Below are 57,671 nucleotides of genomic sequence, written 5' to 3'. Positions count from 1 at the left end.
GAGGGCGGCGGCGAGGCAGGCGAGCCGCCGCTGCCCGCCGGACAGCTTCTTCAGCGGCCGTCCGGCGATCGGGGCGAGCCCCAGTTCGTCCAGGACGGCGTCGCGCTCGGCCCGGGCCCGCCGTACCTCCAGGCCGCGCAGGCGCCCGGTGGTCTCGGCGGCCAGGGAGACGGTCAGCTCGTCCAGCGCGGAGGACTCCTGGCCCAGGTAGGCGAGGAGCCGCGCGGCCCGCTCGGGGTGGCGCACGATGTCGTGCCCCAGGATCTCCACGCTGCCGGTGTCCGGCCGCAGCAATCCGGTGAGCTGCCGCACGAGGGTGGACTTGCCCGCGCCGTTCGGTCCGAGCAGCCCGAAGATCTCCCCGCCCCGCACGTCCAGCTCGACCCCGTCGGTGGCGCGCACCTCGGGGGTGCCGGGCGCGCCGCGGCGCCCCTTCACGGCCCGGTAGGTCTTGCCGAGCCCGCGCACGCGTACGACCTCGTCGTACCGAAGTGCCTGTCCCGCGCGCGTACTCACAAGGCACGAGGGTACGGGGTCCGGGGGCTTTACTCGCCTTTGGGGCCGCTTCCCCCGGCGACCGCCGCCCGCCCGCGCCGGTGCCGGGCCGGACCCGCCGGGTCAGTCGCCCGCCGACGCGTTCTCCGCGGCCGCCGGGACGTCGACCTCCCGCCAGAAGCCCGCCCGGATGGCGTACCGGTCGTGCTCGTCGATCTGGTCGTCCTTGTGGGCCAGCAGCCCGAAGCGCGCCGCGTAGCGCAGCAGCTCCCCGTCGATCCGGTGCGGGATGCGCGGGTACATCTGCGTCAGCCGCTGGAGGTGGTTCTGGTCGCCGCCGAGCCGGGACATCCAGCGGCGGGCGAAGACCTGCCCCACCTCGTACGGGTCGCCGCCGACGGTGGTGATGTCCTCCTCCCGGTCGGCCCAGCGCTGCTCGGCCGTGGTGAGCTGGGCCAGCGTCGGCATGGAGGCGACCTCGGGCGGCTCGGTGACCGCGCCGGGCCGGTCGACCCAGCCCTTGTCGGAGGACCAGCGCAAGGTCGCCGTCGGCGGGGGCTGCGCGGACTGGGCACCGGGCGCGCGCAGCGCGGCGAGGTCCTTGGGGGTCGGCACGGTCCTGGTGGCGGGCGACCGCTCCTGGGCGCCGTCCTCCGTCCCCACGGCGGCCGGGGGCCGGACGGCCTGCTCGGCGGAGCCTTCGGCGGCCGTGGCGGGCGCGGACTCCGGCAGCGGCGCGGAGAGGATCGCGGCGATCTCGGGGCGGGGCACGGGCGCCGGCGCGCAGATGCCGGTCAGCTCCTTGGCGCGGACGGCCCGGATGATCCAGGCGCGGTCCAGCACGCGCCGCTCGTCGGCCTCGGCGACCAGGTCCTCGGACTGGTTGTAGTCGCCGTCGGCGGCCTGCACGGCCCACAGGTGGACGGCGACGCCGTGCTCCTTCGCGGCCATCATGCCGGGCAGCAGGTCACCGTCGCCGGTGACGAGGACGACGTCGGAACAGGCGCGGTTGCGGGCCAACTCGGTCAGCTCGGCGTGCATGGCCGCGTCGACGCCCTTCTGGGCCCAGCGTCCGTCGCTGCGGGTGAGGGCGCCGAGCCGGACGGTGACCCGGGGCATCACGCGCAGCCGTCGGTGCTCCGGCTGAGGCACGCGGTCGGGTGCCCCGTCGAACCAGTAGATGCGCAGCAGGGGCCGCTCGGTGTCGAACTCCGCGCGCTCGCGCAGCGCCTGGATCAGTGCGGCGTGGTCGACGGTGATCCGGGACCGCGAGGGCTCACCGGCGAGGAGGCTGGCGGCGGCTCCCAGCAGATACCCGGCGTCCACCAGGACGATGCAGCGGTCCACGCGACTCACCCTCTTCCCGGGAGGTTTTGCTCCGGACTTCCCCCGAGTCTGCCCGACGGCGCGGGGGTTAACGGCCGGAACTCGATCTTCGGCGTGGCGTTTGCGGAATCCCGCGCGCCCACCTGCCCTGTCACACACGGTAATTATCCGACATGCGCCTGATGTCAGCGTATGTGAATCTGGTCCCGTCCCTGGCCCCCAGAGCCCCCGCAGGAGGCAGATCACCATGGCCAAGAACAAGAACCGCAAGCAGGCCGGCCCGAAGAACCGTGCCCCGCAGGCCGAGCAGACGCACGAGCGCACGCACCGGCCGCCGGCCGAGGAACCCGAGTCCTCGATGGCGGGCATAGCGGGCAGCCCGGCGGACGTCGCGCGCAAGCAGCAGAAGCGGTTCGGCCACAACTGACGGGCGTCGGCACCCGGCACACGAAAGGGGCGCACCCCTCGCGGGTGCGCCCCTTGACGTGGGGTGGGACCTCAGCCGGCCAGGCAGGACGGGCCGAGGAGGACCTTCAGGTCGCCGAAGAGCGCCGGGTCGGGCTTGACCCGGTGGCGGTCCAGGCGCAGGACGGTGGTCTTGCGCGGCCCCTGGAGCTTGATGCGGACCTCGCTGTCGCCCTTGTGGTGGCTGAGGATCTCACCGAGCCGGCTGACCATGGGCGGGGTGACCCGGGTGGCCGGGATGGTGAGGATCACGGGCGCGTTGGTGCCGGCGTTGGACAGGTCCGGGACCATCAGCTCCATGGCGACGAGGCGGGGCACGTCCTCCCGCTTGTCCAGCCGGCCCTTGACGAACACCACGGCGTCCTCGACCAGTTGCGTCGACACCAGTTGGTAGGAGGCCGGGAAGAACATGCACTCGATGGAACCGGCGAGATCCTCCACGGTGGCGATGGCCCAGGCGTTGCCCTGCTTGGTCATCTTGCGCTGGAGGCCGGAGATGATCCCGCCGATCGTCACGACCGCGCCGTCCGCGTGCTCTCCGCCGGTGAGCTGGGCGATCCCCGCGTCGGCCTTGTCGGCCAGTACGTGCTCCAGGCCGAACAGCGGGTGGTCGGAGACGTAGAGGCCGAGCATCTCCCGCTCCTGGGCGAGCAGATACGTCTTGTCCCACTCGTCGGCGGAGAACTCCACGTCCAGCCCGAAGCCGGGTTCGCTGCTGCTCTCCTCCCCCATGCCGCCGAACAGGTCGAACTGCCCCTCGGCCTCCTTGCGCTTGACCGCGACCACGTTGTCGATCATCGGTTCGTACTGCGCGGTGAGGCCCTTGCGGGTGTGCCCCATGGAGTCGAACGCGCCGGCCTTGATCAGCGACTCCGTGGTCCGCTTGTTGCAGACCACCGCCTCGACCTTGTCCAGGTAGTCCGGGAAGGAGGCGTACTTCCCCTTCGCCTTGCGGCACTTGATGATCGACTCGACGACGTTGGTGCCGACGTTGCGGACCGCGGACAGGCCGAAGAGGATCACGTCGTCGCCCTGGGCGGCGAAGTTGGACTCCGACTCGTTGACGTTCGGCGGGAGCACCTTGATGCCCATGCGGCGGCACTCGTTGAGGTAGACCGCCGACTTGTCCTTGTCGTCCTTGACGGAGGTCAGCAGGGCGGCCATGTACTCGGCGGGGTAGTTCGCCTTGAGGTAGGCGGTCCAGTACGAGACCAGGCCGTACGCGGCGGAGTGCGCCTTGTTGAACGCGTAGCCGGCGAAGGGGACCAGCACGTCCCACAGGGCCTGGATGGCCTCGTCGCTGTAGCCGTTGCGCTTGGCGCCGGCCTGGAAGATGGTGAAGTTCTTCGCCAGCTCGTCGGGCTTCTTCTTGCCCATCACGCGGCGCAGGATGTCGGCCTCGCCGAGCGAGTAGCCCGCGATGATCTGGGCGGCCTTCTGGACCTGCTCCTGGTAGACGATCAGACCGTAGGTGACGGCCAGGACCTCTTCGAGGGGCTCCTCCAGCTCCTTGTGGATCGGGGTGATCTCCTGGAGCTTGTTCTTGCGCAGCGCGTAGTTGGTGTGCGAGTCCATGCCCATCGGGCCGGGACGGTAGAGCGCGGAGACGGCGGAGATGTCTTCGAAGTTGTCGGGCTTCATCAGGCGCAGCAGCGAGCGCATGGGGCCGCCGTCGAACTGGAAGACGCCGAGGGTGTCGCCGCGCTGGAGCAGCTCGAAGGTCGTGGGGTCGTCCAGCGGGAGGCTCAGGAGATCGATGTCGATCCCCTTGTTGGACTTCACCATCTTGACGGCGTCGTCCATGATCGTCAGGTTGCGCAGGCCGAGGAAGTCCATCTTCAGCAGGCCGAGCGACTCGCAGCTCGGGTAGTCCCACTGCGTGATGGTCACGCCGTCGGTGTGCCGGACCCAGACGGGCACGTGCTCGGTGATGGTCTCGCTGGACATGATCACACCGGCGGCGTGCACGCCCATCTGCCGGACCAGGCCCTCGACGCCCTTGGCGGTGTCGATCACCTTCTTCACGTCCGGCTCGTTCTCGTACATCGCGCGGACCTCGCCCGCCTCCGAGTACCGGGGGTGGCTCGGGTCGGTGATGCCGTTGAGGTCGATGCCCTTGCCGAGGACGTCGGCGGGCATGGCCTTGGTGATCCGGTCGCCCATCGCGTACGGGTAGCCCAGCACGCGCGCGGAGTCCTTGATGGCGTTCTTGGCCTTGATCTTGCCGTAGGTGCCGATCATGGCGACCTTGTCGGCGCCGTACTTCTCCGTCACGTACCTGATCACCTCGACGCGCCTGCGCTCGTCGAAGTCGATGTCGACGTCGGGCATGGAGACGCGCTCGGGGTTCAGGAACCGCTCGAAGATCAGGCCGTGCGGGATCGGGTCGAGGTCGGTGATGCCCATGGCGTACGCGACGATCGAGCCGGCCGCGGAGCCACGGCCGGGGCCGACCGCGATGCCGTTGTTCTTGGCCCACATGATGAAGTCGGCGACGACGAGGAAGTAGCCCGGGAACCCCATCTGGATGATGACGTCCATCTCGTACTCGACCTGCTTCTGCCGGTCCTCGGGGATGCCGCCGGGGAAGCGGCGCTCCATGCCGCGGCGGACCTCCTCCTTGAACCAGGTGACCTCCGTGTAGCCCTCGGGGATGTCGAACTTCGGCATCAGGTCGCGCTTCTCGAACATGCCGGCGGTGTCGACCATCTCGGCGACGAGGAGCGTGTTGGCGCAGCCCTCCTGCCAGGCGTCCGAGGAGTCGATGGCGTACATCTCGTCCGTGGACTTCAGGTAGTAGCCGGTGCCGTCGAACTTGAAGCGGTCGGGGTCGGAGAGGTTCTTGCCGGTCTGGATGCACAGCAGGGCGTCGTGGGCGCCCGCCTCGTGCGCGTACGTGTAGTGCGAGTCGTTGGTCACCAGCGGCGGGATGCCGAGTTTCCGGCCGATCTCCAGCAGGCCGTCGCGGACCCGGCGCTCGATCTCGATGCCGTGGTCCATCAGCTCCAGGAAGTACCGGTCCTTGCCGAAGATGTCCTGGTAGTCGGCGGCGGCCTTGAGGGCCTCGTCGAAGTGGCCGAGGCGCAGCCGGGTCTGCACCTCGCCGGAGGGGCAGCCGGTGGAGGCGACGATGCCCTCGGACCACCGCGCGATGGTCTCCTTGTCCATCCGGGGCCACTTCGTCAGCCAGCCCTCGGCGTAGGCGTCGGAGGACAGCCGGAAGAGGTTGTGCAGGCCGGTGCGGTTCACCGCCCACATCGTCTTGTGGGTGTAGCCGCCGGAGCCGGAGACGTCGTCCCGCTTCTGGTGCGGCTGGCCCCACTGGATCTTGCGCTTGTTGCGCCGGGACTCGGGGGCGACGTACGCCTCGATCCCGATGATCGGGGTGATCCCGGCCTTCTTCGCGGAGTGGAAGAAGTCGTACGCGCCGTGCAGGTTGCCGTGGTCCGACATGGCGATGTGGGTCATGCCCATCTCGTTGCACGCGTCGAACATGTCCTTGAGCCGCGCGGCACCGTCCAACAGCGAGTACTGGGTGTGGACGTGCAGGTGCGTGAAGGGCGGCTTTGACACGGTTCGAGCCTCCAGGACAAACGAGCGTCGACGGGCGTCCCACGGGCTGTGGACAGTCGGGGGGACAGCGTCGAAGTCTATGCCCCCGCACTGACACGCGCGGGCCCCGTCCGCGTACCTTCGTGCGGGAACCGGGCACTCCGGCGTGGCGTCGCCCGTTGGAGACGGCACGAGCGCCGTCGCACGCGTTCCCGCACCCACAGCACCACCCGTCCCGCACCAGGAGGCACCCCGCGATGTCGGTCCCCCAGCTCAACGACGAGCAGCGCGGCGAGGAGATCCTCGCCGTCTTCGACACCGCCTTCGGCCGGCTCCTGGCCGCCGACCCGGCCGCGTTCCGGGTGAAGTTCCGCAAGATGGCGGCCTCGGCCTTCGCCTTCTACCGCGGCACGGCGGCCCTCTTCTACCACGACCTCGACGCCGAGAAGCGCGGCGGTCCCTACCTGGACGACCGCACCTCGCGCGTGTGGATCCACGGCGACCTGCACGCGGAGAACTTCGGCACGTACATGGACTCCAACGGCCGGCTGGTCTTCAACGTCAACGACTTCGACGAGGCCTACGTCGGCCCGTTCACCTGGGACCTCAAGCGCTTCTCCGCCTCCATCGCGCTCATCGGGTACGCGAAGGCGCTCGCCGACGAGCAGATCACCGAGCTGGTGACGATCTACGCCGCCGCCTACCGGGAGCGCGTCCACGCCCTGGCCACGGGCGCCAAGCAGGACGAGGTGCCGCCGTTCACGCTGGACACCGCGCAGGGCCCCCTCCTGGACGCGCTGCGGGTCGCCCGCTCGCTGACCCGGTTCGGCCTGCTGGACTCGATGACCGAGATCCGGGACTTCGAGCGCCGCTTCGCCCCGGGCGGCGGCTCCGTCGAGCTGGACGCGGCCACCCGCTACAAGGTCCTGGCGGCCTTCGACGGCTACCTGGAGACGCTGCCGGACTCCTCCCTGGCCCGCCCGGACTCCTACCGGGTGAAGGACGTCGTGGGCCGGCGCGGCATCGGCATCGGCTCGGCGGGCCTGCCGTCGTACAACATCCTGCTGGAGGGCCACAGCGACGCCCTGGAGAACGATGTGGTGATCTACATCAAGCAGGCGCAGACCCCGGCCGTCTCCCGGCACATCACGGATCCGGCCGTCGCCGGGTACTTCCAGCACGAGGGCCACCGCACGGTGATCTCCCAGCGCGCCCTCCAGGCGCACGCCGACCCGTGGCTGGGCTGGACCGAGCTGGACGGCTCGGGCCAGCTGGTCGCCGAGGTCTCGCCGTACGCGGTGGACCTGGACTGGGGCGACATCGACGACTTCGAGGAGATCGCGGCCGTCGTCGCCGACCTGGGCCGGGCCACCGCCACCATGCACGCGGCGGCGGACGACCAGTCCGGCGAGTCCCTGGTGCCGTTCTCCACCGAGCGGGCCATCGACGCGGCCCTCGCGGCCGACGAGGAGGGCTTCGCGCCCCTGCTGGTGGACTTCGCCCACGGCTACGGCGCCCGCGCGCGTGCCGACCACCAGATCTTCGTGGACCTGTTCCGCAACGGCCGGATCCCGGGGCTGTAGGAGCCGCGGATTCTCAGGCACTCTTTAGGAGTCTCCTACCCGCGTACGTGACAGACTCTGCTCTCGCTATGGACATATCCGGGACCCAGCTCAGAGCCGTGCGCGCGGCGCTGTTCACGGCCTTCGTCGTGACGCTCAGCACCGCGTCGCACGTGCTGCTGTCCCGTGCCCCGCTGCCGGCGGCCACCGTGGCCGCGGTCGCGGCGGGCGTGTTCGCCACCGCGTACGCGCTGGCGGGCCGCGAGCGCGGCTTCGGCCGGATCGCGGCCCTGCTGCTCCCGCTGGAACTGGCCGCCGACACGGTGTTCACCACCGGTCAGCACGCCTGTTACGGCCGGGCGGGGGGCCCGGTGGCCGGGCCGCTGCGCGCCGTCGGCCTCGACGTGCTGTGCGACGGCGGGGTCGGCATGCCGCTGGCCCGGGTGACCGGCGGCGGCGACCGCGCCGGCGCCCTGCTCGCCCAGGCCGGCCCGGGCGCCGCCTGGCTGCTGCTGGCCGCGCACGTCGGGGTGGGCCTGCTGGCCGCCGCCTGGCTGCGTCGGGGCGAGCGGGCCCTGGCCCAGCTGGTGCGCGCGGTGGCCGGCACCACGTTCCGGCCGCTGCTGCTGGCGGTGGCCGCGGTCACCGTACGGGCCCTGCCGGTCCGCCGGGCGCCCCGCCCGGCGCCGCCCCGCGCCGCGGCCCGCGACCGGCTCCTCGCGCACTCCCTGGGACGGCGCGGACCGCCGTGCTCCCCCGCCGCGGTCCCCGCCTGAGCCGTCGACGGCTCCGGCACGGCCCGCGGCGTGCGGACACCCGACCGGTACCCCACCCGCGCCCCGCCCCGACGGGCGCGCGTCCCCCATGGAGATCACCAGCATGAGCAAGCGGAACAGTCAGACGGCGAAGACGGCGGCCCGGGAGCGGCTGCGCCAGGAGCGCGAGCGGCAGGCCAAGCGCGACAAGGCCAGGCGGCAGGGGATCGTGGCCGCCTCGGTGGTGGCCGTCCTGGCCGCGGCCGGCGGCATCGGCTACGCCGTCGTCCAGGGCAACAAGCCCGCCCACTGGGAGGCCGTGAAGGACGACAAACTCGTCAAGCCGGCCCACACCACGGGCGCCGACGGCACCACGGTCGTCATCGGCAAGGCCGACGCCAAGAAGACGTTGGTGATGTACGAGGACCCGCGCTGCCCGGTCTGCGCGGCCTTCGAGGAGACGGTCGGCCCGTCCGTGAAGAAGGACCTCGACGCCGGCAAGTTCAAGCTCAAGTACGTCGGCGCCACCTTCATCGACCGGAGCCTGCCCGGCGAGGGCTCCAGGAACGCGCTCAGCGCCCTGGGCGCCGCCCTGAACGTCAGCCCCGAGGCCTTCCTCGAGTACAAGTCCGCGATGTACTCCAAGAAGTGGCACCCCGATGAGACGACGGACAAGTTCAAGGACGACGCCTACCTGATCAAGGTCGCCGACACCGTCCCCGCCCTGAAGGGCAACGCGGCGTTCCGCAAGGCCGTGAAGGACGGCACCTACGACCGGTGGGCGCTGGAGGAGTCCAAGGTCTTCGACAAGGACGGCGTCTCCGGCACCCCGACCCTGAAGATGGACGGCAAGACGCTGACGGGTCCCGACGGCAAGAACGCCCCGATGTCCGTCGCCGACTACAACACCGCGCTCACGGCGGCCCTGAAGGGCTGAGCCGGCCGGGCCGACGTTCCGTGAAAGAGCGGGCGAACTTTTGTGGGTTCGCCCGCTCAGGCGCGTACCGATCAGTAGCCTGATCGTCCGTGACCAGTCGATACAGATCGTCCGAGGGCCTCCAGAGCCCCGGCATCCCCTTCCCCCGCCGCCGTACGGTCGTCAAGGCCGCGGCGGCGACCGCCGTCCTGGCCGGCCCGCTCGCCGCCGCGCTCCCGGCCCGCGCCGCCACGGACGCCCCCGCCTTCCTGCACGGCGTCGCCTCCGGTGACCCGCTGCCCGACGGCGTCCTGCTGTGGACCCGGGTCACCCCGGTCCCGGAGGCGATACCGGGCTCCGGTACCGGCCCGGACACCGAGGTCGGCTGGGTCGTCGCCCGGGACCGGGCCCTGACCGACGTCGTCGCCAGGGGCTCCACCACCGCGACCGCCGCCTCCGACCACACCGTGAAGGCCGACATCCGCGGCCTGGCGCCGGCCACCGACTACTGGTTCCGCTTCTCGGCCGGCGGCACCGACTCCCCGGTGGCGCGCACCCGCACCGCGCCGGCGGCCGACGCCGACGTGGCCGGACTGCGCTTCGGCGTCGTGTCCTGCGCCAACTGGGAGGCGGGCTACTTCTCCGCCTACCGCCACCTCGCCGCCCGCAACGACCTGGACGCCTGGCTGCACCTGGGCGACTACATCTACGAGTACAAGAGCGGCGAGTACGCGGCGCGCGGCAAGGTCGTCCGCCCGCACGCCCCGCTCCAGGAGATCCTCACCCTCGCCGACTACCGCGTCCGGCACGCCGCGTACAAGACCGACCCCGACCTCCAGGCGCTGCACCTGAAGGCGCCGGTCGTCGCGATCTGGGACGACCACGAGTTCGCCGACAACGCCTGGTCCGGCGGCGCGGTCAACCACACCGAGGGCGCCGAGGGCACCTGGACGGCCCGTCAGGCCGCCGCGAAGCAGGCCTACTTCGAGTGGATGCCGGTCCGCCCGGCCATCGCCGGCACCACCTACCGGCGGCTGCGCTTCGGCAAGCTCGCCGACCTGTCCCTGCTGGACCTGCGCTCCTTCCGCTCCCAGCAGGCGTCCGCGGCCAGCGGCTCCGTCGACGACCCGGACCGCACCCTCACCGGGCGCGCCCAGCTCGACTGGCTGAAGGCCGGGCTGGCGGCCTCCGACACCCGGTGGCGGCTGGTCGGCAACTCGGTGATGATCTCGCCGTTCTCCTTCGGCTCCCTCGGCGCCGACCTGCTCAAGCCCCTCGCCAAGCTGCTCGGACTGCCGCAGGAGGGGATCGCCGCCAACACCGACCAGTGGGACGGCTACACCGACGACCGCCGGGAGCTCCTGGGCCACCTGCGCTCCCACGCCATCGGCAACACCGTCTTCCTGACCGGTGACATCCACATGGCGTGGGCCAACGACGTGCCGGTGGACGCGGGCACCTACCCGCTGTCGGCGTCGGCGGCCACCGAGTTCGTGGTGACCTCGATCACCTCGGACAACCTGGACGACATCGTCAAGGTGCCCGAGGGCACGGTCTCCGCGGTCGCCTCACCGGTGATCAAGGCCGCCAACCGGCACGTCCACTGGGTGGACACCGACCGCCACGGCTACGGCGTCCTGGACGTCAACGCCGACCGCGCGCAGATGGACTACTACGTCCTGTCCGACCGCACCGACGCGCGCGCCACCTCCAGCTGGGTGCGCTCCTACCGCACCCGCAGCGGCACGCAGAAGATCGAGCGGACCTACGACCCGGTGTGACGCGTCGCTCAGCCCAGCGTCTCCAGGAAGCCGAGCGCCACCCGCCAGGTGGCCTCGGCGGCCTCGGCGTCGTGGTCCGGCAGACCGGGGTCGGTGTAGAGGTGTCCGGCCCCGGCGTACCGGTACACCTCCACGTCGGCGCCCGCCCGGCCCAGCTGGAGGTACCAGGCGCTCAGCCAGTCGTCCGTCTCGAACGGGTCCGGCTCCGCCACGTGCAGCTGCACCGGCAACTCGTCCACCCGCGCGTTCGGCGCGATGTCCGAGGTGCCGTGCAGGAGCAGCAACCCGCGCGCCTTGTCGTCGCCGAGTGCGAGGGTCTGGGCGACGGACGCGCCCAGCGAGAACCCGGCGTACACCAGCCCCCGGTCCGAGTACGGCGCCGCCGCCAGCACGGCCCGCTTCAGCAGCTCCTCCTTGCCGGTGCGCTCCTGGAACCGCATACCGTCCTCGACGGTGTCGAACGTGTGTCCGTCGAAGAGGTCCGGCGTCCACACCTCGTGTCCGGCAGCGCGCAGCCGGTCCGCGGCCTCGCGCACCGCGGGCCTGAGTCCGTAGGCCGAGTGGAAGAGCATGATGTTCATGAGGCCATGGTGCCAGCCGCCGCCCGCGCGGCCGTATCGGCGGCCGTACCCGCACACGGTCGGAACACACATGTTCATCACCCGCCGAGGCCGGTTACGTTCGGAGGCATGGAGAACGTACTCCGCCCCCTGATCGTGGTGGGCAGCTCGGTGCTGCTCACCCTTGCCCTCGGCTGGGCCACCGACCGGCTGCTGCGCAAGGCCGACGAACGCAATCCGGACTCGCCGCTGTGGGAGCTGCTGCGGCGCGGCCGCATCCCCTACCAGCTGGTGCTGTGCGCCGCCCTGCTCAGAGGCTCCTACGACCAGGCACAGCTGTCCCCGGAGCACCACACCGGCATCGGCCGCGGGCTGACGCTGGTGCTGATCGGGTCGGCCGCCTGGCTGGTGATCCGGATCGCCGCGGCCGTCGTCGAGACCTCCTACAGCCGCTACGCGCGCGTCCACCGGGACGCGGCCCGGGTGCGCCGTGTGCGCACGCAGGTGGAGCTGATCATGCGGGTGGTGTCCGCGGTCGTCATCGTGATGGCGATCGCCTCGATGCTGCTGACGTTCCCCGCGATGCGCGCGGCCGGTGCCTCGCTGCTGGCCTCCGCCGGCATCGTCGGCATCGTCGCCGGTGTCGCCGCCCAGTCGACGCTGTCGAATCTGTTCGCCGGCCTCCAGATCGCCTTCGGCGACATGGTCCGCATCGGCGACACGGTGGTCGTGGACGGCGAGTGGGGCACGGTCGACGAGATCACCCTGACCTTCCTGACCGTACGGACCTGGGACGAGCGCCGGATCACCATGCCGGTGTCGTACTTCACCTCCAAGCCCTTCGAGAACTGGTCCCGGGGCACCCCGCAGATGACCGGGACCGTCTACTGGTACCTCGACCACAGCGCGCCGGTCGGGGCGATGCGCGAGAAGCTGCGGGACATCCTGCGCACGTGCCCGGCCTGGGACGGCCGCGCCGCCGGCCTCCAGGTGACCGACACCACCCCCAACACCGTCCAGGTGCGGGCGCTGGTGACGGCGAAGGACGCGGACGACATCTGGACGGTGCGGGTCACCGTCCGCGAGCAGATGATTTCCTGGCTGTCGGAGGAGCACCCCTACGCGCTGCCCCGGGTGAACACCTCCGACGCCGTGCTCCCGCCCTACCGCGTCCCGTCCCCCGACCGCGCCTCGCTGCGCAAGGCCTACGAGTTCCCGCGCACCGGCCGGGGCTGACGGGACGGGGCGACCGGACGGGGGCCCGGTCCGGTCAGCCGTGACCACCGGCTCAGGGCCGGCACCCGGTCCCCGGCGGCCACGGCAGCCACAGCAGCCACGGCGGCCGGGACGCTCCCGCGGCCCCGCGGCCGCGGCCGCGGGTCACCGCAGGCTGCGCACGTCGAGGTGGCGCAGCACCCGGTCCACGATCTCCGGGTCCGCCCCCGGTTCGCTGCGCGCCGCCAGCACCTCGTGCCGGGCCGCGCTGAGCATCTCGCCCTGGATGCGCCGCACCCGCTTGAGCCGTCTGACCCGCTGGTGCTGCGCCTCCCGGCGCTCCTCCTCGCCCATGTCCGGACTGATCCGGATGCCGATGTCGAAGGCCCGCCGCAGCATCTGCTCCGAGAGGTCGTCGGGCAGGTCCTCCACCTGCTCGATCTCCCGCAGCCTGCGCTTGGCGGCCTTCGCGGCCCGCACCGCGAGCTCCTTCTCGAACTCCTTCTCCCGTTCGGAGTCGGCCTGTACGCCCAGCCGTCTCACCAGCCACGGCAGCGTCAGGCCCTGCACCACCAGCGTCGCGATGATCACCCCGAAGGCGATGAACACGAGCACGTCCCGCTGCGGGAACGGCGAGCCGTCGTCGGTCCTCAGCGGGATGGCGAGGACCAGCGCCACCGAGGCCACCCCGCGCATCCCGGACCACCACATGACGACGGTCTCCCGCCAGCTCACCGGGATCTCCTCGTCGTAGTCCCGGCGGGCGTGCAGCCGTTGGGTCAGCCAGGTGGCCGGCAGCAGCCACAGCAGCCGTACGACGACGACCACCGCCACCACGGCCGCCGACCAGCCCAGCAGCTCGCCCCAGCGGCCGCGGCCGGTGTGGATGGCGTTGTGCAGCTCCAGGCCGATCAGCCCGAAGGCGACCCCGGTGACGAGGGTGTCGATGATGTCCCAGAAGGTGTGCCCGGCCAGCCGGGTCATCACGTCGTCGGCGTCGGTGGCGTACTCGGCGAGGAACAGGGCCGTGGTGAGCACGGCGAGCACCCCGGAGCCGTGCAGTTTCTCCGCGAGCACGTAGGAGGCGAACGGCACCAGCAACGTCATGCCGATCTGGAGGGTCGGGTCGTCCAGCAGGTCCATCAGCCTGTTGGCGCCCCAGCCCAGCACCAGTCCCACGGCCACCGCGACGACGGCGGACAGCACGAGGTCGAGCCCGGCCCGCCAGGGCGAGAAGGAGCCGCTCAGGGCGGCGGCGATCGCCACGTGGTACAGCACGATGGCCGTGACGTCGTTGAAGAGGCCCTCACCCTCCAGGATGGAGACCAGGCGGCGCGGCAGCCCCAGCTGTCCGGCGACACTGGTCGCGGCGACCGGGTCGGGCGGCGCGATCAGGGCGCCCAGCGCGACGGCGGCGGCGATCGGCAGTCCGGGCACGATCGCGCTGGCGACCACGGCCACGCACACCGTGGTCACGAAGACCAGGGCGACGGCCAGCAGGAAGATCGGGCGGACGTTGGCCGCGAACTGCCGCCAGGAGGTCCGGCGCACGGCGGCGTAGAGCAGCGGCGGCAGCAGCGCGGGCAGGATGAGGTCGGGCGGGATGTTCACGTCCGGCACGAAGTCGGCGACCGCGAGGGCCCCGCCGAACAGCGTCATCAGCACGGGTGCCGGCACCCCGAGCCGGTCCCCGACCGGGACGCTCACCAGGGCCCCGAGCAACAGGGCGAACAACAGGGCCAACTGATCCACGGACTGCGCTCCGGGCTCGACGATCACACGGCAGGCCTCTAGCCTGCCACGACGCCGGGGTCACAGGGCGCGGCGCATCGCCCGGTGCGGTATGCCGGCGTCCGGGAACTCCGGGCCGTACGCCTCGTAACCCAGCCGCTCGTAGAAACCCAGCGCGTGGGTCTGCGCGTGCAGGTCCACGGCGGTGAGACCCAGTTCGCGGGCGGTGTCCTCGATGGCGCGCACCAGGACCGCGCCGACGCCCAGCCCGCGTGCCTCCCGGGAGACCGCGAGCCGCCCCAGGGAGCCCACCGCCGGGTCGCCACCGGTCTTCGCGGCGGCCGCCTCGCCGTGCAGCAGCCGTCCGGTGCCCAGCGGCACACCGTCCTCGCGGACCGCCAGCACGTGCACGGCCACGGCGTCGCAGGCGTCGTACTCGACGTCCTCGGCGACGCCCTGCTCGGCCACGAAGACCTCCTTGCGGATCGCGAAGCAGGCCTCGCGGTCGGCGAGGTCCGTCACGACCCGGACGGTGAGGCGCGGGCTCACGCCCACGTCTCCTCCCGGACCTGGTCCAGGGCCTGCCGCAGGTCCTCGGGGTAGTCGCTGGTGAACTCCGCCCACTGTCCGTCGCCGGGGTGCTCGAAACCGAGCCGGACCGCGTGCAGCCACTGGCGGGTCAGGCGCAGGCGCTTGGCGAGGGTCGGGTCGGCGCCGTAGGTGAGGTCGCCGACGCACGGGTGGCGGTGCGCGGCCATGTGGACGCGGATCTGGTGGGTGCGGCCCGTCTCCAGCTTCACGTCGAGCAGGGAGGCCGCGCGGAACGCCTCGACCAGGTCGTAGTGGGTGACCGACGGCTTGCCGTCCGCCGTGACCGCCCACTTGTAGTCGTGGTTCGGGTGGCGGCCGATCGGGGCGTCGATCGTGCCGCTCGTCGGGTCGGGGTGGCCCTGGACCAGGGTGTGGTAGCGCTTGTCGACCGTGCGCTCCTTGAACTGGCGCTTGAGCGACGTGTAGGCCCGCTCGGACTTCGCGACCACCATCAGGCCGGAGGTGCCGACGTCGAGGCGGTGCACGATGCCCTGGCGCTCGGCGGCGCCGGAGGTGGAGATCCGGTACCCGGCGGCGGCGAGACCGCCGATCACGGTCGGCCCGGACCAGCCCGGCGACGGGTGCGCGGCCACGCCGACCGGCTTGACGATCACGACCACGTCGTCGTCGTCGTGCACGATCTCCATGCCCTCGACCGGCTCGGCGACCACCTGCACCGGGGCCGCCGCCTGCGGCATCTCGACCTCGAGCCAGGCGCCGCCGTGCACCCGCTCGGACTTGCCGACCACCGCGCCGTCGACCTGGACCTTGCCGGACGCGGCCAGCTCCGCCGCCTTGGTGCGGGAGAAGCCGAACATCCGGGAGATGGCGGCGTCGACGCGCTCGCCCTCCAGGCCGTCCGGCACGGGCAGGGTGCGGATCTCGGGAATCGTGCTCACCCGTCGAGTATGCCGGACGGGTGCCGCCCCACCGAACGGGCCTGTGGAAAACTCCCGGTCCCGCGGGACCCGCGGGCCGCTCGGACCGGCTGCGCTGTCAGTCCTTGTGGACGGTGCCGTCCGGGTCCAGGCCGCGGAAGGACAGCAGCACGATCAGGATGCCGCCGCACACGATGGCCGAGTCGGCGAGGTTGAACACCGCGAAGCCCTGGGGCGCGATGAAGTCCACGACCTCGCCCTCGAAGATCCCGGGCGCCCGGAAGATCCGGTCGGTGAGGTTGCCGAGCGCCCCGCCCAGCAGGAGGCCGAGCGCGATCGCCCAGGGGAAGCTGTAGAGCTTGCGGGCGAGCCGGATGATCACCAGGATCACGGCGGCCGCGATGAGCGTGAAGATGACGGTGAAGGCCGCGCCGAACCCGAAGGCCGCGCCCGGATTGCGGATGGCGTGCAGCTCCAGCCAGTCCCCGACGACCCGGATCGGCGCGTGTCCCTCCAGACGGGCGACGACGAGCATCTTGCTGATCAGGTCGAGGGCGTACGCGAACGCGGCCACCGCGAACAGCACGGCGATCCGGCGCCCACGGCCGGTCCGCCGCCCCGCCGGGGCCGGCTCCCGGCCCGCACCGGCCGGGCCGGACGCGTCCGGGCCGGCGGGCGCTCCGGCCGCCGTGGTCCGCTCGCCGCCGTCGTCGTCCGGAGTGCCCGGCGTACCGATGATCCGCTCCGCCTCTGCCACGTGAGTCCCTCAACCTAGGTGCCTGACTGAGGACGAGACTACGGCACGCCCCCCGGACCCCAGGCGTTCAGGAGCGGCGTTCCTGCTTCTGCTTGCACTCCACGCACAGGGTGGCCCGGGGGAAGGCCTGCATGCGTGCCTTGCCGATGGGATCGCCGCAGTTCTCGCACAGCCCGTAGGTGCCCGCGTCCAGCCGTTCCAGGGCGCGTTCGGTCTGGTCGAGCATCTCGCGCGCGTTGGCGGCCAGCGCCATCTCGTGCTCGCGGGTGATGTTCTTGGTGCCGGTGTCGGCCTCGTCGTCACCCGCGCCGTCCCCGGAGTCCCGCATCAGGCCGGCGACGGACGCCTCCGACGAGCTGATCTCCGCCCGCAGCCGCCCCGCCTCCGAGTCCAGCTCCGCGCGGGCCTCCGCGACCTCTTCCGGGGTCCAGGGGTCCTCGCCGGAGCGGACCGCCAGCTCGCCGGGGTCCGTCGCGGCGGCGCGCGCCTTGGGAAGGGGGGTCTGTTCCGCCGTGACCGTGCCAGGGGTCTTCTTCGCAACCACTGTCGTGGCTCCTGTCTGCTTCGCGGCCCGCGCCGCACCCGCCTTCTTGGCCGTGCTCCTGTGGGCCGCCTCCGTGGAGACGCCCTCGTGGACCGCCCGCCGGCCGCCGGCCTTCCTCGCCGTCGGCTCCTCGGGGGCCGTCCTGTCCGTGACCACCTCGTCGGCGGCCGGCTCGTCCGCCGCCGCATCGTCCACGGCGTTCCCGCCCGCGGCCGTCCTCGCCGCGGTCCGCTCCGCCGCGGCCTCACCGGCGGCCGCCGTCCCGGCCGGCGCCCGCTCGGCCGCCGACCGCTCGGCCGCCGTCAGGTCCGCCGCCGTCCGGTCCGCCGGCTTCCGCGCGGACCGCTCGGCCGGCGCCCCGGTCCGGGACGCGTCCCGCACGGCGGTCTCCTTCACGGGCGTCCTCCGCTCCGGCGTCTTCCGTACGGCCGCCTTCTTCGTGGTCGGCGTCTTCGCGGCCGGCGTCTTCGCGACGGCTCCGCCCGCCACCCGATCCTCCGCCTTCTCGGCCCGTTCCGCCTCCTCCCCCGCGCCCCGCTGCCCGGGACGGTCCCGCTCGGGAGCCGCGTGACCGGCTGCCGGCCTCCCCGCGGCCGTCCTCCTGGTGGCGGGTCCCGCGCCCGTCCGCCCGGTCGCCGGCTGCTGTACGGCGGTCTTCTTCGCCACCATGGCCGCGGCCCCTTCACCTGTTGCGATCTTGCTCGCGAATCGTGCTGGGACGATAAATCGACTCGAGTCCCGCGGCAACGGGGCACACCGCCCGATTCGCCCGCCCGCACCCCCCGAGCCACGGGCCTGCATCCGTTGTGCCCAGCTCCCCGCCCGGTAATCCGCCCGGTCCCGCCCGAGCGGACGCCGACGTCCGCCCCCTGGCCATTCGGGTCACGCGGCCGGGCCCCGGACCGCGCGCCCGGGCCGCGGGAAAACCGGTCCGCCGCTGTCCGCGCGGCGCCGTACACTGGGCGGAGCGAGAAGCGTGGATGGGGACGAGTAGCGGCGTACGCAGCCCAGAGCGACCCGGGGACGGTGTGAGCCCGGGGGTCGGCGCGACGTGAAGATCACCCCGGAGCCGCCGGAAGAAAGCCGCAGCCGCAGGGCGGCGGTGAGTAGACCCGGCATCGCGACCCAATGAGGGGGCCCACGGCGCGTACGGCGCGGCGGAGGGCCAAGGAGGGTGGTACCGCGGGAGCGCGCCGCACACGGCGTAGACAGGATCGAAGGCTCTCGTCCCTCCGACGGAAGGCAGCAAGTCCGTTGGAGGATGCTCGCAGATGACAGCGCCGACGTACCGCCCGGTGCCCGCACAGGTCGACCTGCCCGCTCTTGAGCACGCCGTGCTCGACTTCTGGCGCGAACAGAAGATCTTCGCCAAGAGCCTGGAGCAGTCCGAGGGTCGCCCCGAATGGGTGTTCTACGAGGGGCCGCCCACCGCCAACGGCATGCCCGGTGCCCACCACATCGAGGCCCGCGTCTTCAAGGACGTCTTCCCCCGCTTCCGCACCATGCGCGGCTACCACGTGGGCCGCAAGGCCGGCTGGGACTGCCACGGCCTGCCGGTCGAGCTGGCCGTCGAGAAGGAGCTGGGTTTCTCCGGCAAGCAGGACATCGAGGCGTACGGCATCGCCGCGTTCAACGACCGGTGCCGCGAGTCGGTGACCCGGCACACCGACGCCTTCGCCGAGTTGACGACCCGCATGGGCTACTGGGTCGACCTGGACGACGCCTACCGCACCATGGACCCCGAGTACGTGGAATCGGTGTGGTGGTCGCTGAAGGAGATCTTCGGCAAGGGACTGCTGGTCCAGGACTACCGGGTCGCCCCCTGGTGCCCGCGGTGCGGCACCGGGCTGTCCGACCACGAGCTGGCGCAGGGCTACGAGACGGTCGTCGACCCCTCCGTGTACGTCCGCTTCCCGCTCACCTCCGGCCCGCTCGCCGGCGAGGCCGCGCTCCTGGTGTGGACGACGACCCCCTGGACGCTGGTGTCCAACACCGCGGTCGCCGCGCACCCGGAGGTCACCTACGTCGTCGCCACCGACGGCGAGGAGAAGCTCGTCGTCGCCGAGCCGCTGCTGGCCAAGGCGCTCGGCGAGGGCTGGGAGACCACCGGCCGCACGTTCACCGGCGCCGAGATGGAGCGGTGGACGTACCAGCGCCCCTTCGAGCTGGTGGAGTTCACCGAGCCGGCGCACTACGTCGTCAACGCCGAGTACGTCACCACCGAGGACGGTACGGGCCTGGTCCACCAGTCCCCCGCCTTCGGTGAGGACGACCTCAGGACCTGCCGCGCCTACGGCCTGCCGGTGGTCAACCCGGTCCGCCCGGACGGCACCTTCGAGGAGGACGTCCCGTTGGTAGGCGGCGTCTTCTTCAAGAAGGCGGACGAGAAGCTCACCGAGGATCTGGACGGGCGCGGCCTCCTCTTCCGGCACCTTCCCTACGAGCACAGCTACCCGCACTGCTGGCGCTGCCACACCGCGCTGCTGTACTACGCGCAGCCCTCCTGGTACATCAGGACGACGGCGGTCAAGGACCGTCTCATCCAGGAGAACGAGAAGACGAACTGGTTCCCGGGGACGGTCAAGCACGGCCGCTTCGGCGACTGGCTGGACAACAACATCGACTGGGCGCTGTCCCGCAACCGCTACTGGGGCACGCCGCTGCCGATCTGGCGCTGCGAGGACGACCACCTCACCTGCGTGGGCTCCCGGGCGGAGCTGGGCGAGCTGACCGGCACCGACCAGTCGGGCCTGGACCCGCACCGGCCGTACATCGACGACGTCACCTTCGCCTGCCGTCACGACGGCTGCGGGAAGACGGCCACACGCGTGCCGGAGGTCATCGACGCCTGGTACGACTCCGGTTCGATGCCGTTCGCGCAGTGGGGCTACCCCTACAGGAACAAGGAGCTGTTCGAGAGCCGGTACCCGGCGCAGTTCATCTCCGAGGCGATCGACCAGACCCGCGGCTGGTTCTACACGCTGATGGCCGTCGGCACCCTCGTCTTCGACCGGTCCTCGTACGAGAACGTCGTCTGCCTGGGGCACATCCTCGCCGAGGACGGCCGCAAGATGTCCAAGCACCTGGGCAACATCCTCCAGCCGATCCCGCTGATGGACCAGCACGGCGCGGACGCGGTGCGCTGGTTCATGGCGGCCGGTGGCTCCCCCTGGGCGGCCCGCCGGGTCGGCCACAACACCATCCAGGAGGTCGTCCGCAAGACCCTGCTGACGTACTGGAACACGGTCGCCTTCCAGGCCCTGTACGCCCGCACCTCGAACTGGGCGCCGTCCGCCGCCGACCCTGCGCCGGCCGACCGTCCGGTGCTGGACCGCTGGCTGCTGTCGGAACTGCACGCCCTGACCGACCAGGTCACCCAGGCACTGGAGGCCTACGACACCCAGCGCGCCGGCAAGCTGCTGTCCGCGTTCGTCGACGACCTGTCCAACTGGTACGTGCGCCGCTCGCGCCGCCGGTTCTGGCAGGGCGACAAGGCGGCGCTGCGCACCCTGCACGAGGTGCTGGAGACGGTCACCAAGCTGATGGCGCCGATCACGCCGTTCATCACCGAGCGGGTGTGGCAGGACCTGGTCGCACCGGTCACCCCGGGCGCGCCCGAGTCCGTGCACCTGGCCGGCTGGCCCGAGGCGGACCTGTCGGCGATCGACCCGGAGCTGTCCCGGCAGATGGTCCTGGTGCGCCGGCTGGTGGAGCTGGGCCGCGCCACGCGCGCGGAGTCGGGGGTCAAGACCCGTCAGCCGCTGTCGCGCGCGCTGATCGCGGCCACCGGTTTCGAGTCCCTCGACCCGGAGCTGCACGCGCAGATCACGGAGGAGCTGAACGTCGAGGCGCTGGCCTCGCTCAGCGAGGTCGGCGGCAGCCTGGTCGACACGACGGCCAAGGCCAACTTCCGTGCGCTGGGCAAGCGGTTCGGCAAGCGCGTCCAGGACGTGGCCCGGGCCATCGCCGCCACCGACGCCGCCGCCCTCTCCCTCGCCCTGCGCGAGGGCACCGCCCGCGTGGACGTCGACGGGGAGAGCGTCACCCTCTCCCCCGACGAGGTCATCGTCACCGAAACCCCCCGCGAGGGCTGGTCGGTGGCCTCCGACTCCGGCGCCACCGTCGCCCTCGACCTGGAGATCACCGAGGAACTGCGCCGGGCCGGCCTGGCCCGTGACGCGATCCGGATGATCCAGGAGGCCCGCAAGAACAGCGGCCTGGACGTCGCCGACCGGATCGCCCTGCGGTGGACCTCGACCGATCCCGCGGTCGTCGCCGCGCTGTCCGGACACAGCGCGCTGATCGCCGACGAGGTGCTCGCGACCGACTTCGCCCAGGGCGAGGCCGACGACACCTACGGCGACACCTTCACCGACGAGGGCCTGTCCCTGACGTTCCGCCTGCGCCGCGCGTAGCCGCCCGCCCCACCGAAGGGCCCGGTCCCCGAGGGGACCGGGCCCTTGCGCGTGCGCGCCCGGCCGCGCGCAACCCGCGTAAAAGGGGCGGGCCCCCGGACCGAAGTCCGGGGGCCCGCCCCTTGGGCGCTGCCGACGCCGTTGTCGTCCTAATGCCCGGTGCTCAGTTGTCGTCCTCGTCGATCAGGAACCCGCGCATCGGCGAGGGCGCCTGACCCATCGGGGACGGACCCTGCGGGCGGACCGGGGCCATGGGCTGGGTCATGGCCGGGGTCATCTGCTGCTGGCCGCCGTAGGACGGACCGGACGGGCCGGGGTTGCCGCCCATGCCCTGGTTGCCGCCGTAGGACGGGGCGCTCGCGCCGGCCGGTGCCATGGAGGGCGCCGGGGACGGCGGCAGGGACGCGGTGGCCGGAGTGCGCGGCGGGGCCAGGGAGTCGTCGGCCTGGGTCTCCAGCTGGCGCAGCTGCGACTCGAGGTACGACTTCAGCCGCGTGCGGTACTCGCGTTCGAAGCCGCGCAGGTCCTCGACCTTGCGCTCCAGCGTGGCGCGGGCGGACTCCAGGGAACCCATGGCCACGCGGTGCTTCTCCTGCGCGTCCCGCTCCAGGGCGTCGGCCTTGGCACGCGCGTCACGCTCCAGACCCTCGGCGCGGCTGCGGGCCTCACCGACGATCTTGTTGGCCTCGGAGCGGGCCTCGGCGATCGCCTGGTCGGCGGTCTGCTGGGCCAGCGAGAGGACACGGGCGGCACTGTCGCCGCCGGGGCCCTGACCGGGGCCGCCCATCGGACCACCCATGGGACCGCCCATCGGGCCGCCCATCTGCTGCTGCATGGGCGGCTGACCGCCCATGTGGCCCTGGCCCATGGACCCCTGGCCCATGGACCCCTGGCCCATCGAGCCCTGCCCCATGGAACCCTGACCCATGGAGTTCTGCCCCATCGGGCCCTGGCCCATCGGACCCTGGCCCATCGGGCCGGGACCCTGCGGGCCACCCTGACCGCCGGGGCCGGCGGGCAGCTGCGGGGCACCGCTCGGCAGCTGGGGCGGACCACCCATGGGGCCACCCATCTGCTGCTGCGGCGGGCCCGATATGCCGGCGGGCACCGGTGCGCCGGGACCTCGCATGCCCTGCTGCGGCATGCCCTGCTGGGGCATCCCCTGCTGCGGCATGCCCTGCTGCTGGTCCTGCTCCGGGGGCTTGCGCATGTTCTGCTGGTTCTGCGCGGCCGCGCGCGTGGCCGCGGCCAGCTTGGCCCGCAGGTCCTCGTTCTCGCGGAGCAGACGGGTCAGTTCGGCTTCGACCTCGTCGAGGAAGGCATCGACCTCGTCCTCGTCATAGCCTTCTCGGAGGCGGACGGTCGTGAACTGCTTGTTCCGCACGTCCTCGGGGGTCAACGGCATCTCTTCACCTCAACGTAGTCATCGGCAGTCGGCAAGACCGTATCGTCCACCCTCATCTCACGAAATGCTGCGCAACGGAGATGAGGACGTAAACGATGATCATCAGTACGAAGAAGGACAGGTCGAGCGCCACGCCCCCGAGACGCAGCGGCGGGATGAACCGCCGCAGAAGCTTCAACGGTGGATCGGTGACAGTGTAGGTGGCCTCCAGTACGACCACCATCGCCTTGCCGGGTTGCCACGAGCGGGCGAACTGGAACACGTAATCCATGACCAGCCGGAAGATGAGCACGACGAGGAACACCATCAGCGCGATGTAGATCACCTGCGCGAACACGCTCATGGCCTGCGGTTACCTCTCCCCTGCTCCATGCTTTCGGTACTGCGGTCCGGTCCTGCGTCTCAGCTCTGGTTGAAGAACCCGCCCTCTGCGATGCGGGCCTTGTCCTCCGCCGTGACATCGACGTTAGCAGGAGACAACAGGAACACCTTCTGCGTCACCCGCTCGATGCTGCCGTGAAGACCAAACACCAAACCGGCCGCAAAGTCGACAAGTCGCTTGGCGTCCGTGTCATCCATCTCAGTCAGATTCATGATCACCGGGGTGCCCTCACGGAAGTGTTCCCCGATGGTACGGGCCTCGTTGTAGGTCCGCGGGTGGAGCGTGGTGATCCGGTAAGGCTCTCGTTCCGACACGACCTTGGGCATGATCACCGGTGCGTTCTTCTCCAGGGACTGACGTTCTTGTGTGATGGATGCCACGGGCGCGATCCGCGCCGGACGTCCCGATTCCGCGGCGAGCGAAGTCGAACGGGCCACCGGCTCGCGCGGCGCGGGGGGTTGCACGATCCGCACCTCTTCGTCCCTTTGGGACTGATGTGCGCCATGCGACTGATGTGACGGTTCGTGCCGTCGGTGGTCCCGCTCGGGCTCCGGGTCCAGCTCGGGTTCGAAGTCGTCGTCGGGGTCGAATCCACGGCCGTCGTACCCATCGTCCTCCACGAGGCCGAGGTAGACCGCCATCTTGCGCATCGCGCCGGCCATTCTCTGAGTCCTCCGCTCTGTGGTGGATCGACTGACGACTGCCAAATGCCCGCGATCCACGTGGTCGTTGTGCCCGCCTTGGCGGACACTGACCATATTTTCTGCTGTGGTCCGACTTCCTGGCGACGTTACCCGAGCCTGGGGCGGACTCCGAGTACCGCACTGCCGACGCGTACATGTGTCGCCCCGGCGGCCACGGCCTGCTCGAGGTCCGCACTCATCCCCGCGGACACCATGGTTGCAGCAGGATGGGTCCGGCGCAGGTCGGTCGACAAATCTATGAGCCGGGCGAACGCCGCCTGTTCGCGTCCCGCGTATTCCCCGGTGAGCGGAGCGACGGTCATCAGACCGTCGAGCCGCAGCCCGGGTGCCGCGGCCACGAGGTCGGCCAACTCTTCAATTCCGTCCGGCGCCACGCCGCCGCGTTCGCCGCGGCCGCTCGCCCCGGCGTCGAGCGCGACCTGGAGGAGGCAGCCCACCTCGCGCTCCGCGCGCACCGCCTCCTTCGACAGCGTGGTGACGAGCCGGGAACGGTCGACGGACTGCACGACATCGGCGTAACCGACCACGGAACGCACTTTGTTGGTCTGCAACTGACCGACGAAGTGCCATGTCAGGGGCAGATCCGCGCATTCGGAGGCCTTCGGGGCCGCGTCCTGGTCACGGTTCTCGGCGACTTCGCGCACGCCGAGCCCGGACAGGATCCGCACGTCGCTCGCCGGGTAGGTCTTGGTGACCACGATGAGGGTCACCTCGTCCCGCCCGCGCCCGGCCGCCGCACACGCGGCGGCGATGCGCTCCTCCACCTTCGCCAGGTTCGCGGCGAGTTCGTTCCTGCGGTCCGTCATACCCCGTCAGTCCAGCCACACATAGCCGGCGAGCCGCCCCGTGGCGCGGTCCCGGCGGTACGAGAAATGGTCCTTCGACTCCCGGGTGCACACCGGCGACTGCACCCGGTCGCACACCCCGAGCCGGTCGAGCTGCGCGTGCACGCCGGCGCTCACGTCGAGCGCGGGCGTGCCCCAGCTCGTCTCGGCGTGCGCCGCCGGTTCGACGGCGGCCACCTCGGCGCGCATCGCCTCCGGCACCTCGTAGCACCGTCCGCAGACGGCCGGGCCGGTGCGGGCGACGATCCGGTCGGGCACGGCGCCGAGTTCGGTCATGGCCCGTACGGCGGCGGGAACGACCCCGGCGACCATGCCGGGCCGGCCGGCGTGGGCCGCGGCGACGACCCCGGCGACGGGGTCGGCCAGCAGCACCGGCACGCAGTCGGCGGTGAGGACGGCGAGGGCGAGCCCGCGCCGGGTGGTGACGACCGCGTCGGCCTCCGGCGCCGGACGGTCGCCCCACGGCGCGTCCACCACCACGACGTCGGCGCCGTGGATCTGCCGCATCCAGACCACCGCCTGGGCCTCCAGGCCCAGCGCCCCGGCCGCCAGCTCCCGGTTGGCGCGCACGGCTTGCGGAGTGTCGCCGACCGCGCCCCCGAGGTTCAGCTCCTCGTACGGAGCGGCGCTCACCCCGCCCCACCGGTCGGTGAAGGCGAAGTGCGCGCCGCTCACGCTCTCGCGCCGTCCTATCACTTGAGGAAGTCCGGGACGTCCAGCTCCTCGGCCGTGCTGTCCGCGTAGGCCGGCCGCGGTGCCGGCGTGACCGGCGGCGGGACCGGGATGTCGGCCACCGGCTCGGGTGCCGGCTCCGGCTCCTCCTTGGGCTTCACGCTGCCCAGCGAGCCGAAGGACGGACGGCTGGGCTCGCTGGACCGGGCCGGGGCGGGCTCCTCGCGGCGGACGGGCGCCGAACCGGTGGCCGAGCCGAGGACGTTGTCCCGGCGGGCCGGCGGCTGGCCGCCGTCGAAGCCGGCCGCGATCACGGTGACCCGGACCTCGTCGCCCAGCGCGTCGTCGATGACCGCGCCGAAGATGATGTTGGCCTCGGGGTGGGCGGCCTCGCTGACCAGCTGGGCGGCCTCGTTGATCTCGAACAGGCCGAGGTCGGAGCCGCCGGAGATGGAGAGCAGCACGCCGCGGGCGCCGTCGATGGACGCCTCCAGCAGCGGGGAGGAGATCGCCATCTCGGCCGCGGCCACCGCGCGGTCGTCGCCGCGGGCCGAGCCGATGCCCATGAGGGCCGAACCCGCCTCGGACATGACCGACTTGACGTCGGCGAAGTCCAGGTTGATCAGGCCGGGGGTGGTGATGAGGTCGGTGATGCCCTGCACACCGGAGAGCAGGACCTGGTCCGCGGACTTGAAGGCGTCCAGGACCGAGACCTGGCGGTCCGAGATGGACAGCAGCCGGTCGTTGGGGATGACGATGAGGGTGTCGACCTCTTCGCGGAGTTCCGCGATGCCGTCCTCGGCCTGGTTCGCGCGGCGCCGTCCCTCGAAGGTGAACGGGCGCGTGACCACGCCGATGGTCAGGGCACCCAGGTTGCGCGCGATGTTGGCCACGACGGGGGCGCCGCCGGTGCCGGTGCCGCCGCCCTCGCCGGCGGTCACGAAGACCATGTCGGCCCCCTTGAGGACCTCCTCGATCTCCTCGCGGTGGTCCTCGGCGGCCTTGCGGCCGACGGCCGGGTTGGCTCCGGCGCCGAGTCCGCGGGTGAGTTCGCGGCCGACGTCGAGCTTGACGTCGGCGTCGCTCATCAACAGCGCCTGGGCGTCGGTGTTGATGGCGATGAACTCGACGCCCTTGAGACCGACCTCGATCATCCGGTTGATGGCATTGACACCACCGCCGCCGACACCGATGACCTTGATGACTGCGAGGTAGTTCTGCGGTGCTGCCACGTCGAAGGCCTCTCGCCTCGAATTACGTTGTCGTCGCCGTGCGGGTGCCCCGCGCCGGGACGACGGATGCCGAATGGGACGGTCCGTAGCGCCGACCCGAACCCTAACCTTGAAGTTTAGGGTTACCAGTGTGTCTGTTCCCTGGAGTCTTCTGAACAGGACACTAAGTCGACAAGTGGCGCCCGTTCAACGAACACGCCGAACCTCCCGTTTTTCTTTTCACCCTATGTGATCAGGCATAGCAGTGCCCAACCAGGGTGCTGGCCTGCACTGATGTGCGTCAACTCCCCGCTGACGCAGGGGCGGTGGGAACGCTGACATCAAAGTGCCGTGCGCCGGGAACTGCTTTCATGAGAGCGGTGAGGGCCCGGGCCTTGGCGCCGCCGTTCTCGCCGCTGCCCCATGCCACCGTGCGCCCGTCGCCCCACTCCAGCGAGATGGCGTCGTAGGAACGGACTTGGACGGCGCGGGTGAGCCTCAGCACGGGCTCCGGCAGGTCACCGGCGACGCGTACGGCCTCGCGTACCAGCCGGTCGACGCCGAAGCGCCGCAGGCTCGCGGCGCCGGGCCCCTTGCGGGAGACGGACATCTCCAGCGCCGGAACGCCTTTCGGTGCCTGCGAAACCGTGGCGAATCGGACACCTTCGTCATCGACTTCGATGAACTTCCCGCCCTTTCGGACAAGGAGGACCGGAGTGCGTTCGATCACTTTCAGGCCGATCCCGTGTGGCCAGGAACGCACCACGTCCACGGTGTCGATCCGGGGCAGTCTCCGGCGGAGCCGGGCCTCGACGGCGTCCGTGTCGGCCGAGATCATCGGCTCCCCGAGGGGCACGGCCGCCGCCTCGCGCACCTGGGCCGGGGTCAGCACCCGCGTCCCGGAGACCGAGACGTGCTCCACGCGCAGCCAGCCGGAGCCGTACAACGCCCAGACGGCTCCGGCCCCGAGGAACAGCAGGAGGGCCGCCGCGGCGGCGGACACCAGCAGGCGCCGCCTCCTGGTCCGGGAGGCGGGAGGCGGGCCGGACGACTCCTGCCGGCGTTCCCCGCGCTCGGCGGTCGTCGGTCCGGCCACGCTCACTCCTTTTCCTGGCCCGGTTCACCCCGGGGGCGCCCCAACCGGTGCGCGCCCCCTTCGGCTCACCCGACCGTGCCTAGTGCTGACGGCGTGAGGCGATCGCCTCGTACACCATGCCGACGAGCAGGTCGTCGGCGTCCCGGCGGCCGAACTCACTGGCCGAGCGGGACATCTCGTACAGCCGGTGGGGGTCGGCGAGCACGGGCAGGACGTGCTGCTGCACCCACTCGGGCGTCAGTTCCGCGTCGTCGACGAGGAGTCCGCCGCCGGCCTTGACCACCGGCTGGGCGTTCAGCCGCTGTTCGCCGTTGCCGATGGGCAGCGGGACGTACGCGGCCGGCAGCCCGACGGCGGAGAGTTCGGCGACGGTCATCGCGCCCGCGCGGCAGAGCATCATGTCGGCCGCCGCGTACGCGAGGTCCATCCGGTCCAGATAACTTACCGGGATATAGGGGGGCATTCCCGGCATCTGGTGCACCTGCGGCAGTTCGTTCTTCGGGCCGACCGCGTGCAGGATCTGGATGCCGGCCTGCTGGAGCCACGGAGCGACCTGCTGGACGACCTCGTTGAGGCGCCGGGCGCCCTGGGAACCGCCGGAGACCAGCAGCGTGGGCAGGTTCGGGTCGAGCCCGAAGCGGGCGCGGGCCTCCGGGCGGACGGCGGCGCGGTCCAGGGTGGCGATGGAGCGCCGCAGCGGGATGCCGATGTAACGCGCGTCACGCAGCTTGCTGTCGGGGGTCGAGACGGCGACCCGGGCCGCGTACCGCGAGCCGATCTTGTTGGCCAGGCCCGGGCGGGCGTTGGCCTCGTGGATCACGATGGGCACGCCCAGGCGCTTGGCGGCCAGGTAGCCGGGCAGGGCGACGTAACCGCCGAAGCCGACCACGGCGTCCGCCTTGGTGCGCTCCAGGATCTGCTCGGCCGCCTTGATCGTGCCGCGCAGCCGGCCCGGCACGGTGATCAGCTCGGGCGTGGGCTTGCGGGGCAGCGGCACCGCGGGGATCAGCGCCAGCTCGTAGCCGCGCTCCGGGACGAGCCGGGTCTCCAGGCCGCGTTCCGTGCCCAGGGCCGTGATCCCCACGGTCGGGTCCTGCCTGCGCAGGGCGTCCGCGAGGGCGAGCGCGGGCTCGATGTGGCCGGCGGTCCCCCCACCGGCGAGTACGACATGCACCGAAATTCACCGCTCTCCGGACGTACGCGCCGCCGAGGCACGCCGTCGCATCGTGTTCCATCTCCGTGGCCCCCGGCCGGACACCCGTCCGGCGCCGGAGCCTCCCGCCCGCTTTCTACCAAAGCGAGGTTGCCGCGTCGCGAGCGCCGCCCGCGCAGCGGGCTCGTCGCGCGCGAAGGCGATCAGCAGCCCGATGGCGAACATGGTCGGCAGCAGGGCGGATCCTCCGTAGGAGAACAGCGGGAGGGGGACACCGGCGATCGGCAGCAGACCGAGCACCGCACCGATGTTGATCACCGCCTGGGCGGTGATCCAGGTGGTCACGCCTCCCGCGGCATACCTGACGAAGGGGTCCTCCGTGCGTCCGGCCACGCGGATACCCGCATAGCCTAGAGCCGCGAACAGGGCGAGCACCGACAGCGTCCCCGCCAGGCCCAGTTCCTCGCCGGTGACAGCGAAGATGAAGTCGGTGTGGGCCTCCGGGAGTTGACCCCATTTTTCCACACTCGCGCCGAGCCCGGAGCCGAAGAACCCGCCGGAGGCGAGCGCGTAGATGCCGTGCACGGCCTGCCAGCAGTCGGCGACCCCGGTCTTCGGCTCGGTGGCGCCGATGCAGGCGAGCCGGGCCATCCGGTTGGGGCTGGTCTTGATGAGGACCACGCCGATCAGGCCGGCGACCGACAGCACGCCCGCGAACAGCCGGGTCGGCGCGCCCGCGAGCCACAGCAGGCCGAACAGGATCGCCGTCAGAATGATCGCGGTGCCCATGTCGCCGCCGAGCATGATCAGCCCGAGCAGCAGGAAGGTGCCCGGGACCAGCGGGACCAGCATGTGCTTCCACTGGTTCAGCAGCCTCCGCTCCTGCTTGCGGGCGATCAGGTCCGCGCCCCACAGCACCAGGGCCAGCTTGCCGAACTCGCTGGGCTGGATCTGGAAGGAGCCGCCGAGCGAGATCCAGTTCTGGTTGCCGTTGACCGACATCCCTATCCCGGGCACCTGGACCAGGGCCATGAGGAAGACGGCGCCGGCGAGGATCGGGTAGGCCAGCGCCCGGTGCAGTTTCACCGGCATGCGGGAGGCCGCGAACAGCAGTGCGCCGCCGATGAGCGCGGCGAGGAACTGCTTGCGGAAGAAGTACGACCCCGGCAGGGACAGCTGCAACGCGGTGATCTGGGAGGCCGAGTAGACCATCACCAGGCCGAGCACGGTGATCAGCACGCTGCCGCCGGCGATCAGGTAGTAGGCGGTCAGCGGCCGGTCCCAGGCCCGGCGCACGCGCGTGGCGAACCGCTGGACGGGGTTCTCGCGCGGGGGCCGGGGTACGACGGGACGAGGGCGCCGGGACGCCCGCTGCACGGGCGGCCGGCCGGTTCGGCTACTGGGCATCGGCGCCTCCACTGAACGTCGACCGTCCCACGCGTCCCTCCCAAGTTCCGCCCGGCGGGCGGCCGGGGTCAGGCTCCGAGTTCGCGGACCGCCGCCGCGAACGCGTCACCGCGCTGGTTGTAGTTGGTGAACATGTCCATGGAGGCGCAGGCCGGGGCCAGCAGCACCGTGTCGCCGGGCCGAGCCAGCCGCTTCGCCTCCGTCACCGCCTGGAGCATCGCCCCAGTGTCGGTCCGGTCGAGGTCGACGACGGGTACCTCCGGGGCGTGTCGCGCGAGGGCCTCGCGGATCAGTGCCCGGTCGGCGCCGATCAGGACGGCTCCGCGCAGCCTCTTGGCCGACTTGGCGACCAGTTCGTCGAAGGTCGCGCCCTTGGCCAGCCCGCCCGCAATCCATACGATCGGTTCATATGCTGCCAACGAGGCTTCGGCGGCGTGGGTGTTGGTCGCCTTGGAGTCGTCGACGTACGCGACCCCGTCGACGTCGGCCACGTGCGCGATGCGGTGGGCGTCGGGCCGGAAGGCCCGCAGGCCGTCGCGCACGGCCGTGGCCGGCACACCGAAGGCGCGCGCGAGGGCCGCCGCCGCAAGGGCGTTGGCGATGTTGTGCGGGGCCGGCGGGTTCACGTCGGAGACCTGGGCCAGCTCCTGGGCGTTCTTCTGCCGGTTCTCCACGAAGGCCCGGTCGACCAGGATGTCGTCCACCACGCCGAGTTGGGACGGGCCGGGCGTGCCCAGGGTGAACCCGACGGCCCGGCAGCCCTCTTCGACGTCGGCCTCGCGCACCAGGTCCTCGGTGGCCCGGTCGGCGACGTTGTAGACGCAGGCGACCCGGTTGCCCTCGTAGATGCGGCCCTTGTCGCGCGCGTAGGCCTCCATGGAGCCGTGCCAGTCCAGGTGGTCCGGCGCGAGGTTGAGGACGGCCGCCGAGTGGGCGCGCAGCGAGGGCGCCCAGTGCAGCTGGTAGCTGGAGAGTTCCACGGCGAGGACGTCGTAGCGCTCCTCGCCGAGGACCGCGTCCAGCAGGGAGACGCCGATGTTGCCGACGGCGGCCGTGCGCAGCCCCGCCGCCTTCAGGATGGAGGCGAGCATCTGGACGGTGGTGGTCTTGCCGTTGGTGCCCGTCACGGCCAGCCAGGGCGCCGCGTCGGGGCCGCGCAGCCGCCAGGCCAGCTCCACGTCGCCCCAGACGGGCACGCCCGCCTCCCCGGCCGCCACGAACAGCGGCTTGTCCGGCTGCCAGCCGGGCGCGGTGACGATCAGCTCGGTGCCCTCGGGGAGGGTGGCGCCGTCGCCGAGGCGCACGGTGATGCCGAGCGCCTCCAGCTCCGCGGCCTGGTCCCGGGCGCGTGCGTCGTCGCCGTCGTTGACGACCGTGACGAGCGCGCCGCGCGCGTGCAGTGCCTTGGCCGCCGGGATCCCGGAGACGCCGAGCCCCGCGACGGTGACGTGCCTGCCCTGGTGTTCGAAGGACCCTGAAGGCGCCGAGGAGGTCACTTGTCCGCTGCCCATCCCGCGTAGAAGAGGCCCAGTCCGACGATCACACAGATGCCCTGGATGATCCAGAAGCGGACCACCACGAGTACCTCGGACCAGCCCTTGAGTTCGAAGTGGTGCTGGAGTGGTGCCATCCGGAAGACGCGCTTGCCGGTGAGCCGGAACGAGCCGACCTGGATGACGACCGACATGGTGATGAGGACGAACAGGCCGCCCATGATGGCCACCAGCAGCTCCGTGCGGGAGAGGATGGCCAGACCGGTGAGGACGCCGCCGAGCGCGAGCGAACCGGTGTCGCCCATGAAGATCTTCGCCGGCGAGGTGTTCCACCACAGGAAGCCCAGGCAGGCGCCCATCAGCGCGGAGGCGATCACGGCGAGGTCCAGCGGGTCGCGCACCTCGTAGCAGGCGCCTGGGTTGGTCAGGGTGCCCGCGTTGGCGCAGGACTCCTGGAACTGCCAGACGCCGATGAAGGTGTAGGCGCCGAAGACGAGGACGGAGGCGCCGGTGGCGAGGCCGTCCAGACCGTCGGTCAGGTTCACGCCGTTCGACATCGCGAGGATCATGAACAGCGCCCAGACGACGAACAGCACCGGGCCGATCGACCAGCCGAAGTCGGTGATGAACGACAGCTTGGTGGAGGCCGGGGTGTTGCCGCGCGCGTCGGAGAACTGGAGCGACAGTACGGCGAAGGCGATGCCGACGGTCAGCTGGCCCGCCATCTTGGCCTTGGCCCGCAGGCCCAGCGACCGCCGCTTGACGATCTTGATGTAGTCGTCGAGGAAGCCGACCAGGCCCATGCCGGCCATCAGGCCGAGGACCAGCAGACCGGAGTAGGTCGGGGGGTAGCCGGTGATGAGCTTGCTCAGGAAGTACGCGGCGATCGTCGCCAGGATGAAGGCGATACCGCCCATGGTCGGCGTACCGCGCTTGCTGGCGTGCTCGCGCGGGCCGTCGTCACGGATGTACTGGCCGTAGCCCTTGCGGGCCAGGAGCTTGATCAGCAGCGGGGTGCCGACCAGGGTCAGGAACAGGCCGATGACTCCCGAGAACAGGATCTGCTTCATCATCGGGCATCGACCCCGCCCTCGGCACCGGCCCCGGCGAGCGCCTCGGCCACGCGCTCCAGCCCCACCGACCGGGACGCCTTCACGAGCACGACGTCCCCCGGGCGCAACTCGCTGCGCAACAGGTCGATCGCCGCCTGTGCGTCGGACACGTGCACCGACTCCTCACCCCACGAACCCTCGTTATATGCGCCCAGTTGCAGCCAGGAGGCCTCAATCCCCCCGACGGCGACGAGCTTGCTGACGTTGAGCCGGACGGCGAGCCGTCCGACGGCGTCGTGCTCGGCGAGCGCCTCGTCCCCCAGCTCGGCCATCTTGCCGAGCACCGCCCACGTGCGGCGCCCCTTGCCCATGGCCGCGAGCGCCCTGAGGGCGGCCCGCACGGACTCGGGGTTGGCGTTGTAGGCGTCGTTGACGATGGTCACGCCGTCCGGGCGCTCGGTGACCTCCATGCGCCAGCGGGAGAGGGAGCCCGCCTCGGAGAGCGCGGTGGCGATCTCAGCTGCGGACATGCCCAGCTCATGGGCGACGGCGGCCGCGGCGAGCGCGTTCGACACGTGATGCTCACCGTACAGGCGCATGGTCACATCACTTGCACCGGAGGGTGTGTGAAGTCTGAAGGCGGGCTGTCCGTTGTCCGTGAGTCGTACGTTCTCGGCGCGTACGTCCGCTTCGGCCGACTCTCCGAAAAGGACCACCTTCGCCTTGGTACGGGAGGCCATGGCCCGTACCAGCGGGTCGTCGGCGTTGAGGATCGCCGCGCCGTCCTCGGGCAGTGCCTCCACGAGTTCGCCCTTGGCGAGGGCGATCTGCTCGCGTCCGCCGAACTCGCCGATGTGGGCGGTGCCGACGTTGAGCACCAGGCCGATCCGCGGGGGCGTCAGACCGGCGAGGTACCGGATGTGCCCGATGCCGCGGGCGCCCATCTCCAGTACCAGGAAACGGGTTTCCTCGGTGGCGGTGAGGGCGGTCAGCGGCAGGCCGATCTCGTTGTTGAGCGACCCGGGCGTGAACACCGTCGGCGCCTTGCGCCGCAGGACCTGCGCGATGAGGTCCTTGGTGCTGGTCTTGCCCGCCGAGCCGGTCAGGCCGACGAGGGTCGCGCCGAGCCGCCGCACGACGTGCCGGGCGAGGGCGCCGAGGGCCGCCTGGACGTCGTCGACGACGATCGCGGGGACACCGACCGGCCGGGAGGCGAGCACGGCGACCGCGCCGTCCCCGACGACCCGGGCCGCGTAGTCGTGGCCGTCCACGCGCTCGCCGACGAAGGCGGCGAACAGGCTGCCGGGCACCACCTCGCGGGAGTCCCGGACGACCGGTCCCGTGACAAGCGCGGACGGATCCGGTATGTCGTGCGTCTGCCCGCCGACGACTGCTGCGATCTCGGCGAGGGAGAGGGCGATCACAAGTTCATCCCTGGGTCTGCTGGATAGCTTCGCGGAGCACCTGGCGGTCGTCGAAGGGACGGATCACGCCGGCGATGTCCTGGCCCTGCTCATGGCCCTTGCCCGCCACCAGCACGGTGTCGCCGGGCTGGGCGCGGCCCACGGCGGCGGCGACGGCGGCGGCCCGGTCCTCGAACAGGAGCACCTCGCCCCGCTCGTGCGCGGGCACGGAGGCCGCGCCCTGGAGCATGGTCGCGAGGATCGCGAGGGGGTCCTCGGAGCGGGGGTTGTCGGAGGTCAGTACGGCCGTGTCGGCGAACCGGGCCGCGGCGGCGCCCATCGGGGCGCGCTTGGTCCGGTCGCGGTCGCCGCCGCAGCCGAGGACGACGTGCAGCCGGCCCTTGGTGACCTTGCGCAGCGCCTTGAGCACCGACTCGACCGCGTCGGTCTTGTGCGCGTAGTCGACGACCGCCAGGTAGGGCTGCCCGGCGTCGACGCGTTCCAGGCGGCCGGGGACGCCCGGCACGGCCGCGATGCCGTCGGCGGCTGCCTGCGGGTCGAGGCCGGCCGCGGCGAGGGCGACGACGGCGGCGAGGGTGTTGGCCACGTTGAACGTGCCCGGCAGCGGCGACCTGGCCCGCACCCGCTCGCCGTTCGGGCCGAGGACGGTGAACGTCGAGTCCATCGGGCCGACCTGGACGTCCTCGGCGCGCCAGTCGGCGTCGGGGTGGCCCTCGGCGGAGAAGGTGACGACCGGGACGCCCGCCTCCGCGGCGAGCCGGCGGCCGTACTCGTCGTCGGCGTTGACGACACCGAGCCTGCTGCGTTCCGGCGTGAACAGCCGGGCCTTGGCCTGGAAGTAGTCCTCCATGCCGGAGTGGAACTCCATGTGCTCCGGGCTGAGGTTGGTGAAGACGGCGATGTCGAAGACGCAGCCGTCGACCCGGCCGAGGACCAGCGCGTGGCTGGAGACCTCCATGGCGACCGCCTCGACACCGCGTTCGCGCATGACGGCGAAGAGCGCCTGGAGGTCGGTGGCCTCGGGGGTGGTGCGTTCGGACTTGATGCGCTCCTCGCCGATGCGCATCTCGACGGTGCCGATCAGCCCGGTGGCGCGCGCGGTCTTCAGGCCGCCCTCGACCAGGTAGGCCGTGGTGGTCTTGCCGGAGGTGCCGGTGATGCCGATCTGGAGCAGATCCCGGCCGGGCCGGCCGTAGATGGTGGCCGCGAGTTCGCCCATCCGCGCGCGCGGGTCGTCCACGACCAGGACCGGCAGTCCGGTGGCGGCGGCGCGTTCGGCGCCCGTCGGGTCGGTGAGCACGGCGACCGCGCCCAGGCCGGCGGCCTGGGTGACGAAGTCGGCTCCGTGCAGCCGGGCCCCGGGCAGGGCGGCGTACAGGTCGCCGGGGCGGACGGCGCGGGAGTCGTGGGTGATGCCCGTGACCCCGGCGGAGCCGGCCGGCGCGGCGGCACCCAGCTGATCGGCGAGTTCCACGAGGGGGGTGGCGGAGACCTCGACCGGTCGCGGCGGTCCCGGATATGTCACGGAAGCGCCCTTCTGGGTGGTTTGGGACTGATCAGCGTGTGGCACGGCGGTGAGCGTACCGGGCGCACCCGCTCCGGAGCGAAGTGAGGGGTTCTCGGCCCCGTGGTTCCCGTCGCCGGGAGTGATCGTTGTCACGAGCTGGTTCCTGGTGTTTCCGGGGGTGCTGATCAGGGCTTGTAGTCGACGGGCAGGTTGGCGGGCCTGGCCCCGGTCGGCGGGATCTGGAGGGTCTTGAGGGCGAACTCCATGACCTGCTTGTAGATGGGGCCGCAGATCTGGCCGCCGAAGTAGCTGCCGGCGGTGGCGTTCTGGATGGCGCAGTACACCGTCACGCGGGGGTTGTCCGCGGGGGCGAACCCGGCGAACGACGAGGTGTAGCCGCGGTAGCGGCCGGTGGCCGGATCCACGCGGTTGGCCGTGCCGGTCTTGCCCGCGACCCGGTACCCGGGGATGCGGGCCTTGATGCCGGTGCCCTGCTCGTCGTCCACCACCGACTCCAGCATCTGGGCGACCGCCTTGGCCGTCCGCTCGCTGACCACCCGGGTCCTGGCGGGTTTGCGGGCCGGCGTGAAACGCCCGTCGGCGCCCTTGGTGCCGCGCACCAGGCTCGGCTCCACGCGGACCCCGCCGTTGGCGATGGTCGAGTACACGGAGGCGGCCTGCATCGCGTTGATGGAGAAACCCTGGCCGAAAGGGATCGTGTACTGCTGCGAGGTGGACCACTTCTGCGGCGGGGCGAGGATGCCCCGGGTCTCGCCCGGGAAGCGCAGCCCGGTGTAGTCGCCGATGCCGAACCGGTGCAGGTAGGAGTGGAGGATCCGGTTGGCCTCGGGCTGGGTCCTGCCGAGTTCGCCGGTGGCCAGGATGGTGCCGATGTTGCTGGACTTGGCGAGCACGCCGTTGAGCGTGAGGTACCAGGTGGCGTGGTCGATGTCGTCCTGGAAGAGGCGGTCGCCGCGGTGCAGCCGGTTGGGCACGACGACGTGGGTGAGCGGGGTCGCCACCTTCTGTTCCAGCACGGCCGCCATGGACATCACCTTGGCGGTGGAGCCGGGCTCGTAGGCGTCCTGGAGGGCCGCGTTGCCCATGGCGTCGCCGTCGGCCTTCGACAGGTCGTTGGGGTCGAAGCCGGGCGAGTTGGCCATCGCCAGGATCTGGCCGGTGCGGGTGTCCTGGACGATGACGTACCCGCGGTCCGCCCGTGACTTGCGCACCTGCTCGGTGATGGCGTTCTGCGCGGCCCACTGGATGTCCCGGTCGATGGTCAGCTCGACGTCGGCCCCGGGCACGGCCGGTGTCTGCGTCGAGCCGACGGTCGGCACCTGGCGGCCGCCGGACTGGGCGTAGCGCGCCTTGCCGTCCTTGCCGGTGAGCTGCTTGTCCAGCTCCTGCTCGACACCGCCGCCGCCGCGGCCGTCGGCGTTGACCCAGCCCAGTATCCCGGCGGCCAGGTCGCCGTTGGGGTACACGCGCTGGCTGCTGGGGTCCGCGAAGACGCCGGCCAGCACGTTGGCGGTGTGCGGGTCCGTGCCGGCCTTCTTGGCCAGCGCGGCCTTCAGGTCCTTGATCTGCTTCCAGACCTGCGGGGTCTGCCGCGCGGCGAGCCGCGTGTAGCGGGAGTTCTTGTTGGCGGGCCGCAGCTTGTGCACGAGCGCCGCCTGGTCCTGGCCGAGGATCGGGGCGAGCAGCGCGGCGGCCTGTTCGGGGCCGTCGGCGGTCTTGAGCTGCCGGGCGGTGAACATCGTCGGGTCGGCCGTGATGTCGTAGGCGTCCTCGCTGATGGCGAGGGCCACGCCGTTGCGGTCGGTGATGCCGCCGCGTGCGGCGGCCAGGGTGTGCACCACGTAGCGGTTCTGCTCGGCCCGGGCCGCGTACGCGCTCGCGTCGACGGCCTGGACCTGGAGCAGCCGCACGACGAAGGCGAGCAGGACCAGGGTCAGGCCGAGGCTGACCAGGCGCAGCCGGGGCCGGGGGCTGCCGAGCCGGAGGGGGCGCGGGGGCATGGGCCGGGCCCCGCCGGGGCGGCGGGCCGGGCGGGCGCCGGGCCCGGGCTGCCGCCGGTCGGCGCCCCGCGGCCGGGGCGTCCTGGCGGGTCCGGGCACACGGCGGCGCGGCGGTTGCCTGTCGGACACTTCCGTCACCTGCCGGGGGTCGGGGTGGGGGCGGGCTGGGGGGTGAGGGGCGGCACGGCCGCCGGGTCGGGCGGCTGGAGGCCGTCCGCCCGGGGCGGGACCGGCGGCACGGTGGGCACCTCCACGGGCGCCGCGGCGGCGGGAAGGCCGGCGCCCGGCACGGGCACCCCGGGGCCGAGCGGGTCGGAGAGCACCGCGGACTCCGGGGCGGGGGCGGGGACACCGCGCACGGTGCCGCCGGGGCCGAGGAAGGCCGGGTCGCCGCCGGGGACCATGCCGAGCTGGTGCGCGCGGCGCTGGAGGGCGTCCGGCGACGAGTAGGAGTCGATGTCCCGTTGGAGGGCCTGCTCCTCGTCGGTGAGGTTCTTGGTCTGCTTCTGGAGGTCGGCCAGGTGGAACGAGCCTTCGCTGAGCGCGGAGTTGAGCACCAGCAGACCGATCAGGCCGCCGCCCAGGAGCAGGACGACGAGGAGCACGAACGGGGTGCGGGCCGCCCGGGCGCGGCCGGCCGGGAAGAGCCGGGCGAGCCGGGCCGCCCTCCCCTTCAGCTGGGGTCCCCCGCTCACCGCTCCCCCCGTGCCCGCGGGTGACCGGTCGCCCGGTGCGTGGCGGGGACCGGTCCTCGGTGCGTGGGGGGAACCCACCGACCCGTCTGGCTCACTCGACGTCCTCCCTGATGCGCTCGGCGCCCCGCAGTCTGGCCGGGGCGGCCCGCCGGTTCTCGGTGATCTCTTCCTCGGTGGGAAGTTCGGCACCACGGGTGAGCAGCTTGAGCCGCGGCTGGTAGCGCTCGGGCACGACCGGCAGTCCGGGCGGGGCGGTGGACGCCGCGCCGGCCGCGAACACGTGCTTGACGAGCCGGTCCTCCAGCGAGTGGTACGACAGCACGGCGATCCGCCCGCCGACGTCCAGGGCCTTCACGGCGGCCGGGACCGCCCGCTCCAGGACGGCGAGTTCACCGTTCACCTCGATGCGCAGCGCCTGGAAGGTGCGCTTGGCCGGGTTGCCGCCGGTGCGCTTGGCGGCCTGCGGCAGGGCGTCGCGGATCAGCGTCACGAGCCGGGCGCTGTTGGTGAACGGCTCCTTCTCCCGCTCGCGGACGATCGCGGAGACGATCCGCTTGGCCTGCTTCTCCTCGCCGTACGCGCGCAGGATGCGCACGAGTTCACCCGGCGGGTAGGTGTTGAGGACCTCGGCGGCGCTGATGCCGGCCGTCTGGTCCATGCGCATGTCCAGGGGCGCGTCCTGGGCGTAGGCGAAGCCGCGGTCGGCCTCGTCGAGCTGCATGGAGGAGACCCCGAGGTCGAACAGCACGCCGCGGACGCGCGGCACGCGGAGCCGGTCCAGCACGTCGGGCAGTTCGTCGTACACGGCGTGCACGAGGGTGGCGCGGTCCCCGTACGGGGCGAGCCGCTCGCCGGACAGGCGCAGCGCCTCCTTGTCGCGGTCGAGGCCGATCAGCCGCGCCTGCGGGAACCGGGCCAGCAGGGCCTCGCTGTGGCCGCCGAGTCCGAGGGTGCAGTCGACGACCACCGCTCCCGGCTGTTCCAGGGCGGGCGCCAGCAGGTCCAGGCAGCGCTGGAGCATCACCGGGACGTGTCGACTCTGGCTCAAGGGGGCCTCTCAGGATCCGGCGCGACCGTACGCACCGCCGGGTCGCCGCCGGCTCGCGGGGGGCGGCCTGCCGGCGCCGGAAGCGTCGGCCGGCCGGAGCGGGAGGAGGCCGAGCCGTACGTACGCGCGGCGCGCACGTGGGGGAGACGGTCCGGGCGTGTGCCGGGGTCTTCGGGTGTTTCGCCAGCAGGGAGGGCCACGCCTCCCGCTTCGCGCCACTTTAGTCCACCGTGTCGCGCGGTCAATCAACCGGCCTGCGCGTCGTGCGCCGGGACCGGGCGGGGGCGGCTGTTCGAGCCGATTCACCCGTACGGTACGGGTCCGTCCCCTTGTGGGGTGGCTCACAACGAGCCGCGATGGCGTTCTTTGTCCTCTCTCACAGCGGGCCGGAACCCCGCGTGACCAGTAACGTCGTCGCCATGACGACTTCCGCTGCCCTGCCCTCCGGACCCGAAGGCGCCATACCCGAGGGCTCCGATGTGACCGACCGCCTCGTGACCGCCAACGAGCGGTACGCCGAGGCCTTCACGGACCCCGGCATGGATGCCCGCCCCGTGCTGCGCGTCGCCGTGGTCGCCTGCATGGACGCCCGGCTCGACCTGCACAAGGCGCTCGGCCTCCAGCTCGGGGACTGCCACACGATCCGCAACGCGGGCGGTGTGGTCACCGACGACGTCATCCGGTCCCTGACCATCAGCCAGCGCAAGCTGGGCACCCGCAGCGTGGTGCTCATCCACCACACCGGCTGCGGACTGGAGGCCCTCACCGAGGACTTCCGCACCGAGCTGGAGATGGAGATCGGCCAGCGGCCGGCCTGGGCGGTGGAGTCCTTCCGCGACGTGGACCAGGACGTGCGCCAGTCCATGCAGCGCGTGCGCACCTCTCCCTTCCTCCAGCACACCGACGACGTCCGCGGCTTCGTCTTCGACGTGCGCACCGGCCGGCTGCGCGAGATCGACCCGGCCTGAAGCGGCCGGGCCCGGCCCGGACACCGGCCGGCCGCCCGCGGAACACGTCCCGCCGCGTCCGGATCGCCTGTCACGTATCGAAAATGTGGTCGAAAAAGGCCGTAAGGCCGACATCGTGCGGGCAGTTGTCCACAGGCGAGTGACACGAATCGGTAACGGCAGCAAGAATGCGGGATGTGACGTCACGCGGAACCTTTCCCGCGTGGTGTCCGTGTTTCGGGGTGGGCCGGTCGCGCATCGAGAGCGTCGGTCCGGAAAAGAACGGGCCGAGGAGGGCCGGGTGTCGACCTATGACGATCCAGCGAGCCACGGGGGTGCCCCCGCCCGGCCGTACACGGGGGCGGGGGACGACCTGACCGCCACCGCGGAGCGGGTGCGCGCCTCGGTGGAGGGCGTGATCGAGGGCAAGCCCGAGGTCGTACGGCTCGCGCTGACCGTGCTGCTGGCCGAGGGCCACCTGCTGCTGGAGGACGTGCCGGGGGTGGGCAAGACGATGCTCGCCAAGGCGCTGGCGCGGTCCATCGACTGCTCGGTGCGGCGCATCCAGTTCACGCCGGACCTGCTGCCCTCGGACATCACCGGGGTGTCCATCTGGGACCAGCAGCGCCGGGACTTCGAGTTCAAGCCGGGCGCCATCTTCGCGCAGATCGTGATCGGCGACGAGATCAACCGCGCCTCCCCGAAGACCCAGTCAGCACTGCTGGAGTCCATGGAGGAACGGCAGGTCACCATCGACGGGCAGACGTACGAACTGCCCAGCCCCTTCATGGTGGTGGCCACCCAGAACCCGGTCGAGATGGAGGGCACCTACCCGCTGCCCGAGGCGCAGCGCGACCGGTTCATGGCCCGTGTCTCCGTCGGCTACCCGAGCGTGGAGGCCGAGTTGCGCATGCTCGACGTGCACGGCGGGGTCAGCCCGCTGGAGGACCTGCGGCCGGTGGCGCACGCGCACGAGATCGTGAAGCTGACCGAGGCCGTGCGCGAGGTGCACGTCTCCGAGGCGGTCCGGCGGTACGCGGTCGAGCTGGTCTCCGCCACCCGCGCGCACCCCGACCTCAGACTCGGCGCCTCCCCGCGCGCGACGCTGCACCTGCTGCGGGCCGCGAAGGCCGCCGCCGCCCTCGCAGGCCGGGAGTACGCGCTGCCGGACGACGTGCAGGGGCTCGCCGTGCCCGTCCTCGCCCACCGCCTGCTGCCCACCGCGCAGGCCCAGCTGAACCGGCGCACGGCCGAGCAGGTGGTGCTGGAGATCCTCCAGCACACCTCGGTGCCCGCGGTGCCGGGACAGCACAGCGGCTTCGGCGGCCTGGGCCGGACCGTCCCGGCCTATCCGCAGCAGCCCCCGCGGAGTCTGTGATGGACGCCGGGGGGGCCGGACCGGCGGATACCGGCCGCGACGACGCGGGTGGGCTCCGCACGGCCCTGGCCGGGCTCACCACTCGTGGCCGCTCCTTCCTCGCGGCCGGGGTCGCCGCCGCGGTCTGCGCGTACGTGCTGGGCCAGAGCGACCTGCTGCGGGTCGGGCTGCTGCTGGCCGTGCTGCCCCTGGCCTGCGCGACCGTGCTCCACCGCACGCGCCACCGGGTCGCCGCGGCCCGCCGGCTCTCCCCCGGACGCGTGCCGGCGGGTGCCGAGGCCCGGGTGCACCTGCGCATGGAGAACGTCTCCCGACTGCCCACCGGTCTCCTCCTGCTCCAGGACCGGGTGCCCTACGTCCTCGGGCCCCGGCCCCGGTTCGTCCTGGACCGGGTCGAGCCGGGCGGGCGGCGCGAGGTGTCCTACCGGGTCCGCTCCGACCTGCGGGGCCGCTATCCGCTGGGCCCGCTCCAGCTGCGGCTCACCGACCCCTTCGGCATGTGCGAGCTGACCCGCTCCTTCTCCGCGTACGAAACCCTGACGGTCGTCCCGCACGTGGATCCGCTGGCCCCGGTCCGCTTCGGCGGCGAGGCCCAGGGGTACGGCGACGGGCGGCATCGCTCGCTGGCCCTGGCGGGCGAGGACGACGTGATCCCGCGCGGGTACCGCTACGGCGACGACCTGCGCCGGGTGCACTGGCGTTCCACCGCGCGCCACGGCGAGCTGATGGTGCGCCGCGAGGAGCAGCCCCGGCGCGCGAGGTGCACCGTGCTCCTGGACACCCGGGGCGGCGCCTACGAGGGCGCCGGCCCCGACTCGGCCTTCGAATGGGCGGTCTCCGGCGCCGCCTCGGTCCTGGCCCACATGCTCGAACGCGGCTTCTCGGTACGGCTGCTGACCGACTGCGGCAGCGCGGTGCCCGGCGAGGGCGCCGACGGTTTCGCGGGCACGGGCCAGGAGACGGCGGACGCGGCCGGGCTGATGATGGACACCCTCGCCGTGCTCGACCACTCCGACGGCACCGGCCTGTCCCGGGCGTACGACGCGCTGCGCGGCGACGACGGACTGCTGGTCGCCTTCCTCGGCGACCTGGACGGGGAACAGGCCACGACGGTCGCCGGGATGTGCCGACGCGGCGGCGCGGTCGCCTTCGTGCTGGACCCCGACACCTGGACCCGCGAGACGACCGACGTGCCGCGCGCGGGCGGGGCGCACGAGGAGCGGTTGCGCGTGCTGCGCGAGGCGGGCTGGACGGCGCTGAGCGTGCCGCGCGGCGCCCCGCTGGACGAGTTGTGGCGGCAGGCGGACCGGGAACGTTCGGGCCTGGCCGCCGTGAGCGGGGAGGCACGGGGATGAGCGGACGAGCACGGCTGACCCTGAGCGCGGCGGCGGCCACCCTGCTGACCTCCTGCGCACTGCTCCCCCTGGTCGAGCAGCCGACCTGGCTCCTTGAGCTGGTGCCGCTGCTGGCGGTGCAGACCGGGGTGGGCGCGGCGGCCCGGCGGGTCCCGCTGGGCCGGCCGCTGACGGTGGCGGCCCAGGCGCTGGCCACCGTGGTGCTGCTCACCCTGGTGTTCGCCCGGCGCCACGCGTTCGCGGGGCTGGTCCCGGGCCCGGACACGTTCCGGTACTTCGCCGACCTGTTCCGGCAGGGTTCGGACGACGTCGCCCGGTACGCGATACCGGCGCCGCTGCACGACGGCATCCGGCTGATGCTGATCGGCGGCGTGCTGCTGGTCGGGCTGCTGGTGGACACGCTGGCGGTGACCTTCCGCAGCGCCGCACCGGCCGGGCTGCCGCTGCTCGCGCTGTACTCGGTGGCCGCCGGCCTGTCCCACGGCGGCGCCGACTGGCTGTGGTTCCTCGCGGCGGCGGCCGGCTACCTGATGCTGCTGCTCGCGGAGGGCCGGGAACGGCTCGCGCAGTGGGGCCGGGTCTTCGGCGGCCCGCCGCGCACCCCGGGCACCTCCGGGAGCGGGGCCCTCGCGCCGGCGCGCGCCGGGCGCCGGATCGGCGCGGTCACGCTCGGAGTGGCCCTGACGGTGCCGCTCGCACTGCCCGCGATGCACGGCGGGCTGCTGGACGGCGCGGGCACGGGCGTGGGGGCGGGCGACGGCCCGGGCGCCGGTGGCTCCGCGGTCAGCCTGCTGGTGTCGCTGCGCGACGACCTGAACACCGACGAGGACCGCCGGCTGCTGTCCCTGCGCACCGACACCGACGACGTCTCCGACCTGTACCTGCGGATCGTCTCCCTGGACGACTTCGACGGCACCACGTGGAAACCGGCCCGGCGGCGCGTCGTCGGCGTGCCGGAGACCTTCCCCGGCCCGGTCGGTCTCGGCGGCGACGTGAGACGCCACCCGGTGCGCACGACCGTCACGGCGGCGGACGGCTACGCCCAGGACTGGCTGCCGATGCCCTATCCGCCGAGCGGGGTGAAGATCGCCGGACGGTGGCGGTACGAGCCGGTCGGCATGTCCCTGGTCGGCGACCACGGCCAGACCACGCGCGGCGAGACCTACCAGGTGACCAGCCTGGCCGTACGGCCGACCGCCCGGCAGCTGGCCTCCGCGCCGCGCCCGCCGGCCGCCCTGCGGCGCGAGTACACGAAGGTGCCGTCCTCGCTGCCGGGGGTGGTGGCCCGCACCGCCCGGAAGATCACGCAGGGCGCCGGCAGCGCCTACGAGGAGGCCGTCGCCCTCCAGGACTACTTCGCCGTCTCCGGCGGCTTCCAGTACGACACCCGGGTGGACGTCGGCCGCGGCCCCGGGGCCATAGCCAACTTCCTCGAGAAGAAGCAGGGCTTCTGCATCCACTTCTCCTTCACCATGGCGGCGATGGCCCGCACCCTCGGCATCCCGGCCCGGGTCGCGGTGGGCTTCGCGCCCGGCACCCCGCAGGCCGACGGTACGGTCTCGGTGAACCAGAAGGACGCGCACGCCTGGCCCGAGCTGTACTTCGAGGGGGTGGGCTGGACCCGGTTCGAGCCGACCCCGAGCCGTGGCATCACGCCGTCGTACACCCAGCCCGACGCGCCCGGCACCTCGCTGCCGCAGGAGTCGCTGCCGTCCGGCAAGGCCTCCTCGGCGCCCTCGGCGGCGGCCTCGCCGAGCCCGAGCTGCGCCGGTCGGCCGCACGGGGCGGCGGACGCCTGCGCCGACGCGTCCGCGGCGGCGAGCCCGGCCCGGGGCGGCGACGGCCCCGACCCGTGGTGGTGGCGGCTGCCGGCCGGCCTGGGCGCGCTGGCGGCCCTGGCCGTGGCGTCGGCCCCGATGCTGTGGCGCAAGCGGATGCGCGCGGCTCGGCTCGGCGGGCACCCCCGGACGCCGGAGGGCGCGGCGGCGCACACCCTGGCCGCCTGGCAGGAGCTGACGGACAGCGCCTGGGACCACGGCATCCCGCCCGACGAGTCGCTGACCCCGCGCGGGGCCGCCACCCGGATCGTCCGGCTGGGGCGGCTCGATCCGGCGGCCGGAGCGGCGGTGCACCGGGTCGCGGACGCGGTGGAGCAGGTGCTGTACGCCCCCCGGCCGCGCCCGGCACCGGGTGCGGCGGAGGACGTGCGCCGGGTGGCGGAGGCGCTGCGCACCACGGCCGGTACGCGGACCCGGCTGCGGGCGCTGCTCCTGCCCCGCTCCACCCTGCGCACCCTCCGGGCCGCCAGGGCCCGCTGGTCCACCCTCCGCACCCGGATGCCCTTCAGACCCGAACCAGCCCGCCCCTCCCGACAAGAGGCCTGACCACGCCGACAGGCCTGATCAGTCACACGCCGCCGAGGGGGCCGACGTCCGGGGCGGGTGCGCTGCGGGGTGGCGGGGGCGCACGTCTTTGGCGGGGGGTGCTGCGGGTGGCGGGGGCACCGCGGGGTCCGGCGGGTGGCGACCAAGCAGGAGTGGGTCCGGCGCGGGGCGGGGTCCGGCACGGCACGGGGCCCGGCGCGGGACATCCAAGGCACGGCGGGTAGGCGCGGGGCCGCAGAGCGACCGAGGCACCGCCGGATCCGGCGGTGCCTGCGGCGCGGGGCGACCATGTGCCGCCGGTCCGGCGCCGGGCGTGCGGTGCCGGGGTTCACGGCCGGGCGACTCAGGCGCCGCGGCCACGGCGTTCCTCGCTGCGTTTTCCTCGCAGTACGAACATCTTCGGTCCCGGACCGCGTCCGGTGGGCGCGAGAGCGGGGCCGGACGGGCGCGTCTCAACGGATGCCGGTGCCGCGCGGGCCTTGCGCCACGGCGGAGCACCGCGAACCACGGTCGGCGTGCGGCGCGGGGCACCGACCGTGCCCCCTCACCGCGCGCCCCTCGCACCTGGTCGCGGGGCCGGACGAGCGCGCGTCGACGGGGCCGGTGCGGTGCGAGGCGTACGCCGGGGCCGCCGTAGGCGCCACGCGCGGCGTGGGGCGCTCCGCGCATGTCCCGCATGGAGCGGGTGTCGGCGCCGGCGCGAGGCTGAACACTGGACGGCCGCCGGCACCGGCCCCGTGTCGGGCACTGGACGGCCGCCGGCACCGGCCCCATGCCGGGCACTGGACAGGCGCCGGCACCGGCCCCATGCCGGGCACTGGACAGGCGCCGGCACCGGCCCCATGCCGGGCACTGGACAGGCGCCGGCACGGGCCCCATGCCGGGCACTGGACGGGCGCCGGCACGGGCCCCATGCCGGGCACTGGGCGGCCCCGGCGCCCAGCCAGATCCGTGCCGGCCGGTGTCTGTGGCATGACGGAGGGGCGGCCACCCGGTGGTGGCCGCCCCTCTTCGCGTCGGTGCCGCTGCGCGCGGCGTCAGTGGCCCTGTTCGTCCCGGCGGCGCTGCCAGCGCTGCTCGATCCGGTCCATGACGGAGCGCTTCGGCCGCGCCTGGCGGACGGCCGGCGGCTGTTCGCCCGGCTTCGGGGCCTTGCGCCAACCGGTGACGGCGAGCACGGCACAGCCGAGCATGACGAGGAAGCCCACCACACTGATCCAGATCAGCTGGGCGACCATTCCGGCCATGAGGAGCGCGATACCGACGAGGAAGCCCGCGACCGCCTGGTAGACCCGCCGCCGGGTGTACGTCCGCAGCCCGTTTCCCTCAAGCGCTGACGCGAACTTCGGATCTTCGGCGTACAGCGCTCGCTCCATCTGCTCGAGCATGCGCTGCTCGTGCTCCGAGAGCGGCACGGAGTCCTCCTCATCGTGCAGTCGCCGGGGCGACCCGGGGGGTCCCTTCAGGATAGGCAGGGAATCGCCCCCGTGAAACCCGCCCCTCTACGCCAATTGGCCAACCGGAGTCCGTCATGGCTGTCCCGGCCCACTGAGGCTGTCATTCCCCAGCGGCCGACCTGTCATGCCGGGCGGTGTACCTCGATCATACGGCGCAAACCCCTCGTTCGGGGGGCTTGTGGCGTACTCCATGCGCCGCCGAGGGCCTGATCAGCGGCGGTCACGGCGGTGCCGGTCAGGCCCGCGCGGCGCCCGCCGTCTCCCCGAGTACGTGCAACTGGGTGGCGACGGAGTGGAACGCGGGCAGCTCGGCCGCGGCGGCCTCCAGCCTCAGCAGCGCGTCGAGCGCGCCGGGCTCGGTGTCGACGAGGACGCCGGGCACGAGGTCGGCGAAGACCCGCACCCCGTGCACCGCGCCGACGCGCAGCCCGGCACTCTCCACGAGCCCGGTGAGCTGCTGGGCGGTGAAGCGGCGGGGCATCGGGTCGCCCTCGCCCCAGCGGCCGTCGGGGTCCTGGAGTGCCTGCTGGGCCTCGGTGAAGTGACCGGCGAGGGCGCGGGCGAGCACGGCGCCGCCGAGTCCGGCGGCGAGGAGGCTGAGGACGCCCTCGGGGCGCAGCGCGGCGACCGCGTTGCGCAGGCCCTCGGCCGGGTCGTCCACGTACTCCAGGACGCCGTGGCACAGGACGGCGTCGTAGCCGCCGCGCTCGACGACGTCGAACAGGCCGTGGGCGTCGCCCTGGACGCCCCGGACCCGGTCGGCCACCTCGGCCTCGGCGGCGCGGCGTTCCAGTGCGAACAGCGCGTTGGGGCTCGGGTCGACCACGGTGACCCGGTGGCCGAGGCGGGCGAGGGGGACGGCGAACTTGCCGCTGCCGCCTCCGGTGTCGAGGACGTCCAGCGCGTCCCGGCCGGTGGCCTTGACCCGGCGGTCGAGGGCCTCTTCGAGGACGTCCCAGACCACGGCGGTACGGGCGGAGGCGCGGGGACGAGGAGGGTCGGAGCGCAGCGGCGTCGTGTGCGGGTGATGGGGGGAGACGGGCGGGCGCATCGGGTCCGACACGGCAGTTGACTCCTCGGCAGGGCGAACGCTTCAGGCGACCTCCACCCTATTGCCTCCGCACCGTCCCTGGTCACCGCGGGAACCTCCGCCCCACCCGTCGCACCGACGACCGGCCGACGGCCACCGGGCGGCCCCCCGGCAGCCCCCGGCGACCGACCGGCGGCCCTCGGCGGGGCGGTGGTGACGGCAGGAGCGGCGGGACCGGCAGGCACAGCGGGGCGGCGGGACCATGGCGGTCAGCCCGTGGGCGGGAGGCCGTCCGCCCCGCCCGGGGTCCCCGTGCCGTCCGGGCCCGTGTCCGTGCCGGTGTCGCGGCGCGGTGCGGGGAGGACCGGCTGGAGGACGAGCATCCGCTCCACGATGCGGAGGAACATACCGACGTCACGCACCAGGTCGTCGGCGTCCCGCCGGTCGGCGGCGCCCTGGATGCCCGCCTCGGCGCGGGCGCGGCGCGCGGCACCGGAGGCGAACAGCGCGCTCCACTCGGCCAGTTCCGGCGCGACCTCGGGGAGCACCTCCCAGGCGGGACGGATGCGGGCCCGGCGGCGCGAGGAGGTCTCGGGGCGGCCGCGGGCGGCGAGCACGGCCGCGGCGGTGCGCAGCGCGGCGAGGTGGGCCGTCGCGTAGCGCTCGTTCGGCGTGTCCAGGACGGTGGCCTCGTCCAGTCCGGCACGGGCCTGGGCGAGCAGGTCGAGGGCGGCGGGCGGGGCCGTGGCCCGGCGGAGCACGGGGTGTACGTCGCTCGCGGGGCCGGTCAGTGAGGGGGCAGGGCCGGCGGCGCGGCGCCGACGGGCGGCGGCTGCGGACGGGTGGGCCATGACGAACCTCCTGTCGTCTGGGTGACGGCACGTATGCCGTATGTACCCATCGTGAGGTCTGCCACTGACAATCCGTTCTGACCTGGCCTTTTGCCTCGACCGCGCGTTCGGGCGTATTTTGCACTGACCAGTCAGTGCAATTCTATCGGGCAGGGGGGCGCGTGGACGGCACGGACAGCGCGGCCGGCGCGGACGTCAGGGCCGAAGGCCTCGGGCTCGAGGGGCCGCGGGGGTGGGCCTTCCGCGGCGTCGGCGTCGACGCGGAGCCCGGCTCGCTGATCGCGATCGAGGGACCGTCCGGCTCCGGCCGCACGTGTCTGCTCCTCGCGCTCACGGGACGGATGAAGCCCACCGAGGGTGTGGCCGCTGTCGGCGGTTTCAAACTTCCCCGGCACATGGCGGCCCTGCGCCGCGTCACCGCGGTGGCCAACGTGCCCGGCGTGACGGACCCGGAACCGGCCCTGACCGTGGGCGAACACCTGCGGGAGCGGTCCCTGCTCCAGCACCGGTTCGGCGACTCCCTGCGCGGACTGCTGCACCCCCGGGTCCGCCGCGCGCACGAGGCGCGGCTGCGCGTCGACGCGGCCCTGGCCGCCGCGGGGCTCGACCTGGAGAGCCTGCCCAAAGGGTCCCGCACGGCCGTCCGCGACCTGGAGCGGCTGGAGGAGCTGCGGCTGTCCGTCGCCCTGGCGCTGATCGGCCGGCCCCGGCTGCTGGGCGTGGACGACGTGGACCTGAAACTCTCGGACGCCGAGCGCGCCGAGGCGTGGGACCTGCTGCGGTCCCTCGCGCGCGCGGGAACGACGGTCCTGGCGGTCTGCCGTACCGCTCCCGGGGACTGCGTGTCCCTCTCCACCGCGCGCGACGACGGCACCGGCGAGGAGACGCCCGGCACGGACGCGGAGACGCCCGGCACGGACCGCGACGACAACGGTGACGACAACGGCGCCGGAAGCGGTGACGACGACGGCCCGCAGGACGGACCCGAGGACGCGAAGGAGGAGAGCGATGCGCTCACCGAGGCTCGCCGCGCTTGAGCTGAGGCGCTTCGGGCGCGGCAGGCTGCCGCGCGCCGCCCTGGTCGCGCTGCTGGTGCTGCCCCTGCTCTACGGCGCGCTCTACCTGTGGTCCTTCTGGGACCCGTACGGCCGTCTGGACCGCATCCCGGTGGCCCTGGTGAACGACGACAAGGGCGCCGCGGCGGCCGGGAAGCGGATCACCGCCGGTGACGACATCGTCGACGGGCTGCGCGACAGCCGGACCTTCGAGTGGCACGAGGTGAGCGCCGAGGAGGCCCACTCCGGTGTGGAGGACGGCAGGTACTACCTGTCGCTGACCATGCCCGCCGACTTCAGCCGGCGCATCGCCTCCAGTTCGGGCGACTCCCCGGAGACCGGCGCCCTCCAGGTGCGCACCAACGACGCCAACAACTACATCGTCGGCCAGATCTCCCGCACGGTCTTCAGCGAGGTCCGCTCGGCGGCGTCCAAGAAGGCGTCCCGGGGCTTCCTGGACAAGATCTTCGTCTCCTTCTCCGACATCCACGACAAGACGGTCACGGCCGCCAAGGGCGCCGACAAGCTGAACACCGGCATCGGGAAGGCGGAGAAGGGCGCCAAGGACCTCGCCGACGGGCTGCGGACCGCCAAGGACGGCAGCGGCAAGCTGGCCAAGGGGCTGAAGAAGCTCGACTCGGGCTCCGGCGACCTCCAGGACGGCTCGCGGCAGGTCGCCGACGGCACCCGGCAGCTCGCCGACCGGGTCGACGGGGTCTACGCCGACGCCGGACCGTTCCTCAGGGACAACGAGAAGACGATCGGCGACACGGCCCGGCTGGTCTCCGACTCGGCCAGGACGGTCAAGGACAACCTCGACGTCCTGGTGAAGCTCGCGCCGGGTACCGCCCGGACCGCGCACGCGTCCTCGGCCCTCATCGACGAGGTCTACAAGGCACGCTGCGAGAGCGCGACCGTCCCCGATCCGGCCTGCGCCGACCTGAAGCGGGTCAAGCGCGCCGCCGCCGAGGTGGCCACCGTCGCCGACGACCTCCAGACGCTCATCGCGGACCAGGACGGCGACCTGAAGACGATGCGGGACAACCTCGACACCCTCCGCAAGCAGGCCGACGCCCTCGCCGCGCGCGCCCCGCACCTCTCCGAGGACGTCCGGGACGCCGTCAAGAAGATCGACAAGCTGAACACCGGCGCGCAGCGGGTCGCCGCCGGCGCGGAGAAGCTGCACACCGCGCTCGGCACCGCGCACACCGGCGCCGACGCGCTCGACCGGGGCATCGGCACGGCGAGGACGGGCGCCGAGACCCTCGACGGCGGCCTGTACAAGCTGTCCGACGGTTCCGACAAGCTGGCCGGCGGACTGCACTCGGGCGCGAAGAAGATCCCCGACTACGACAAGCGGGACCGCGACCGGCGCACCGGGGTGATGGCCGACCCGGTCCAGCTGGCCTCCCACGACCTGCACCAGGCGCCGAACTACGGCACCGGCTTCGCCCCGTACTTCATCCCGCTGTCCCTGTGGGTGGGCGCGATGGTGGCCTACATGCTGATCGCGCCGCTCAACCGGCGGGCCCTCGCGGCCGGCGCCTCCGCCTGGCGGATCGCGTTCGCGGGCTGGCTGCCGGTGGTCGCCGTGGGCGTGCTCCAGGTGGCCGCGCTGATGGCCGTACTGCACTGGGGGATCGGGCTCCAGATGTTCCGGGCGGCCGGCACGATCGGCTTCCTGTGCCTGGTCACGGCCTGTTTCGCGGCGATCGTGCAGTGGCTGAACGCCCAGTTCGGCGCGGCGGGGCGGATCCTGGTGCTGGCGCTGCTGATGCTCCAGCTGACCTCGGCGGGCGGCACCTATCCGGTGCAGACCAGTCCGGGCTTCTTCAACGCCATCCACCCGTTCCTGCCGATGAGCTACATCGTGGAGGCGCTGCGCCGGCTGATCACGGGCGGCGGCCCGGGCCCGGTGTGGCAGGCGTGCGCCGTGCTCACCGCGTTCACCGCGGGCGCCCTGGCGCTGACCGCCCTCGCGGCCCGGCGCCGGCAGGTGTGGACGCTGGACCGGCTGCACCCGGAGCTGAGCCTGTGATCGCCGGCGGGCACGGGCAGGCGCGCGCACCTGTGAGAATCGGGGCCATGGAAAGCAGCAGCGCCAGGTCCGGTGGTGGCACGCGCCGTGAGGCCACCCGCCAGAAGCTCTACGAGGCGGCCGTCACCCTCATCGCCGAGCAGGGGTTCTCCGCGACCACGGTGGACGAGATCGCCGAGCGGGCCGGGGTCGCCAAGGGCACGGTCTACTACAACTTCGCGAGCAAGTCCGTCCTCTTCGAGGAGCTGCTGCGGCACGGCGTGGGCCTGCTCACGGCCTCCCTGAAGGAGGCGGCCGAGCGGACCGCGGCCGAGGGCGGCGGCAAGGTGGACGCGCTGGACGCCATGATCCGCGCGGGCCTGGTCTTCATCGACCGCTACCCGGCCTTCACCCAGCTGTACGTGGCCGAGCTGTGGCGCACCAACCGGGCCTGGCAGTCCACGCTCATGGTGGTGCGCCAGGAGGCCGTCGCGGTGGTGGAGGGCGTGCTGCGCGAGGCCGTCGCCGCCGGGGAGCTCAGCGAGGAGATCGACGTGCAGCTGACGGCCGCGGCGCTGGTCGGCATGGTGCTGGTGGCCGCGCTGGACTGGAAGTCCTTCCAGCCGGAGCGTTCCCTGGACGATGTGCACGCGGCCCTGTCCCGGCTGCTCCAGGGCCGGGTCAGCGGCAGGGTCTGAAGGCCCCTCACGGGCGCACGAGCAAGGCGCCGGTCCGCGGACGGACCGGCGCCTTCCTCCTCCCCGTGCTCCCCCGCTGTTCCCCCGTACTTCCTTTCCGGACTCCCCCGTACAGCGTGTTCCCGTACGGTTCCCCGTGCGGACCCCCGTGGTGGTCTTCCCGGGACCCCCTGTCTCGCTCCCGCCGACGGATCGATGGAAGGAGCGGCCGGCGGACGCGCACCGTTCCGCCGCCCCGTGCCGGCGGTGCCGGGCCGCGTCCCCTGCCGTGGGCACCACTCTGCCCCGCCGCGGGCCCGCCTCCCATCCGCGCGCGTACTCATCCGGTGGTCTGAGTACGTGTACTCATCCGGGTGCGCGGACCCGGGACACCGGGCCGCCCGCCTGGCTACCATCGCCTGCGTGTCCGTACTCCCCCTGGTGTTCACGAGCGGTTGGGCCAGTGGCGTCAACGCCTACGCGGTGGTGCTGCTGCTCGGCCTGTTCGGCGCGACCGGCCTGAGCGACGACGTCCCGCAGACCCTCCAGAACCCCTCGGTGCTGGTCGTGGCGGGCGTGCTCTTCCTGTGCGAGGCCGTCGCGGACAAGATCCCGTACGTCGACTCGGTGTGGGACTCCGTGCACACGGTGGTCAGGCCGGCCGCCGGCGCCTGGGTCGGCGCACTGCTCGCCGGCCACAGCGGCTCGCTGCCGGACGTGGCGGCGGCCCTGCTCGGCGGGTCGACGGCGCTGGCCAGCCACACCGTCAAGGCCGGCACCCGGATGGCGGTCAACACCTCCCCGGAGCCGTTCAGCAACATCGCGCTGAGCCTCGCGGAGGATCTGGGGGTCGGCGGCATCGTCGCGTTCGCGCTGTTCCATCCCTGGGCGGCGGCCACCGTCGCGGCCGTCCTGCTGGCCGGCGGGCTGGCGCTCCTGGTCTTCCTCGTCTCGCGCATCCGGCGCTTCCTGCGCGGCCGGGCCCGGCGGCGCGCGGAGCGGCGGCCGGTGGTCCGGGCCCCCTGACCGCCCCCGCGGCCTCCCGGCGGCCGGAATGTCGGTGGTGGTCGATAAAGTCGCGGTCATGGCACGGATTGCGGTGATCGGCGCCGGGATGGGCGCGATGGCGGCTGCCGCCCGGCTGGCCGTCGCGGGCCACCGGGTGACGGTGTACGAACGGACGGAGACGTACGGCGGCGCGGTGCGCCGGTTCGAGCGGGACGGGTTCGGCTTCGACACCGGCCCGGGCCTGCTGACGCTGCCCGCCGTCTACCGCGACCTGTTCGTCAAGACCGGCAAGGAGCCGCTGGAGGACTGCGTCGAGCTGGTCCAGGTCGACCCGTCGGCGCGGCACGTCTTCGCGGACGGCACCACGGTGTCCCTGCCGAACGCCTCCCGCGCGGGTGTCGTCGCCGCGCTGGACGAGGCGCTGGGCGCGGGGGCGGGCGGGCGCTGGGGTGATTTCCTGGTGCGGGCCCGCGAGGCCTGGGACCGCACGCGCCGGCCGCTGCTGGAGGAGCCGCTGTGGCCGGACTGGCGGGTGCTGGCCGCGAAGGAGCCGTATCCGGCGGTGCCGCACCGGCGGCTGCTGCGCACGCGGACGGCGCGCACGGTGGCCGACATCGGCCGGTGGGAGCTGGGTGACGACCGCCTGGCTGACCTCCTGGACAGCCAGGTGCTCGCGTACGGCCTCGATCCCCGCACCGTCCCGGCGAGCGCGGCCGTGCTGCCGTACATGGAGCACGCCTTCGGCACCTGGTACGTGCGCGGCGGCATCCGGGAGCTGGCGCGCGCGGTGCACGAGCGGTGCGTGCGGCGGCGGGTGGAGTTCCGCTTCGGCGCCGAGGTGACCCGGATCCTGGAGCGGGACGGCCGGGCGGCGGGCGTGGAGCTGGCGGACGGCACCCGGGCCGACGCCGACCACGTCGTGGCGGACGTGGACCCGGCGCGGCTGCGGGCCCTGACGGAGCGTCCGCCGGACATCGCCGGTGACGTGGGCGCGGAGCCGCTCGCCGCCCCGTACGCCCGGTTCTCCCTGCTGCTCGCGCTGCGCGGCGCGCCGGAACCCGGCACCGCGCACCGCACGGTCGTCCACCCCGCGGCCCCCGAGTCGGAGCTGGACTTCCTGGTCTCGCCCGGCGGCGACGTGCCCCCGCCGCCCACGGTGACCGTGCTGCGCCCCGACGACCCCGCGCTGCGGCCCGACGACGGGTACGAGTCCGTGGTGCTGTCCGCGGTGGTGTCGCCCGAGGCCCCCTGGGAGGAGGAGGCCACGGTGCGGCGGTACACCGAGCTGCTCCTCGACGCGGCCGGACGCGCGATACCCGGTCTGCGCGAGCGCCTGCTGTGGCACGAGGTCCGGGGGCCCGGACACGTCGGGGAGGAGACGGGTGCCGCTACGGTGCCCGCGCCCGCGCTCGCCGCCGGCCAGGGGCGTTTCCTGCGCCCGGGGAACACCACGCGCCTGCCCGGCCTGTACCGGGTCGGTGGCTGGTCCCACCCGGGCGGCGGCCTCGCGCACGCCGGCATGTCGGGGGCGCTGGTGGCGGGGCTGGTCGTGGAGGGCCCTGACTTCCGCGGCTCCCGGTGACCTGCGCGGGGTGACCGGCGGGTGAGCGGGCCGTGGTGCCACGGCCCGCCGGCTCAGAAGCGGTACTGCTCGTCGTACCCGGCGCCGGGCTGCGGCTGCTGGGCGCCCGCCTGGTGCGGGTAGGGCTGCTCCTGCGGGAGCTCACCGCCGTACGTCTCGTCGGTGCGCTGCTGCGGCACCCACACCCCGCCGGCCGGGGTCTCGCCGTAGCCGCCGCCGGGGTACGGGTCGGGGGCGTAAGCCTGCTGGCCGTACTGCTGGGAGTAGTCCGTGCCGTAGGACGGGTCGGCGTAGGGCTGGCTGCCGATGTACGGGTCGGAGTAGTTGGCGTAGGCCTGTTGGCCCGCGCCGTCGTAGCCGTAGCCCTGCTGGCCGTAGCCCGAGTAGTCGTAGGCGTAGCCCGGCTGGGCGGCGGTCTGCGGCTGGGCGGTGTCCGCGTGGGCGGGGCCGCCGTAGACACCGTAGTTGCCGGTGTCGTCGGGGAGGGGCTGCGGCGCGTAGACCCCGCCGGTCCCGGCGGCGGTGGGCTCGGCGGGCCGGGAGGGAGGCGGGGTGAAGACGTCGTCGCGGTCGTAGTCGTCGTAGTCACCGGCGGCCCGGCCGTGCGCGTCGTGGGCGTCGTGGGCGTCGTGCTCCCGGTCCCGGTCGTCGGCGGGGCCGGCGACCGGCCCGTCGGTGCCCTGCGGGTCGGCCTCGTGCCGGTCCGCCCGGCCGCGGCGGCGCTTGCTGTTGGTGCCGGCCTCCGGGCCGGGGCGCTTGACCGCCCAGCCCGAGGCGAAGCCGCGGCGGAACGACAGCGTGACGTAGGTCTGGCCGACCGCGAAGGCGATCGCGCCGAGCCCGATCACGACGACGGACGGGATCAGCACACCGAGCACGACGCCGACGAAGCCGGCGAAGGCGAGGAGCCGCCAGCGCAGGCGTGCCTTGTATTGCAGCAGTACCTCGCCGAGCAGCCACAGTGCGACGCCGCCGAACGCGATGTAGAGGACCGTCCAGCCCATGTACGCCCCTCTCCCAGTGGCCGTTCCGCAGTGTGACGTACGGCGGTGCGACCGGTCTAGGCCTGCGGGGGGTGGTGCAGGCCCAGGTTCTCGTAGATTTCCAGGGTCGCCGTGGAGTTGTTGAGCGTGATGAAGTGCAGTCCGGGCACTCCCTCGGCCAGCAGCCGTGCGCAGAACTCCGTGGCGAAGTCGATACCGATGGAGCGTACCGCCGCCGGATCGTCCTTCGCTGTGAGGATCCGCTCTTTCAGGGCATTCGGGAAAATCGCGTTGCTGAGACCGGGCAACCGTTCCAGCATCCTCACACTGGTGACGGGCAGGACCTCGGGGATCACGGGGGTGTCGCAGCCCGCCGCCACCACCCGGTCGCGCAGCCGCAGGTAGGACTCGGGCTGGAAGAACATCTGTGTGATGGCGTAGTCGGCGCCCGCGCGGCACTTGTCCACGAAGTGCGCGACGTCGGTGTCCCAGTCCACGGAGCGCGGATGCATCTCCGGGAACGCGGCGACGCCCACGCAGAAGTCGCCCGACTCCTTGATGAGCCGGACGAGTTCGGCGGCGTAGGTCAGGCCGCGGGGGTGCGGCACCCAGTCGCCCATGGGGTCGCCGGGCGGGTCGCCGCGCACGGCGAGCATGTTGCGGATGCCGGCGTCGGCGTACTGGCCGATGATGTTGCGCAGTTCGGCGACGGAGTGGTCGACGGCGGTGAGGTGGGCGACCGGGGTCAGCGTGGTGTCGGCGACGATCTGCTGGGTCTCCCTGACCGTGCCCGCGCGGGTGGAACCGCCGGCGCCGTAGGTCACGGAGACGAAGTCGGGGGCGACCGCCTCGACCCGCCGCAGCGCGCTCCACAGGTTCCGCTCGCCCTTGGGGGTCTTCGGCGCCGAGAACTCGAACGAGTAGACCGTCTTGCCGGTGGCGATCATGTCCCGCACGGTACGTGCGCGGTCGGTGCGGGTGGACGCGGTTCCGAGGGCCATACCCGCAGGTTAACCAGGGGTGGGCGGTCCCCCAACCGGTCAGCGGGTATTCGTCTGAAATATCCGCCTCCTGTCCAGCAGGTGGACAGCCCACGGCCACCGGACCGGAGGACGGGCACCGGACCCCGCCACCGGTCCCCGGGCTAGCGGACCTCGCGCAGCCGCTCGGCGAACTCGGCGGCGGCGGCCTTCGGGTCGCTCGCCTCGGTGAGGGCGCGGACCACGACGACCCGGCGGGCGCCCGCCTCCAGCACCTGGTCCAGGTTGGTGAGGTCGATGCCGCCGATG

Annotated in this window: 47 protein-coding genes (2 of these 47 only partly in view); 16 read left to right on the top strand and 31 right to left on the bottom strand. The window is 72.7% G+C overall.

Features of this window, described 5'->3' with window-relative positions:
• Together ACIQVT_RS08380 and ACIQVT_RS08375 are read right to left on the bottom strand one after the other, a co-directional pair.
• Window positions 1-516, bottom strand: partial view of an ABC transporter ATP-binding protein gene (locus ACIQVT_RS08380; RefSeq protein ID WP_403749373.1) — the 5' portion only. It extends 498 nt beyond the left edge of the window; 516 of the gene's 1,014 nt are visible here — the first part of the coding sequence; its start codon is at window positions 514-516; its stop codon lies beyond the left edge, outside the window.
• A gap of 102 nt (window positions 517-618) precedes the next feature.
• Window positions 619-1,842: an NYN domain-containing protein gene (locus ACIQVT_RS08375; protein WP_403749370.1), complete on the bottom strand. Its 1,224-nt coding sequence runs from the start codon at window positions 1,840-1,842 to the stop codon at window positions 619-621.
• Between the two features lie 226 nt (window positions 1,843-2,068).
• Between ACIQVT_RS08375 and ACIQVT_RS08370 the strand changes: the two genes are divergently transcribed.
• The gene (locus tag ACIQVT_RS08370; protein ID WP_403749368.1) at window positions 2,069-2,248 is read left to right on the top strand and encodes a hypothetical protein; all 180 of its coding nucleotides are present in this window, start codon (window positions 2,069-2,071) and stop codon (window positions 2,246-2,248) included.
• A 71-nt stretch (window positions 2,249-2,319) separates the two neighbouring features.
• Here the strand turns inward: ACIQVT_RS08370 and dnaE are convergent, their stop codons facing one another.
• Window positions 2,320-5,859, bottom strand: a complete 3,540-nt coding sequence (gene dnaE / locus ACIQVT_RS08365; RefSeq protein WP_403749365.1) for a DNA polymerase III subunit alpha — start codon at window positions 5,857-5,859, stop codon at window positions 2,320-2,322.
• A gap of 236 nt (window positions 5,860-6,095) precedes the next feature.
• On the opposite strand from dnaE, the gene ACIQVT_RS08360 reads away from it, so the two are divergent.
• The 4 genes from ACIQVT_RS08360 to ACIQVT_RS08345 all read left to right on the top strand — a co-directional run bounded on the left by ACIQVT_RS08360 (window position 6,096) and on the right by ACIQVT_RS08345 (window position 10,852).
• Window positions 6,096-7,421, top strand: a complete 1,326-nt coding sequence (locus ACIQVT_RS08360) for a DUF2252 domain-containing protein (protein WP_403749364.1) — start codon at window positions 6,096-6,098, stop codon at window positions 7,419-7,421.
• Between the two features lie 68 nt (window positions 7,422-7,489).
• Entirely contained in the window at window positions 7,490-8,176 is a 687-nt protein-coding gene (locus ACIQVT_RS08355) for a hypothetical protein (protein WP_403749362.1), read from the top strand.
• Between the two features lie 103 nt (window positions 8,177-8,279).
• Complete coding sequence (locus ACIQVT_RS08350; RefSeq protein ID WP_403749359.1) at window positions 8,280-9,092, top strand: thioredoxin domain-containing protein; 813 nt, start codon at window positions 8,280-8,282, stop codon at window positions 9,090-9,092.
• Window positions 9,093-9,181: 89 nt separating this feature from the next.
• Window positions 9,182-10,852 (top strand): alkaline phosphatase D family protein, encoded by a 1,671-nt coding sequence (locus ACIQVT_RS08345; protein WP_403749357.1) that lies wholly within the window; start codon window positions 9,182-9,184, stop codon window positions 10,850-10,852.
• Between the two features lie 8 nt (window positions 10,853-10,860).
• On the opposite strand, the gene ACIQVT_RS08340 is transcribed toward ACIQVT_RS08345, so the two are convergent.
• Window positions 10,861-11,433 carry a dienelactone hydrolase family protein gene (locus tag ACIQVT_RS08340; RefSeq protein ID WP_403749355.1) on the bottom strand — a complete coding sequence of 191 codons (573 nt, stop codon included), beginning with the start codon at window positions 11,431-11,433 and terminating at the stop codon, window positions 10,861-10,863.
• A gap of 108 nt (window positions 11,434-11,541) precedes the next feature.
• Between ACIQVT_RS08340 and ACIQVT_RS08335 the strand changes: the two genes are divergently transcribed.
• Window positions 11,542-12,648 (top strand): mechanosensitive ion channel family protein, encoded by a 1,107-nt coding sequence (locus ACIQVT_RS08335; RefSeq protein ID WP_403749353.1) that lies wholly within the window; start codon window positions 11,542-11,544, stop codon window positions 12,646-12,648.
• A 144-nt stretch (window positions 12,649-12,792) separates the two neighbouring features.
• Here the strand turns inward: ACIQVT_RS08335 and ACIQVT_RS08330 are convergent, their stop codons facing one another.
• From ACIQVT_RS08330 to ACIQVT_RS08310, 5 genes are all read right to left on the bottom strand, one after another.
• Entirely contained in the window at window positions 12,793-14,379 is a 1,587-nt protein-coding gene (locus tag ACIQVT_RS08330) for a Na+/H+ antiporter (protein WP_403749351.1), read from the bottom strand.
• 60 nt (window positions 14,380-14,439) lie between these two features.
• Window positions 14,440-14,907: a GNAT family N-acetyltransferase gene (locus ACIQVT_RS08325; protein WP_403749350.1), complete on the bottom strand. Its 468-nt coding sequence runs from the start codon at window positions 14,905-14,907 to the stop codon at window positions 14,440-14,442.
• Window positions 14,904-15,848: an RluA family pseudouridine synthase gene (locus ACIQVT_RS08320; RefSeq protein ID WP_403749347.1), complete on the bottom strand. Its 945-nt coding sequence runs from the start codon at window positions 15,846-15,848 to the stop codon at window positions 14,904-14,906. Before ACIQVT_RS08320 ends, ACIQVT_RS08325 begins: the two co-directional genes overlap by 4 nt.
• Window positions 15,849-15,945: 97 nt before the next feature.
• Window positions 15,946-16,584 carry a signal peptidase II gene (lspA, locus tag ACIQVT_RS08315; protein WP_403749345.1) on the bottom strand — a complete coding sequence of 213 codons (639 nt, stop codon included), beginning with the start codon at window positions 16,582-16,584 and terminating at the stop codon, window positions 15,946-15,948.
• 67 nt (window positions 16,585-16,651) lie between these two features.
• Complete coding sequence (locus tag ACIQVT_RS08310; protein ID WP_403749343.1) at window positions 16,652-17,797, bottom strand: TraR/DksA C4-type zinc finger protein; 1,146 nt, start codon at window positions 17,795-17,797, stop codon at window positions 16,652-16,654.
• A 602-nt stretch (window positions 17,798-18,399) separates the two neighbouring features.
• Between ACIQVT_RS08310 and ileS the strand changes: the two genes are divergently transcribed.
• Window positions 18,400-21,543, top strand: a complete 3,144-nt coding sequence (gene ileS, locus ACIQVT_RS08305; RefSeq protein ID WP_403749341.1) for an isoleucine--tRNA ligase — start codon at window positions 18,400-18,402, stop codon at window positions 21,541-21,543.
• Between the two features lie 163 nt (window positions 21,544-21,706).
• On the opposite strand, the gene ACIQVT_RS08300 is transcribed toward ileS, so the two are convergent.
• The 16 genes from ACIQVT_RS08300 to rsmH all read right to left on the bottom strand — a co-directional run bounded on the left by ACIQVT_RS08300 (window position 21,707) and on the right by rsmH (window position 39,658).
• A complete protein-coding gene (locus ACIQVT_RS08300; protein ID WP_403749339.1) occupies window positions 21,707-22,948 on the bottom strand; it encodes a DivIVA domain-containing protein in 1,242 nt (413 codons plus the stop codon).
• A gap of 52 nt (window positions 22,949-23,000) precedes the next feature.
• Window positions 23,001-23,291: a YggT family protein gene (locus ACIQVT_RS08295; RefSeq protein WP_403749337.1), complete on the bottom strand. Its 291-nt coding sequence runs from the start codon at window positions 23,289-23,291 to the stop codon at window positions 23,001-23,003.
• A 59-nt stretch (window positions 23,292-23,350) separates the two neighbouring features.
• Window positions 23,351-23,992: a cell division protein SepF gene (locus ACIQVT_RS08290; RefSeq protein WP_030642042.1), complete on the bottom strand. Its 642-nt coding sequence runs from the start codon at window positions 23,990-23,992 to the stop codon at window positions 23,351-23,353.
• Window positions 23,993-24,120: 128 nt separating this feature from the next.
• Window positions 24,121-24,840 (bottom strand): YggS family pyridoxal phosphate-dependent enzyme, encoded by a 720-nt coding sequence (locus tag ACIQVT_RS08285; RefSeq protein ID WP_403749334.1) that lies wholly within the window; start codon window positions 24,838-24,840, stop codon window positions 24,121-24,123.
• A gap of 6 nt (window positions 24,841-24,846) precedes the next feature.
• The gene (gene pgeF / locus ACIQVT_RS08280; protein ID WP_403749332.1) at window positions 24,847-25,575 is read right to left on the bottom strand and encodes a peptidoglycan editing factor PgeF; all 729 of its coding nucleotides are present in this window, start codon (window positions 25,573-25,575) and stop codon (window positions 24,847-24,849) included.
• Entirely contained in the window at window positions 25,572-26,783 is a 1,212-nt protein-coding gene (gene ftsZ, locus ACIQVT_RS08275) for a cell division protein FtsZ (RefSeq protein ID WP_403749329.1), read from the bottom strand. The genes pgeF and ftsZ overlap by 4 nt, the downstream gene beginning before the upstream one ends.
• 280 nt (window positions 26,784-27,063) lie before the next feature.
• The gene (locus ACIQVT_RS08270; RefSeq protein WP_403749327.1) at window positions 27,064-27,858 is read right to left on the bottom strand and encodes a cell division protein FtsQ/DivIB; all 795 of its coding nucleotides are present in this window, start codon (window positions 27,856-27,858) and stop codon (window positions 27,064-27,066) included.
• A gap of 79 nt (window positions 27,859-27,937) precedes the next feature.
• Complete coding sequence (murG, locus tag ACIQVT_RS08265) at window positions 27,938-29,032, bottom strand: undecaprenyldiphospho-muramoylpentapeptide beta-N-acetylglucosaminyltransferase (RefSeq protein ID WP_403749325.1); 1,095 nt, start codon at window positions 29,030-29,032, stop codon at window positions 27,938-27,940.
• Window positions 29,033-29,038: 6 nt separating this feature from the next.
• Entirely contained in the window at window positions 29,039-30,418 is a 1,380-nt protein-coding gene (gene ftsW / locus ACIQVT_RS08260; RefSeq protein WP_403749323.1) for a putative lipid II flippase FtsW, read from the bottom strand.
• 68 nt (window positions 30,419-30,486) lie between these two features.
• A complete protein-coding gene (gene murD / locus ACIQVT_RS08255) occupies window positions 30,487-31,929 on the bottom strand; it encodes a UDP-N-acetylmuramoyl-L-alanine--D-glutamate ligase (protein ID WP_403749321.1) in 1,443 nt (480 codons plus the stop codon).
• Window positions 31,911-32,981: a phospho-N-acetylmuramoyl-pentapeptide-transferase gene (gene mraY / locus ACIQVT_RS08250; protein WP_403749743.1), complete on the bottom strand. Its 1,071-nt coding sequence runs from the start codon at window positions 32,979-32,981 to the stop codon at window positions 31,911-31,913. The genes murD and mraY overlap by 19 nt, the downstream gene beginning before the upstream one ends.
• Entirely contained in the window at window positions 32,981-34,387 is a 1,407-nt protein-coding gene (gene murF / locus ACIQVT_RS08245; protein ID WP_403749317.1) for a UDP-N-acetylmuramoyl-tripeptide--D-alanyl-D-alanine ligase, read from the bottom strand. Before murF ends, mraY begins: the two co-directional genes overlap by 1 nt.
• Window positions 34,388-34,391: 4 nt before the next feature.
• The gene (locus ACIQVT_RS08240) at window positions 34,392-36,047 is read right to left on the bottom strand and encodes a UDP-N-acetylmuramoyl-L-alanyl-D-glutamate--2,6-diaminopimelate ligase (protein ID WP_403749315.1); all 1,656 of its coding nucleotides are present in this window, start codon (window positions 36,045-36,047) and stop codon (window positions 34,392-34,394) included.
• Between the two features lie 32 nt (window positions 36,048-36,079).
• Window positions 36,080-38,044, bottom strand: a complete 1,965-nt coding sequence (locus tag ACIQVT_RS08235; protein ID WP_403749313.1) for a peptidoglycan D,D-transpeptidase FtsI family protein — start codon at window positions 38,042-38,044, stop codon at window positions 36,080-36,082.
• A gap of 5 nt (window positions 38,045-38,049) precedes the next feature.
• Window positions 38,050-38,610 (bottom strand): septum formation initiator family protein, encoded by a 561-nt coding sequence (locus tag ACIQVT_RS08230; RefSeq protein WP_403749310.1) that lies wholly within the window; start codon window positions 38,608-38,610, stop codon window positions 38,050-38,052.
• Between the two features lie 91 nt (window positions 38,611-38,701).
• On the bottom strand, window positions 38,702-39,658 hold the full coding sequence (gene rsmH / locus ACIQVT_RS08225; RefSeq protein ID WP_403749308.1) for a 16S rRNA (cytosine(1402)-N(4))-methyltransferase RsmH: 957 nt from the start codon (window positions 39,656-39,658) through the stop codon (window positions 38,702-38,704).
• 419 nt (window positions 39,659-40,077) lie between these two features.
• On the opposite strand from rsmH, the gene ACIQVT_RS08220 reads away from it, so the two are divergent.
• From ACIQVT_RS08220 to ACIQVT_RS08205, 4 genes are all read left to right on the top strand, one after another.
• Window positions 40,078-40,626, top strand: coding sequence for a beta-class carbonic anhydrase (locus tag ACIQVT_RS08220; RefSeq protein ID WP_403749306.1), 549 nt, complete (start codon window positions 40,078-40,080; stop codon window positions 40,624-40,626).
• Between the two features lie 280 nt (window positions 40,627-40,906).
• Window positions 40,907-41,983, top strand: a complete 1,077-nt coding sequence (locus ACIQVT_RS08215; protein WP_403749304.1) for an AAA family ATPase — start codon at window positions 40,907-40,909, stop codon at window positions 41,981-41,983.
• A complete protein-coding gene (locus ACIQVT_RS08210) occupies window positions 41,983-43,338 on the top strand; it encodes a DUF58 domain-containing protein (RefSeq protein WP_403749302.1) in 1,356 nt (451 codons plus the stop codon). The genes ACIQVT_RS08215 and ACIQVT_RS08210 overlap by 1 nt, the downstream gene beginning before the upstream one ends.
• A complete protein-coding gene (locus ACIQVT_RS08205; RefSeq protein WP_403749299.1) occupies window positions 43,335-45,722 on the top strand; it encodes a DUF3488 and DUF4129 domain-containing transglutaminase family protein in 2,388 nt (795 codons plus the stop codon). The genes ACIQVT_RS08210 and ACIQVT_RS08205 overlap by 4 nt, the downstream gene beginning before the upstream one ends.
• 1,037 nt (window positions 45,723-46,759) lie before the next feature.
• On the opposite strand, the gene ACIQVT_RS08200 is transcribed toward ACIQVT_RS08205, so the two are convergent.
• The 3 genes from ACIQVT_RS08200 to ACIQVT_RS08190 all read right to left on the bottom strand — a co-directional run bounded on the left by ACIQVT_RS08200 (window position 46,760) and on the right by ACIQVT_RS08190 (window position 49,060).
• The gene (locus ACIQVT_RS08200) at window positions 46,760-47,137 is read right to left on the bottom strand and encodes a DUF3040 domain-containing protein (protein WP_403749297.1); all 378 of its coding nucleotides are present in this window, start codon (window positions 47,135-47,137) and stop codon (window positions 46,760-46,762) included.
• A 277-nt stretch (window positions 47,138-47,414) separates the two neighbouring features.
• Complete coding sequence (locus ACIQVT_RS08195; protein WP_403749295.1) at window positions 47,415-48,242, bottom strand: methyltransferase; 828 nt, start codon at window positions 48,240-48,242, stop codon at window positions 47,415-47,417.
• Between the two features lie 236 nt (window positions 48,243-48,478).
• Window positions 48,479-49,060: an SAV_6107 family HEPN domain-containing protein gene (locus ACIQVT_RS08190; RefSeq protein WP_403749292.1), complete on the bottom strand. Its 582-nt coding sequence runs from the start codon at window positions 49,058-49,060 to the stop codon at window positions 48,479-48,481.
• 161 nt (window positions 49,061-49,221) lie between these two features.
• Between ACIQVT_RS08190 and ACIQVT_RS08185 the strand changes: the two genes are divergently transcribed.
• The 5 genes from ACIQVT_RS08185 (at window position 49,222) to ACIQVT_RS08165 (ending at window position 55,399) form a co-directional block, all read left to right on the top strand.
• Entirely contained in the window at window positions 49,222-50,097 is an 876-nt protein-coding gene (locus ACIQVT_RS08185; RefSeq protein WP_403749289.1) for an ATP-binding cassette domain-containing protein, read from the top strand.
• Window positions 50,069-52,153: a YhgE/Pip family protein gene (locus ACIQVT_RS08180; RefSeq protein WP_403749286.1), complete on the top strand. Its 2,085-nt coding sequence runs from the start codon at window positions 50,069-50,071 to the stop codon at window positions 52,151-52,153. Before ACIQVT_RS08185 ends, ACIQVT_RS08180 begins: the two co-directional genes overlap by 29 nt.
• A 47-nt stretch (window positions 52,154-52,200) precedes the next feature.
• Complete coding sequence (locus tag ACIQVT_RS08175; RefSeq protein ID WP_403749283.1) at window positions 52,201-52,830, top strand: TetR/AcrR family transcriptional regulator; 630 nt, start codon at window positions 52,201-52,203, stop codon at window positions 52,828-52,830.
• 402 nt (window positions 52,831-53,232) lie between these two features.
• Window positions 53,233-53,835: a DUF4126 domain-containing protein gene (locus tag ACIQVT_RS08170; RefSeq protein ID WP_403749280.1), complete on the top strand. Its 603-nt coding sequence runs from the start codon at window positions 53,233-53,235 to the stop codon at window positions 53,833-53,835.
• A 58-nt stretch (window positions 53,836-53,893) separates the two neighbouring features.
• Entirely contained in the window at window positions 53,894-55,399 is a 1,506-nt protein-coding gene (locus ACIQVT_RS08165) for a phytoene desaturase family protein (RefSeq protein ID WP_403749278.1), read from the top strand.
• A gap of 53 nt (window positions 55,400-55,452) precedes the next feature.
• On the opposite strand, the gene ACIQVT_RS08160 is transcribed toward ACIQVT_RS08165, so the two are convergent.
• The 3 genes from ACIQVT_RS08160 to thiE form a co-directional block, all read right to left on the bottom strand.
• Window positions 55,453-56,403, bottom strand: a complete 951-nt coding sequence (locus ACIQVT_RS08160) for a hypothetical protein (protein ID WP_403749275.1) — start codon at window positions 56,401-56,403, stop codon at window positions 55,453-55,455.
• A 56-nt stretch (window positions 56,404-56,459) separates the two neighbouring features.
• On the bottom strand, window positions 56,460-57,383 hold the full coding sequence (gene metF, locus ACIQVT_RS08155) for a methylenetetrahydrofolate reductase [NAD(P)H] (RefSeq protein ID WP_403749273.1): 924 nt from the start codon (window positions 57,381-57,383) through the stop codon (window positions 56,460-56,462).
• 143 nt (window positions 57,384-57,526) lie between these two features.
• Window positions 57,527-57,671, bottom strand: partial view of a thiamine phosphate synthase gene (gene thiE, locus ACIQVT_RS08150; RefSeq protein ID WP_403749271.1) — the final stretch only. 506 nt of this gene lie beyond the right edge of the window; only the last 145 of its 651 coding nucleotides appear in the window; its start codon lies beyond the right edge, outside the window; it ends in the stop codon at window positions 57,527-57,529.

Origin of the sequence: Streptomyces sp. NPDC100445, from assembly GCF_044759735.1 — a bacterium.
GTDB lineage: Bacteria > Actinomycetota > Actinomycetes > Streptomycetales > Streptomycetaceae > Streptomyces.
This window is presented reverse-complemented; position numbering and strand designations above follow the sequence as displayed.

Bases quoted from the DNA above. Each gene is read 5' to 3' on its own strand.
- ftsW (WP_403749323.1), bottom strand. From the start codon at position 30,418: ATGCCCAGTAGCCGAACCGGCCGGCCGCCCGTGCAGCGGGCGTCCCGG.
- ACIQVT_RS08220 (WP_403749306.1), top strand. From the start codon at position 40,078: ATGACGACTTCCGCTGCCCTGCCCTCCGGACCCGAAGGCGCCATACCC.
- ACIQVT_RS08355 (WP_403749362.1), top strand. From the start codon at position 7,490: ATGGACATATCCGGGACCCAGCTCAGAGCCGTGCGCGCGGCGCTGTTC.
- ACIQVT_RS08285 (WP_403749334.1), bottom strand. From the start codon at position 24,840: ATGACGGACCGCAGGAACGAACTCGCCGCGAACCTGGCGAAGGTGGAG.
- ACIQVT_RS08370 (WP_403749368.1), top strand. From the start codon at position 2,069: ATGGCCAAGAACAAGAACCGCAAGCAGGCCGGCCCGAAGAACCGTGCC.
- ACIQVT_RS08300 (WP_403749339.1), bottom strand. From the start codon at position 22,948: ATGCCGTTGACCCCCGAGGACGTGCGGAACAAGCAGTTCACGACCGTC.
- ACIQVT_RS08360 (WP_403749364.1), top strand. From the start codon at position 6,096: ATGTCGGTCCCCCAGCTCAACGACGAGCAGCGCGGCGAGGAGATCCTC.
- ACIQVT_RS08335 (WP_403749353.1), top strand. From the start codon at position 11,542: ATGGAGAACGTACTCCGCCCCCTGATCGTGGTGGGCAGCTCGGTGCTG.
- ACIQVT_RS08210 (WP_403749302.1), top strand. From the start codon at position 41,983: ATGGACGCCGGGGGGGCCGGACCGGCGGATACCGGCCGCGACGACGCG.
- murD (WP_403749321.1), bottom strand. From the start codon at position 31,929: ATGGGCAGCGGACAAGTGACCTCCTCGGCGCCTTCAGGGTCCTTCGAA.
- ACIQVT_RS08340 (WP_403749355.1), bottom strand. From the start codon at position 11,433: ATGAACATCATGCTCTTCCACTCGGCCTACGGACTCAGGCCCGCGGTG.
- ACIQVT_RS08165 (WP_403749278.1), top strand. From the start codon at position 53,894: ATGGCACGGATTGCGGTGATCGGCGCCGGGATGGGCGCGATGGCGGCT.
- ACIQVT_RS08310 (WP_403749343.1), bottom strand. From the start codon at position 17,797: ATGGTGGCGAAGAAGACCGCCGTACAGCAGCCGGCGACCGGGCGGACG.
- ACIQVT_RS08350 (WP_403749359.1), top strand. From the start codon at position 8,280: ATGAGCAAGCGGAACAGTCAGACGGCGAAGACGGCGGCCCGGGAGCGG.
- ACIQVT_RS08290 (WP_030642042.1), bottom strand. From the start codon at position 23,992: ATGGCCGGCGCGATGCGCAAGATGGCGGTCTACCTCGGCCTCGTGGAG.
- ACIQVT_RS08160 (WP_403749275.1), bottom strand. From the start codon at position 56,403: ATGGGCTGGACGGTCCTCTACATCGCGTTCGGCGGCGTCGCACTGTGG.
- ileS (WP_403749341.1), top strand. From the start codon at position 18,400: ATGACAGCGCCGACGTACCGCCCGGTGCCCGCACAGGTCGACCTGCCC.
- ACIQVT_RS08180 (WP_403749286.1), top strand. From the start codon at position 50,069: ATGCGCTCACCGAGGCTCGCCGCGCTTGAGCTGAGGCGCTTCGGGCGC.
- ACIQVT_RS08205 (WP_403749299.1), top strand. From the start codon at position 43,335: ATGAGCGGACGAGCACGGCTGACCCTGAGCGCGGCGGCGGCCACCCTG.
- mraY (WP_403749743.1), bottom strand. From the start codon at position 32,981: ATGAAGCAGATCCTGTTCTCGGGAGTCATCGGCCTGTTCCTGACCCTG.
- ACIQVT_RS08295 (WP_403749337.1), bottom strand. From the start codon at position 23,291: ATGAGCGTGTTCGCGCAGGTGATCTACATCGCGCTGATGGTGTTCCTC.
- ACIQVT_RS08190 (WP_403749292.1), bottom strand. From the start codon at position 49,060: ATGGCCCACCCGTCCGCAGCCGCCGCCCGTCGGCGCCGCGCCGCCGGC.
- metF (WP_403749273.1), bottom strand. From the start codon at position 57,383: ATGGCCCTCGGAACCGCGTCCACCCGCACCGACCGCGCACGTACCGTG.
- ACIQVT_RS08175 (WP_403749283.1), top strand. From the start codon at position 52,201: ATGGAAAGCAGCAGCGCCAGGTCCGGTGGTGGCACGCGCCGTGAGGCC.